The organism is Deltaproteobacteria bacterium HGW-Deltaproteobacteria-18, assembly GCA_002841885.1.
Classification (GTDB): domain Bacteria; phylum Desulfobacterota; class Desulfovibrionia; order Desulfovibrionales; family Desulfomicrobiaceae; genus Desulfomicrobium.
Genome location: PHBE01000004.1, coordinates 57,672 through 115,342 on the forward strand (window position 1 = coordinate 57,672; position 57,671 = coordinate 115,342).

General features: G+C 60.0%; 41 protein-coding genes (2 of these 41 cut by a window edge). 21 read left to right on the forward strand and 20 right to left on the reverse strand.

The window, feature by feature from the left end:
* Together CVU60_04655 and CVU60_04660 are read right to left on the reverse strand one after the other, a co-directional pair.
* Positions 1–302: the 5' portion of a hypothetical protein gene (locus CVU60_04655; protein PKN42657.1), read on the reverse strand. 70 nt of this gene lie to the left of the window's left edge; the window shows 302 of its 372 coding nt (coding positions 1–302); it begins with the start codon at positions 300–302; its stop codon lies off the left edge, out of view.
* The gene (locus tag CVU60_04660; protein PKN42658.1) at positions 299–1,390 is read right to left on the reverse strand and encodes a DUF4931 domain-containing protein; all 1,092 of its coding nucleotides are present in this window, start codon (positions 1,388–1,390) and stop codon (positions 299–301) included. Before CVU60_04660 ends, CVU60_04655 begins: the two co-directional genes overlap by 4 nt.
* A gap of 274 nt (positions 1,391–1,664) precedes the next feature.
* On the opposite strand from CVU60_04660, the gene CVU60_04665 reads away from it, so the two are divergent.
* The 5 genes from CVU60_04665 to CVU60_04685 all read left to right on the forward strand — a co-directional run bounded on the left by CVU60_04665 (position 1,665) and on the right by CVU60_04685 (position 4,338).
* Positions 1,665–2,417, forward strand: coding sequence for a hypothetical protein (locus CVU60_04665; protein PKN42659.1), 753 nt, complete (start codon positions 1,665–1,667; stop codon positions 2,415–2,417).
* 107 nt (positions 2,418–2,524) lie between these two features.
* Complete coding sequence (locus tag CVU60_04670; GenBank protein ID PKN42818.1) at positions 2,525–3,076, forward strand: RNA polymerase sigma factor; 552 nt, start codon at positions 2,525–2,527, stop codon at positions 3,074–3,076.
* Positions 3,073–3,441 carry a hypothetical protein gene (locus tag CVU60_04675; protein ID PKN42660.1) on the forward strand — a complete coding sequence of 123 codons (369 nt, stop codon included), beginning with the start codon at positions 3,073–3,075 and terminating at the stop codon, positions 3,439–3,441. Before CVU60_04670 ends, CVU60_04675 begins: the two co-directional genes overlap by 4 nt.
* The gene (locus tag CVU60_04680) at positions 3,416–3,673 is read left to right on the forward strand and encodes a hypothetical protein (GenBank protein PKN42661.1); all 258 of its coding nucleotides are present in this window, start codon (positions 3,416–3,418) and stop codon (positions 3,671–3,673) included. The genes CVU60_04675 and CVU60_04680 overlap by 26 nt, the downstream gene beginning before the upstream one ends.
* Positions 3,670–4,338 (forward strand): hypothetical protein, encoded by a 669-nt coding sequence (locus CVU60_04685; protein ID PKN42662.1) that lies wholly within the window; start codon positions 3,670–3,672, stop codon positions 4,336–4,338. Before CVU60_04680 ends, CVU60_04685 begins: the two co-directional genes overlap by 4 nt.
* A gap of 250 nt (positions 4,339–4,588) precedes the next feature.
* On the opposite strand, the gene CVU60_04690 is transcribed toward CVU60_04685, so the two are convergent.
* Positions 4,589–5,692: a 6-phosphofructokinase gene (locus CVU60_04690; GenBank protein PKN42663.1), complete on the reverse strand. Its 1,104-nt coding sequence runs from the start codon at positions 5,690–5,692 to the stop codon at positions 4,589–4,591.
* A gap of 381 nt (positions 5,693–6,073) precedes the next feature.
* Here CVU60_04690 and CVU60_04695 point away from each other — a divergent pair, with 381 nt between their 5' ends.
* The 6 genes from CVU60_04695 to CVU60_04720 all read left to right on the forward strand — a co-directional run bounded on the left by CVU60_04695 (position 6,074) and on the right by CVU60_04720 (position 12,100).
* Complete coding sequence (locus CVU60_04695) at positions 6,074–6,859, forward strand: DeoR/GlpR transcriptional regulator (protein PKN42664.1); 786 nt, start codon at positions 6,074–6,076, stop codon at positions 6,857–6,859.
* Between the two features lie 14 nt (positions 6,860–6,873).
* Positions 6,874–8,196 (forward strand): serine kinase, encoded by a 1,323-nt coding sequence (locus CVU60_04700; GenBank protein PKN42665.1) that lies wholly within the window; start codon positions 6,874–6,876, stop codon positions 8,194–8,196.
* Positions 8,197–8,206: 10 nt separating this feature from the next.
* Entirely contained in the window at positions 8,207–9,211 is a 1,005-nt protein-coding gene (locus CVU60_04705; protein ID PKN42666.1) for a 4-hydroxythreonine-4-phosphate dehydrogenase PdxA, read from the forward strand.
* Between the two features lie 86 nt (positions 9,212–9,297).
* Entirely contained in the window at positions 9,298–10,281 is a 984-nt protein-coding gene (locus CVU60_04710) for a C4-dicarboxylate ABC transporter substrate-binding protein (GenBank protein PKN42667.1), read from the forward strand.
* Between the two features lie 55 nt (positions 10,282–10,336).
* Entirely contained in the window at positions 10,337–10,813 is a 477-nt protein-coding gene (locus CVU60_04715; GenBank protein PKN42668.1) for a hypothetical protein, read from the forward strand.
* The gene (locus CVU60_04720) at positions 10,814–12,100 is read left to right on the forward strand and encodes a C4-dicarboxylate ABC transporter permease (protein PKN42669.1); all 1,287 of its coding nucleotides are present in this window, start codon (positions 10,814–10,816) and stop codon (positions 12,098–12,100) included.
* A 98-nt stretch (positions 12,101–12,198) separates the two neighbouring features.
* Here CVU60_04720 and CVU60_04725 read toward each other — a convergent pair whose 3' ends face one another.
* From CVU60_04725 to CVU60_04740, 4 genes are all read right to left on the reverse strand, one after another.
* Positions 12,199–12,474 (reverse strand): DUF4242 domain-containing protein, encoded by a 276-nt coding sequence (locus CVU60_04725; protein PKN42670.1) that lies wholly within the window; start codon positions 12,472–12,474, stop codon positions 12,199–12,201.
* A 312-nt stretch (positions 12,475–12,786) separates the two neighbouring features.
* Complete coding sequence (locus tag CVU60_04730) at positions 12,787–14,055, reverse strand: O-acetylhomoserine aminocarboxypropyltransferase (protein ID PKN42671.1); 1,269 nt, start codon at positions 14,053–14,055, stop codon at positions 12,787–12,789.
* A gap of 38 nt (positions 14,056–14,093) precedes the next feature.
* A complete protein-coding gene (gene metW / locus CVU60_04735; protein PKN42819.1) occupies positions 14,094–14,690 on the reverse strand; it encodes a methionine biosynthesis protein MetW in 597 nt (198 codons plus the stop codon).
* A 22-nt stretch (positions 14,691–14,712) separates the two neighbouring features.
* Positions 14,713–15,846, reverse strand: coding sequence for a homoserine O-acetyltransferase (locus CVU60_04740; protein PKN42672.1), 1,134 nt, complete (start codon positions 15,844–15,846; stop codon positions 14,713–14,715).
* Positions 15,847–15,996: 150 nt separating this feature from the next.
* Here CVU60_04740 and CVU60_04745 point away from each other — a divergent pair, with 150 nt between their 5' ends.
* Positions 15,997–17,556 carry an FAD-dependent oxidoreductase gene (locus CVU60_04745; GenBank protein ID PKN42820.1) on the forward strand — a complete coding sequence of 520 codons (1,560 nt, stop codon included), beginning with the start codon at positions 15,997–15,999 and terminating at the stop codon, positions 17,554–17,556.
* On the opposite strand, the gene CVU60_04750 is transcribed toward CVU60_04745, so the two are convergent.
* Together CVU60_04750 and CVU60_04755 are read right to left on the reverse strand one after the other, a co-directional pair.
* Positions 17,541–18,200: an HAD family phosphatase gene (locus CVU60_04750; protein ID PKN42673.1), complete on the reverse strand. Its 660-nt coding sequence runs from the start codon at positions 18,198–18,200 to the stop codon at positions 17,541–17,543. The two genes, CVU60_04745 and CVU60_04750, sit on opposite strands and share 16 nt — an antisense overlap.
* Positions 18,197–19,051: a glycerophosphodiester phosphodiesterase gene (locus tag CVU60_04755; GenBank protein PKN42674.1), complete on the reverse strand. Its 855-nt coding sequence runs from the start codon at positions 19,049–19,051 to the stop codon at positions 18,197–18,199. Before CVU60_04755 ends, CVU60_04750 begins: the two co-directional genes overlap by 4 nt.
* Before the next feature lie 576 nt (positions 19,052–19,627).
* Between CVU60_04755 and CVU60_04760 the strand changes: the two genes are divergently transcribed.
* From CVU60_04760 to CVU60_04770, 3 genes are all read left to right on the forward strand, one after another.
* Positions 19,628–20,806 (forward strand): hypothetical protein, encoded by a 1,179-nt coding sequence (locus CVU60_04760; GenBank protein ID PKN42675.1) that lies wholly within the window; start codon positions 19,628–19,630, stop codon positions 20,804–20,806.
* A 40-nt stretch (positions 20,807–20,846) separates the two neighbouring features.
* On the forward strand, positions 20,847–26,498 hold the full coding sequence (locus CVU60_04765) for a hypothetical protein (GenBank protein PKN42676.1): 5,652 nt from the start codon (positions 20,847–20,849) through the stop codon (positions 26,496–26,498).
* Between the two features lie 152 nt (positions 26,499–26,650).
* Complete coding sequence (locus tag CVU60_04770) at positions 26,651–30,631, forward strand: hypothetical protein (protein ID PKN42677.1); 3,981 nt, start codon at positions 26,651–26,653, stop codon at positions 30,629–30,631.
* Positions 30,632–31,267: 636 nt separating this feature from the next.
* Here CVU60_04770 and CVU60_04775 read toward each other — a convergent pair.
* The 6 genes from CVU60_04775 to CVU60_04800 form a co-directional block, all read right to left on the reverse strand.
* Positions 31,268–32,497: a two-component system response regulator gene (locus tag CVU60_04775; GenBank protein ID PKN42678.1), complete on the reverse strand. Its 1,230-nt coding sequence runs from the start codon at positions 32,495–32,497 to the stop codon at positions 31,268–31,270.
* A complete protein-coding gene (locus CVU60_04780) occupies positions 32,466–32,825 on the reverse strand; it encodes a hypothetical protein (protein PKN42679.1) in 360 nt (119 codons plus the stop codon). Before CVU60_04780 ends, CVU60_04775 begins: the two co-directional genes overlap by 32 nt.
* Before the next feature lie 213 nt (positions 32,826–33,038).
* Positions 33,039–33,686: a DNA-binding response regulator gene (locus CVU60_04785; GenBank protein ID PKN42680.1), complete on the reverse strand. Its 648-nt coding sequence runs from the start codon at positions 33,684–33,686 to the stop codon at positions 33,039–33,041.
* A 28-nt stretch (positions 33,687–33,714) separates the two neighbouring features.
* Complete coding sequence (locus CVU60_04790; GenBank protein ID PKN42681.1) at positions 33,715–35,028, reverse strand: HlyD family type I secretion periplasmic adaptor subunit; 1,314 nt, start codon at positions 35,026–35,028, stop codon at positions 33,715–33,717.
* Positions 35,029–35,042: 14 nt separating this feature from the next.
* Positions 35,043–37,283 (reverse strand): type I secretion system permease/ATPase, encoded by a 2,241-nt coding sequence (locus CVU60_04795; GenBank protein PKN42682.1) that lies wholly within the window; start codon positions 37,281–37,283, stop codon positions 35,043–35,045.
* A 108-nt stretch (positions 37,284–37,391) separates the two neighbouring features.
* The gene (locus CVU60_04800) at positions 37,392–38,810 is read right to left on the reverse strand and encodes a channel protein TolC (protein PKN42683.1); all 1,419 of its coding nucleotides are present in this window, start codon (positions 38,808–38,810) and stop codon (positions 37,392–37,394) included.
* 825 nt (positions 38,811–39,635) lie between these two features.
* On the opposite strand from CVU60_04800, the gene CVU60_04805 reads away from it, so the two are divergent.
* Together CVU60_04805 and CVU60_04810 are read left to right on the forward strand one after the other, a co-directional pair.
* Positions 39,636–42,725 carry a hypothetical protein gene (locus CVU60_04805; GenBank protein PKN42684.1) on the forward strand — a complete coding sequence of 1,030 codons (3,090 nt, stop codon included), beginning with the start codon at positions 39,636–39,638 and terminating at the stop codon, positions 42,723–42,725.
* Positions 42,726–42,836: 111 nt separating this feature from the next.
* Positions 42,837–43,982 carry an ABC transporter substrate-binding protein gene (locus CVU60_04810; protein PKN42685.1) on the forward strand — a complete coding sequence of 382 codons (1,146 nt, stop codon included), beginning with the start codon at positions 42,837–42,839 and terminating at the stop codon, positions 43,980–43,982.
* A gap of 39 nt (positions 43,983–44,021) precedes the next feature.
* On the opposite strand, the gene CVU60_04815 is transcribed toward CVU60_04810, so the two are convergent.
* Both CVU60_04815 and CVU60_04820 read right to left on the reverse strand, forming a co-directional pair.
* Positions 44,022–47,066 carry a hypothetical protein gene (locus tag CVU60_04815; protein ID PKN42686.1) on the reverse strand — a complete coding sequence of 1,015 codons (3,045 nt, stop codon included), beginning with the start codon at positions 47,064–47,066 and terminating at the stop codon, positions 44,022–44,024.
* Entirely contained in the window at positions 47,059–48,732 is a 1,674-nt protein-coding gene (locus CVU60_04820) for an ABC transporter substrate-binding protein (GenBank protein ID PKN42687.1), read from the reverse strand. The genes CVU60_04815 and CVU60_04820 overlap by 8 nt, the downstream gene beginning before the upstream one ends.
* 605 nt (positions 48,733–49,337) lie before the next feature.
* Here CVU60_04820 and CVU60_04825 point away from each other — a divergent pair.
* Positions 49,338–50,960 carry an ABC transporter substrate-binding protein gene (locus tag CVU60_04825; protein ID PKN42688.1) on the forward strand — a complete coding sequence of 541 codons (1,623 nt, stop codon included), beginning with the start codon at positions 49,338–49,340 and terminating at the stop codon, positions 50,958–50,960.
* A gap of 393 nt (positions 50,961–51,353) precedes the next feature.
* Complete coding sequence (locus CVU60_04830; GenBank protein ID PKN42689.1) at positions 51,354–52,019, forward strand: DNA-binding response regulator; 666 nt, start codon at positions 51,354–51,356, stop codon at positions 52,017–52,019.
* A gap of 302 nt (positions 52,020–52,321) precedes the next feature.
* On the opposite strand, the gene CVU60_04835 is transcribed toward CVU60_04830, so the two are convergent.
* From CVU60_04835 to CVU60_04845, 3 genes are all read right to left on the reverse strand, one after another.
* Positions 52,322–53,158: a hypothetical protein gene (locus tag CVU60_04835; GenBank protein PKN42690.1), complete on the reverse strand. Its 837-nt coding sequence runs from the start codon at positions 53,156–53,158 to the stop codon at positions 52,322–52,324.
* Positions 53,148–53,459 carry a hypothetical protein gene (locus CVU60_04840; GenBank protein ID PKN42691.1) on the reverse strand — a complete coding sequence of 104 codons (312 nt, stop codon included), beginning with the start codon at positions 53,457–53,459 and terminating at the stop codon, positions 53,148–53,150. The genes CVU60_04835 and CVU60_04840 overlap by 11 nt, the downstream gene beginning before the upstream one ends.
* Positions 53,460–53,710: 251 nt before the next feature.
* Positions 53,711–53,998 carry a hypothetical protein gene (locus tag CVU60_04845; GenBank protein ID PKN42692.1) on the reverse strand — a complete coding sequence of 96 codons (288 nt, stop codon included), beginning with the start codon at positions 53,996–53,998 and terminating at the stop codon, positions 53,711–53,713.
* 474 nt (positions 53,999–54,472) lie between these two features.
* Between CVU60_04845 and CVU60_04850 the strand changes: the two genes are divergently transcribed.
* The gene (locus CVU60_04850; protein ID PKN42693.1) at positions 54,473–57,097 is read left to right on the forward strand and encodes a chemotaxis protein CheB; all 2,625 of its coding nucleotides are present in this window, start codon (positions 54,473–54,475) and stop codon (positions 57,095–57,097) included.
* Positions 57,094–57,671, forward strand: the start of a protein-coding gene (locus CVU60_04855) for a Fis family transcriptional regulator (protein PKN42694.1). The gene runs 1,150 nt beyond the window's last position; 578 of the gene's 1,728 nt are visible here — the first part of the coding sequence; it begins with the start codon at positions 57,094–57,096; its stop codon lies beyond the right edge, outside the window. The genes CVU60_04850 and CVU60_04855 overlap by 4 nt, the downstream gene beginning before the upstream one ends.

A 57,671-nucleotide genomic window follows, 5' to 3' on the forward strand; every position in this document is an offset into this window, starting at 1 on the left:
ATGGCCGCTTTGGTGTTGTATCCTGCGGGAATGTCCATCTCGTGCAACGTGGCCAAAAAATGCCTGTGCTGCAGCACGGAGTATATCTCGATGAAGGCGCCGAGAAGGATGAAGCCGATGCCGCCGATGAAGGACAGGTGCCGCTGCGCCCCGAGCGCTCCCTGCACACCCAGCAGCTGCAGGTAGAGTCCGAAGCGCTCCACCACGAAGCCGAAGGCCATGAGGGAGATTCCCGTCCTGTTCCAGGCGAAGAGGGTGCGTTCCGCAGCGAAAAGGACGCGGGGGTCGTTCTGGCCGATCATGATTTCTCCGTAAGAGGGTGGGGAAGCTCCACTTCGCGCAGCCTGCGGGCGGCATCTTCCGGAGCGAGGGAGTTGACGAACAGACCCGAGCCCAGCTCGAAGCCCGTCGGGATGCTGGTGCGGGGACAGATCTCCAGGTGCCAGTGGAAACTCGCGCTCGCGTCGGCCCCGCCTCCGCGGGGCGCCGAGTGGAGGAAATAGTTGTACTGCACGCCGCCCAGCACGGCGTCCAGGCGGGTCATGGTCCGCTGAAGCACACGAGCCAGATCGTCCAGATCCGTCGCATCCGCCTGCCGGAAATCATGGGCGTGGGTCAGGGGCAGGATGTGGATCTCCCACTCGAAGCGGCTGGCGAAGGGCTTGATGGCGATGAATCGCTCCCCTCGCTCGACCACGTACTGGCCCACATGGATCGAACGCCGGACGGCGCCCGACACCCGGTCGTAGATGGTGGCCTCGTAGGTCAGGGCCTCATCGATGAGGGTGCAGAAGATGCACTGGCCGTGCTTGGCGTGGTACTCCGCGCTGCTGCGCACCTCGTCGTGGATGTTCTGCGGGACCATGGGGGTGGCGATGATCTGGCTGTGGGTGTGCGGAATGCTCCCGCCCGCCGCCGGCCCGAAGTTCTTGAAGACCAGAACGGACCTGATGCGTTGGTCGCGTTCAAAGAGCTGGCGCATGCGGTCGCGGTACACGCCGAAGAGCAGCGCCAGATGTGCGGGGCTCATCTCGTGCAGGCGGATCCCGTGAAGGTTGTGATCGATGACCACTTCGTGGCGACCGTAGCCGTCGATGGCCTGCTGCACGCCAAAGCTGAGCACCGGCCGGATCTCCCCGTCCCCGAGGACGGGGTAGAGGTTCTCCACGATGCGCACCTGCCAATCCGCTACGTCCGGCGCCGCCAGTATCTGCGCCGGGGTGCGTTCCTCGTTGCCGGGGCAGAACGGACATTCCGCCGCGAAGGGCCGGGCGTCATGCTCAAGCGGCGCCTCCCGGCTCCGCGGCCGCTGGCTGCGGGCCGTGGCGATGAGCACCGACTCCGAGGGCACGATGGGATTGACGCGGATTTCACGTATGAATTCAGACATGGCACGTCCTTTGTGATGAATGCCCAGCCTATACCACAAAGCAAGCCGACGTCCAGAAAGTCACCTAACGTTTCGCCCGGCATGCGCCAAACCCGAACTCGTCGGCGGCACTACGCCTTCCTGCGCGCCACCGTGCGTCAATCACGCCTGAACGTTACCGCCATCCACCAGACAATTCGTTCTCGCATGTCAACCGATTCGCTCCTGGCGCGTTTAGAGGGAAGAACCAGTGGATTCGAATCCGTCTTATGTTCGCAACCCTTCTGGAGGCAGTATGCAAAAAAGTACCCTCTTTCTGGTGCTCACGGCCGCGTTCCTGTCCTGGACAGTCCAGCAAACGCCGGTTTCGGCGGCTGGAGCCCAAGGCCTCGGAATATCCACAGTCATGGAAACCCTCGACACGAACCTGGACGGGGTGCTTTCCTATAACGAATTTTCCGCAGGCTTCCCTGATGTGGACCCAACCAGCGTTGATCTCGGCACGGTGGACGGGTTTGTCGACCGCAACGAACTGGAGGACGCTCATTCCGATCTCGGCATCGGACTTGGCAGAGGCCCCATGGATGCCAACAAGGACGGGGTCATTTCCATCGCGGAGTTCCAGGCGGAATATCCCGACTTCGACGTAACGACCCTGGAAACGTTCGACGATGGCGTGATGACCATGAGAGAACTTGACGCCCTTCGCGATGAAGGCATCGTGCCAGGACGCGGCCCGATCGACAAAACGGTCGCCCTTGATACCGACCTCAGCGTTACAGACGCTGACCGAGACCAGGATCGCGACCGTGACCAGGATCGCGACCGTGACCAGGATCGTGACCGCGACCAGGATCGTGACCGTGACCAGGATTGTGACGGCAAAAACGGCGGAGGCGATGGCGGAAGCAACGGCGGAGGCAACGGCGGAGACAATGGCGGAAGCAATGGCGGAGGCAATGGCGGAGGCAATGGCGGAGGCAATGGCGGAGGCAATGGCGGAGGCAATGGCGGAGGCAATGGCGGAGGCAATGGCGGAGGCAAGTAGGCGATACGACCCGTGCGGCTTCGGCCGCCCGGGTCTGATCCCGGAAATCACCGGACGAAAACAGGAACCGCGTTGCACCTAACCGCGCGCGTCTGTACAGCTTGTGCATGTCGAAAAACTCGAACCCCCTGGACGTCTTTCTCGCAACCGTCGAAGGCCGGGCCTTTTTCATGGCCCGGCTTGGAACACGATGTGATGCGGACGCTCTCGATGTCGTCCAGGACGCGATGATACGGTTCGCCAATTATTACTCGAAAAAACCGGCAGAAGAATGGAAACCCCTTTTCTACAGGGTGTTGCAGAGCAAAATAATCGACTGGCACAGACGCGAATTCGTCAGATCCAGAATCCTCGTGTTCCTGAATCCCGGCGCCTCGAGCAACAACAACCACGGTCACGAATCGTCCTGCCAACTGCCGGACCCCGACGGAGCAAGTGCCGAAGACTGCGCCGCGAGGAACATCTTCATGAAGAAACTGCGCACCTCCCTGACAGACCTGCCCCTTCGCCAGCGCCAGTCTTTTCTTCTGCGCGCCTGGGAAGGCCTGAGCGTGGCCGAAACGGCCCTGGCCATGGGATGCTCTGAAGGTTCGGTGAAGACGCACTACTCGAGGGCGCTCGCAACGCTCAAAACCCACCTGGAAGGACACGGGTCATGAACGACGATCCCATTCTCAAAACGATCTGCGATCACCTCGATGCAGCGGTAGACGCCCTCGACGAGGGGACACGCCGGCGTCTGGCGGAAATACGGGGAACGTCGCTTGACGTGGCCTCCGGCAGGGGATGGATGCGGATGCTGCAGGAGTTCATTGCCCTTTCAGGCCGACCGGTGCGCTACGCAACGGCGGGAGGAATCCTTCTGGCCCTGTTTCTCATGTTTCACGAACCCCCTGCGGACGAACGAATGGCCGTGTCCGCGCCCCTGGAACGGTTGGAACTGCTGGCCTCGGCGCAGGATGTCGAGTTCTACAGAAACCTGGAGTTCATTGCCTGGTATGCACAGACACAACGCGGGAAATGATCCCCTGAAACTCTGCCTGCTGCTCTCTGTCGCCCTGCTTCTGGGCATGGGGAAGGCGCAGGAAGCATTCGTCGGGCAATCCGAGGCGAGAACGAACGCGACTCTGAGCGATGCCCCTCCGCCGGGCCTGCTGGAATTTCTGACCACCTTCGATGTCGGCAATGCCCGGTTCGCAGATCCGGCCATGCTCGAAGCCTTTGCCCCGGAACCACTCAAGAGGCATGCGCAATGAAAACATACCTGCCAATCGGCATGATACTCCTTGTCCTGATGCTGGCCCCGCCCGCCGTCTTCTCAAAGGGCACACCCTGGTCGGAACTCGCGCCCGAGGACAGGCAGGTGCTCGTCAGACACGCAGGGCAATGGGACGGCCTCGACACGCAGCAGCAGGAGCGGCTGCTGCATGGCGCACGTATGTGGAGGTCCATGACCCCGGAGCAGCGGGACATGGCGCGAGAGCGCTTCCGGGAATGGGAAACCATGACCGAAGAGCAGAAACAGGAGACGATGGAGCGATTTGAACGCTTCCGTGCGCTTCCCCGTGAAAAACGCGACACGCTGTTTGAAGCCTGGGACGACTTCCGCAGGCTCCCCGCAGCGCGGCAGCAGGAACTGCGCAAGGCATGGCAGGGTCTCCCGCCTGAAGAAAAGCACAAGGCCCTCGACAAGGTCGTGCACGAGCCGATGCCGAATAATCCCTCACCGAAACGCGATGACGAACAGGGAGGCATGCCTGGCGGAAACGCCGGAGATGGCGGGGGTGGCGACTCCGACGGAAACGAGGGAGGAGGCCAAGGTGGAAACGGCGCAGAGAGCTCGGGTGCTAACGGCGGAGGAAGCTCGGGCGGTGGCGGTGAAGGAAGTGCGGGCGGCAACGGGAAAGGGGGAAAGAACTGACCCTCCCCTCTATCGCCTGGCCGTCACTGTGCATGAAAAAGGCCCGAGGAAATCCTGCGGGCCTTTCCGTTTTCCGGACACGGACGTCACCTGAACCTCAGTAATGGCAGGGCGGAACACAAGGGCAGAGCCCAGGCGGCAAGGCGATACGCCCCACGTCCTGCCCTGAGAATTCCACCGGCCGTTTCCATGGCCGGGCGAGTCGGGTGCGCGACCCTGCAGCAAAATCCCGGGACGTGGGAAGAAATGCTTACATGGCACCCCGTCCGAGGTTCACGCCCGTGGCCTCGGCCGTGCGGATGAGCTGGTGATCCAGGGGTACGGTGCGGCAGATCCCGGCCAGTTCGGCCAGGGGCACCAGAACGATGTCCGGGGTCTTGAGGGCGACCATGGTTCCGAACTCGCCGCGCGCGGCCGCGTCAACGGCCGCCGCGCCGAGCCGTGTGCCGAGCACCCGGTCGAAGGCCGTGGGCGAACCGCCGCGCTGGATGTGGCCCAGGACCGTGGTCCGCACCTCAAGCGGAATGCTCTCGCGAATCTGATTGGCCAGGTGAAAGCCGATGCCGCCCAGCTGCTCCACTCCCTGCAGACGCGTGGCGGCCGTGCCCTGGGTGATGCGCTCGCCGCCCTCCTCCCTGGCCCCCTCGGCCACCATGACGATGCTGAAGGGGCTGCCGCCCTGCAGCCGATGCCGGATTTTGGTCACCACGTTGTCGAGGACATATGGAATCTCGGGGATGAGGATGATGTGCGCTCCCCCGGCCAGACCCGCCTCCAGGGCGATCCACCCGGCATTGCGGCCCATGACCTCCAGAATCATGACCCGGTCGTGGCTGCGGCCCGTGGAGTGCAGCCGGTCCATGGCATCGCAGGCCACCTGCACGGCCGTCTGGAAACCAAAGGTGTAGTCAGTGCCAAAGAGATCGTTGTCGATGGTCTTCGGTATGCCGACCACGGGCAGGCCCATCTCCTGGAATTTGTGCCCCAGCTCCAGGGTGCCTTCGCCGCCGACCACAAAGAGGCAGTCGAGCTCCAGGGAACGAAAGGTGTCCATGGCCTGGCCCGAAAGATCGCGGGTCATGATCTCTCCCTTCTCGTCGAACTCGCGGTAGGCAAAGGGATTGCCCTTGTTGGTCGTGCCGAGAATGGTCCCGCCCAGGGTCAGGATATCCTTGGTATTGCGGGTGGTGAGCGGCATTGTGCGACCGAAGACGAGGCCGTCGAAACCGTCCTCGAGCCCCACCACCTCGGCGCCGTACTGGATGATGGCCGTGCGGGTCACGGCCCGGATGACGGCGTTGAGACCGGAGCAGTCGCCCCCGCCCGTCAGGATGCCTACGCGTTTCAAACCCATGCTTCCTCCTGGAACAACGATTTCTTCATGATTGCCTCCTACATCGGCAGCGCATCGCCCGTCCATCCCCGGATCGAAACCTCACCGCAAGCCAGGGCATGAGCAGATCACAACCCGGATCCGAGTCAAAACGCTCTCCAAGGAGCATGCCCCATGAAAGAAAATCACCTGCTCCATTGTCGAACTCTCGCAAATTGGCAGGTTCGAAGCTTTCCGCCAGGTCAGCAGCTCACGCAGAATGGAAGGATTCCATGATTTCAATTTGATGTGTTTTTTTGTTTGAATAATGTTGTTTTTTGTTTAAAACATATTGACCGCATCGACTTAATCTGAAAACAAAACAAAAAAGCACACCAATTCTATAAAAAATTTGAGAAAATCATGTTGCCAGCCGATCGCCGCAAGCACATCCTGGAACACATACTGACCCAGGGCAGCGCCAACACCGAGGCCCTGGCCCGTCAATATGGCGTATCGACCATGACCATACGCCGCGACCTGCGTCTTTTGGAGGAGCAACGCCGGATCCAGGTCACCCACGGAGGGGCCGTGCCTCCGAGTTTCCTGCACGAGGACCTGCCCTACGAGAGCAAGAAGGTGTCCTGCCTGAAAGCCAAGCGCGCCATCGCCAGGATCGCCGCGGAAATGGTCGAGGACAACAGCTGCATCATCCTCGACGCCGGAACCACCACCCTCGAACTTGCCTTCCTGCTACGCAACCGCCACCTCACCGTCGTCACCACCGACCTGCAGATCGCCCTCGTCCTGTCCCAGTCTCCCACCGTCACCGTGCATACCACGGGCGGCTTCGTCGAACGCATCACCGGCGCCCACGTCGGCGAGGCAGCCATGTCCTTCCTGGCCTCGGTCAACGCGACCCAGGCCTTCATCGGCACCAATGTCTGGGACGCCGCCCACGGAGTGGCCACCACCACGGCCGTCAAGCAACACCTCAAACGACGCATGATGAACAGCGCCGGGCAGAGCGTCCTGCTGGCCGATTCGAGCAAGTACGGAGTTTGCAGCACCTGGCGCGTGGCCGGGCTGGCCGATTTTTCCTGCATCATCACTGACATGGAGCTGTCCGGCGAACAACGCGAAGCCGTCAGCGCCGTCGGCGCGAAGCTGCGCCTGGCCGAAGGCGAGAAACCCGGATCCGGTAACTGAAGGCGGAGGAAACTATGTGTGAAGTGGCCGTCATCGCCGATGACCTGACCGGCGCAAATGCCACGGGTGCCCTGCTTGCCGGCAAGGGGCTCAAGGTCATTACCTGCCTGGGGCTTGAGGGTTTCGTGTCCAGCAGTTCCACGGAGTTCGACGCGGTCTGCATCAGCACGGACAGCCGCCTGATTCCGGCTTCCGCTGCCCGCGAAGCCGTGCACGCAGCGGTTTCGACCTTCATGTCCATGCGGCCCAAAGTGATCAGCAAACGCATCGACAGCACCTTGCGCGGCAATGTCGGAGCCGAAATCGAGGCGGCCCTCGAAGTCATGGGCGACGAGACCCTGGCCGTGGTGGTGCCGGTCTTTCCGGCCTCCGGGCGCATAGCCGTGGGCGGCTATCTCATCGTCAACGGCGTGCCGCTGGAAAAGACGGCCATCGCCAATGATCCGGCCACACCCGTGCACTCATCCCTTCCCGCGACCATCATCGCCGAGCAGACCACCCTGCCCATCGACCGCCTGGACCTTTCCACGGTCATGGCCGGCCCGGATGCCATCGCCGCAGCAGTCAGCGCCAGGCGCAACAACGGCGCACGCATCATTGTGGCAGACGCCGTGACCGATGCCGACATCGCTGCGATCGCCTCAGGCCTGACCCGGCTCGACTTTCCCATCCTCTCCGCAGACCCGGGCCCCTTCACTTCCGCGCTGGCCGAAGCACGCGGAGTAGGAGTCAGAAGAACGCTCGAGGACGCCGTGCTGCTGACCATCGGCAGCGCCTCGGACCCGACCTGCCGCCAGATCGAGGCCCTGCGCCTGGCCGAGTCATGCGCCCTGACGCGCATCGACTGCCGCAGGCTCGTCCTCGAAGAGACCCGAACCAAAGAAATTTCCCGCGCCGTCCGCTTCCTGCGCGACCATGCCGGCACGGCGCCAGTCCTTGGCGTTTATACAGTGGAACGCCGCGAAGACGTCTATGTGCTCGGCGAACTCGCAGAGCAAAGCGGCCTGGCCCTGCACGAAGTATCAAGCCGCATCAACTCCGGTCTGGCCGAAATCAGCGCAACCCTGCTGGGTGACCCGAATTCCCGTATTGGCGGCCTGTACACTTCCGGCGGAGAGGTGACCTTGTCCGTTGCCCGCCAACTGGGTGCTGTCGGCTTCAGCGTTCGCGACGAGGTGCTTCCCCTGGCCGTATACGGCCGTCTGGTCCAGGGAGCCTGCCACGATCTGCCCATCGTCACCAAAGGCGGATTTGTGGGGGACACCCAGAGTCTTGTGCAATGCGTGCGTTACCTCAAGACCAAGATTTCCACCCGAACCAAACTCACAACCACATAGAGGTCATATAATGTCGAAACCAATCATTTGCGTTCCCATGGGCGACCCGGCCGGTATCGGCCCCGAGATAGTGGCGGCCGCTGCCGTTTCTCCCGGCATCCTTGAAAATGCCCGCCTGGTGGTCATCGGCCACGAGCCCACCCTGCGCCAGGCTGCGAAGCTCATGAACATCGAACCGGTCTTGAACCGCATTGCCGAATCCTGCGACGACGTCCGTGAGGGAGTTGTCAATCTGATCCATCTGGACAACGTTGACCTTGCAGCACTTCGCTACGGCGAAGTCCAGGCCATGTGCGGACAGGCAGCCTTCGACTGCATCGCCCTGGCCGTAAAACTGGCCATGGACGGACGCGTTGACGCCCTGGCCACGACGCCCATCAACAAAGAGGCCCTCAAGGCCGCCGAGATAGACTACATCGGCCACACCGAGATTCTGGCCGACCTGAGTGCCAGCACCGACCCCCTGACCATGTTCCAGGTGCATGACCTGCGCGTTTTCTTTCTCACCCGCCACCTGTCCCTGGCCGACGCCTGCAAGGCCGTGACCCAGGAGCGCCTCTATTCCTACATCAAGCGCTGCACCGACGCCCTGAAACTACTGGGAGTGGACGATCCGTCCCTGGCCGTGGCCGGCTTGAACCCGCACTGCGGCGAACATGGCCTCTTCGGCGACGAGGAAGTCCGCGAAATGGAACCGGCCATCGCCCGCGCTCAGGCCGAAGGCTACCGAGTGGACGGCCCCCGCCCCGCCGACTCCGTCTTCCATTTCGCCCTCAAGGGTGCGTGGGACGCGGTTCTGTCGCTGTACCACGACCAGGGGCACATCGCGACAAAGATGGTCGACTTCGAACGAACCATCTCCTTGACCCTGGGCATGCCCTTCCTGCGTACGTCCGTGGACCACGGCACGGCCTTCGACATCGCGGGGAAAGGACAGGCCAGCAGCGTGAGCATGGTGGAAGCCATTCGACTGGCCACCCTCTACGCGCCGCGTTTCCGAAGAAATCTGGGCTGAAAGCGCCCCGCAAGCGAGTCTTGTCCGCCCCATATCGGGGTGTGGCGTATATAACCCCGCGTCAAGCGATACTTCACGGAGGAGTCATGATGAAAAAGGCAATGTGTTGGGCCCTGGCGGCCATCGTCTGCATTCTGTTTGCAGCGCCCGTTCAGGCCGAGAAAATGGTGCTTCGTGTATCCATCACCCTTGATCCGTCTTCGCACTACTACAAGGGTTTGGAGATGTTGGACAAGCTGCTCAAGGAACGCACCAACGGCGACCTGGGTCTCGAAATCTACCACTCCGCCCAGCTCGGCTCCGAGCGTGACGCCGTGGAAGGCGTGTCCCTCGGCACCTTGGAAATGACTCTGAGCTCCACGGGCCCCCTTGGCAACTTCACCAAGGACTTCATGATCTTCGACCTGCCCTTCATCATCCAGGACCGTGAAAAAGCCTATGCCTGGATGGATGGTCCCGAAGGCCAGCGCATCCTGAGTTCACTGATGAGCCAGAACATCGTCGGTCTTTCCATCTGGGAAAACGGCTTTCGTCACCTCACCAACTCCCAGCGCCCCGTGGTCAACCCTGAAGACGCCAAGGGTCTCAAGATCCGTTTGATGGAAAACCCGGTGCATCTGGCTACCTTCCGTGCCCTGGGCGCATACCCCACTCCAATGCCCTTCGGCGAACTGTTCACGGCCCTGCAGCAGAAGACCGTGGATGGCCAGGAAAACCCGCTGGTCATCATCGAGACCTCCAAGTTCTATGAAGTCCAGAACCAGCTGGCACTCTCCGGCCACTTCTATTCCCCGGCCATTCTGCTGATCAACAAAACCGTGTGGGAAGAGAAGCTGACAGACGCGCAACGCAAGATCTTCATGGAAGCCGCTGCCGAAGCCCGCGACTGGGAACGCAATTACAGCCGCGAGATGGACATGAAGCTGGCCGAAACCTTGAAGTCCCGCGGCATGAACGTGACCGAGCCCGACAAGAAGGTCTGGAAAGATGCCGTAGCCTCTGTTTACAAGGAGTTCGAAGGCACTCTCGGCAAGGACGCCATCCAGAGCCTCATCGACGCACAGAAGTAATCCTGGGGAGCGGCCCCGCGGCCGCTCCCTTTTTTTCCGCAGCAAGGAGGTCCGCGTGCGCAAGATCTTGGACAACATAGAGGAATACGCCCTGCTGGTGCTGCTACCGGCCATGGTCGTGGTGGTCCTGCTGGCCACCCTGGCCCGCTACACGGGGCTCTTTTCCATGTTCTGGGGCGAGGAACTGGCCCGGTACATCATGGTCTACCTGGCCTACATCGGCATGTCCCTGGCCATGAAGCGCGGCGCGCACATCGGGGTGACCTTCATCACGGACCAGTTCACCCATCCCGCCGCCGTGGCCTTTTTCAAGATTCTGCGCCTGCTCATCGTCCTGACCTTCTGCGGCGTCATCACCTGGTTTCTGTCCAAGATCATCGCCAATCAGATGTCTTCGGGACAGACCTCGCCATCCCTGTGGATTCCCATCTGGATCCCTTACGCAGCGGTGCCCCTGGGCATGATGCTCATGGCGTGGAGGGCTGTCGAAGCCTTCGTCATCGACTGGAAACAGTCCGGAAAGGAGGCATAAATGGGCCTCGCAATGTTTCTGACGCTTTTCGTACTGCTCTGTCTGGGCGTGCCCATCGCCGTATGCATAGGCTTCGCCTCCATCGCAGGCATGCTGGTCACCAGCCTGCCGACCAACCCCATCGTCATCGGGCAACGAATGTTCACGGCCGTGGACTCCTTCCCCTTCATGGCCATCCCCTTTTTCATGCTGGCCGGCGGTATCATGGAGCACGGCGGCATCTCGCGGCGACTGGTTCGCCTGGCCTCGACCCTGGTCGGATCCCTGCGTGGAGGCCTGGGGCTCATCACCGTGGTTGCCTCGGCTTTCTTCGGAGCCATCAGCGGCTCCAACCCGGCCACGGTGGCTGCCATAGGCGGCATCATGGCCCCATCCATGATCAAGAAGAAATACCCCGCGGATTTCGCTGCCGCCATCTGTGCGGCCAGCGGCACATTGGGCGTCATCATTCCGCCCTCCATACCCATGATCACCTACGGCGTCGTGGCCGGTGTTTCCATCGGCGACCTCTTTCTGGCCGGCATCATACCCGGACTGTTCCTGGCCCTGGTGCTCTGCATCAGTGTCTGGGCCATGGCCGCCAGGCTGAACATCCCCATGGAAAACGCCGTCTCCGGCCGCGAGGTGCTGGCCGCCTTCGGCGACGCGAGCCTGGCACTGATCATGCCCGGCATCATTCTCGGCGGCATCTACGGCGGCGTTTTCACGCCCACGGAGGCCGGCGCCGTGGCCACGGCCTACAGCCTGCTCGTCAGCGTCCTGGTTTACCGCGAGATGGACTTGGCCACCCTGCGCACGGTCATCGTCAAGGCCAGCATCAGTTCGGCCATAGTCTTCTTCGTCATCGCCACATCGCAGTCCTTTTCCTGGCTCATAAACGTGGGGCGCATCTCGCAACTCATCGCCACGACCATGCTCGGCCTGACCAGCGAACCGTTCCTGATCATGACCCTGATCAACGTACTGTTGCTCTTCCTGGGAATATTTCTGGAGACCCAGGCAATCATCCTGCTCATGGCTCCCATCCTGTTGCCGATAGCTCAAACCATCGGTCTGGACCCATTGCATCTGGGCATCATCATCGTGGTCAACACCTCCATCGGCATGATCACGCCGCCAATGGCAGTGAATCTGTTCGTGGCCCAGGGCATAGTGCGTGAATACGGCACCACCCTTGAGCGCATCAGCCGCAGGATCATCCCCTTCTTTCTGGCCGAACTTGTGGCGCTCCTCCTGATCAGCAACTTTCCACCCCTCTCCCTGGGATTGTTGCAGCTCATCCGTTAACGCCGAGTCCGCTCACAAAACGACAAAAGGCCTGCCGATGCATCACACCGGCAGGCCCCTTTTTTTCCGCTACCTGAAACTCTCGTTTGGTCCCGCGCCTAACCTTCGGAAGTGGTCGGATCGATGATGGTCTTGACTTCGCTTACGCTGTTGGCCGGGAAGCCGCCCTTGGTGGCATGCTCGCGCACGGCCTCCTCGCTGGGCGCGATGTACACGCAATAGATCTTGTCCGGCGTCACGAAGCTCTCCACCCACTGGATGGACGGTCCCATCTCCTGCAGCACTCCGCAGGAATGTTTGGAAATGCCTTGCAGGGTTTCGGCGGACATGCTGCCCGCGCCGGGGATCTCGCGCTCGATGATGTACTTGGGCATGAAAGGCTCCTCTGGGTTAAAAGTCCATGTTGCATGGGTGGGACAGCTTCTTGGACAAAGCCCCCCCTTGGGCCATACAAAAATGCGGCCAAAAGGAGACGGCTTCCGCAACACGTTCCAATGTCAGGCTTTTCAGCCAATCCTGCGCATCATGCACGGCATTGGAGGGCATGCGTGCGGACATTTTCTGTTTCCAAATCGAACAGATTTCATCCCGCATTTGTGTCAAAAAGAAACACGAAAGTCAGATGTACTCGCCTTTTTGACCCCGGATGCCATCGCGACCGGCCGGAGTCCTTCGATGTCCCCCTCTCATTCCAGCGCCTGATCCAGATCCGCCAGGATGTCGTCGATGTGCTCGATCCCGACGGAAAAACGGACCAGATCCGGGGAGATGCCCCCTGCAACCTGTTCCTCTTCCGAGAGCTGGGAGTGGGTGGTGCTGGCCGGATGGATCGCAAGGCTCTTGGCGTCGCCGACGTTGGCCAGGTGCGAAACCATGCGCAGACGGCCGATGAAATCCCGTCCCGCCTCAAGCCCGCCCCTGACCCCGAAAACGACCATGCCGCCGAAGCCGCGCGGAAACATGGTCCTGGCCAGCTCGTACGAAGGATCGCCCGGCAGGCCGGGATAGCGGACCCAGGAAACCTTCGGGTGCGCGGCCAGAAATTCAGCCGCCTGCAGCGCGTTCTCGCTGTGCCGCTCCATGCGCAGGGCCAGGGTTTCGAGGCCCTGCAGAAAGATCCAGCAGTTGTCCGGCGAGAGACACGCGCCGAGGTTTCTAAGGGGCACTAGGCGCATGCGCAGAATGAAGGCCAGATGATTCATCTCGCCGAGATCATGGGCGTAACGCATGCCGTGGTAGGAAGAATCCGGCTCATTGTAGAGGGCGAACTTGGGGTTGGTCCAGTCGAAGCTGCCTCCGTCGATGACAGCCCCTCCGATGGCCGTGCCGTGCCCGCCGATCCATTTGGTGAGCGAGTGCACGACGATGTCCGCCCCGTATTCCAGCGGCCGGAACAGATAGGGGGTTGTGAAGGTCGCGTCCACCACCAGCGGTAATCCGTGCTCGTGGGCAATGGCGGCCAGGGCCTCGATGTTGGCCACGTCCAGGGCCGGGTTGCCGATGACCTCGGTGAAGATGAGCCGCGTGCGTTCGTTTATGGCCGCGCGCACGGCATCCAGGTCATGGATGTCCACGAAGCGCGTGGTGATGCCGGCGTCGGGCAGGATGGAAGCGAACATGGTGTGCGTGCCGCCGTAAAGGGTCGAGGACGAGACCAGCTCATCGCCCTGGCGGCAGATGTTGATGACCGTATAATGGATGGCTGCCGTACCCGAAGCAAGGGCCAGAGCGGCCTTGCCGCCTTCGAGCTGGGCCAGGCGCGTCTCCAGGACATCCTGGGTCGGACCGCCCAGACGGGTGTAGATGTTGCCCATCTGGCGCAGGGCAAAGAGGTCGGCGGCGTGATCCGCATCCTTGAACAGATAGGCCGAGGTGCGGTGCACCGGGACGGCGCGCGAGCCCGTCGCATCCGGAGAGTAGCCGCCGTGCAGGGCCTTGGTTTCAAATCTTTGCATAATTTCTCCTTTTCGGGCCGGGCCCGGCGCGCCGCATGCTACGCGGCAGTGATCATGAAAATGCCGTAGGTTGCCAATAGATTCGGCCAGAAGCGCACTTCTCGCGCGCTGCCGTCCGCCGCCGGGTTCACGGCCAGGGAGCGGATGATGGAAAAGGGCACGGCCCGCGAATAGGCCCTGAAATCCTCCAGGCTCAAGACCCGGATGTTCGGCGTGTTGTACCACTGGTAGGGCAGCTCGGGCGTGACCGGCACGTGCCCCGAAAAGGCCATCTGCAAGCGGATCGGCAGACAGCAGAAATTGGGAAAACTGACGATGCCCCGGCGGCCGACCCGCAGCAGCTGCTGCAGAAGGGCCGTCGGTTCATAGGCCTGCTGCAGGGTCTGGGAGACCACGACATAGTCGAAGGCGTTGTCGGGAAATCCGGCGAGCTCCCTGTTGATGTCGCCGTGGATGACGGACAGGCCCTGGGCAATGCAGGACACCACCTCGTCCTCGTCATGCTCGATGCCGAGCCCGGCAACATCCTTGGTGTCCCGCAGCACGCGCAGCAGTTTCCCGTCGGCGCAGCCAAGGTCCAGCACCCGGCTGCCCGGCTCGATCCAGGAGGCGACTATGCGCAGGTCGAAGCGCAGGACCGGCAGTTCCCGGCATTGTTCAGCATCCATGCAATCCTCCCAAAAATCCCCTGACAACGGTTTCCAGCCGTTCGTCCGGCAGCAGGAACGCGTCGTGTCCCCAAGGGGCGGTTATCTCGCAGAAGCTCACATCCTTGCCCAGAGCCTTGAGCACATCGACGACCTGCCGGCTCTGATAGGTCGGATAAAGCCAGTCGGAAGTGAAGGACACCAGCTGAAATCGCGCCTGCGTCGCGGCCAGGGCGCGCCGTGCAGGACTGTCCGGGCTCGCAAGGTCGAGATCGAAATAGTCCGCGGCCTTGGTCACATAGAGAAAGGCGTTGGCGTCGAAGCGTTCCACGAACTTCCTGCCCTGATGGTGCAGGTAACTCTCGACCTGAAAATCACCCTCGAAGTTGAAGGCAAAAGAGCCCTTGCGCAGCTCGCGGCCGAACTTCACGTGCATGGATTCGTCCGAAAGGTAGGTGATGTGCCCGATCATGCGTGCCACGGCCAGGCCCAGATCCGGGCGCACGCCGTCGTAGTAGTCGCCGTTCTTCCAGTTGGGATCGCTCATGATGGACTGCCGGGCCACCTCGTTGAAGGCGATGGCCTGGGGAGAATGGCGGCTGGTCGTGGCCAGGGCCAGGATGCCGTCCATCATCTCCGGATAGGCGGCCGCCCACTGCAGGGTCTGCATGCCGCCCAAGGACCCCCCAGTCACGGCCAGGAGATGGTCGATGCCGAGATGCCGGATGAGCTCGCGCTGGGCGCGGACCATGTCGGGGATGGTCACCAGCGGGAAATCAAGGCCCCAGTAACGCCCCGTGGCCGGATTGATGGAGGACGGCCCGCAGGATCCCATGCAGCTGCCGATGACATTGGAACAGATGACGAAATAGCGGTCCGTGTCGATGGGCTTGCCTGGACCTACGTAATGCTCCCACCAGCCGGGCTTGTCGTCGCCTTCGTGATAACCGGCCACATGGGCATCGCCGGTCAGGGCATGGCAGATGAGCACGGCGTTGGAGCGCTCCGCGTTCAGGGTCCCGCAGGTTTCGTAGGCCAGGGACACGGGTCCGAACTCCACCCCGCTGTCCAGGACCATGGGCGCCGGTGGATGGGCAAAAGTGAATGATCGGGACCGAACATTGCCGACAGATGGCTGGGTCATGAAGTCTCCGTTATTGAGGCAGGGGAGCCTAGCAACTATGAAGCCCCGGCGCCGAGGTCAAGACCCTTGCCAACGCCTCCAACGTTCTGGCCCTCCCGGCGGTGCCGTGATATGAAAGTGCGCACAAGCGAAAACATCCTGGAGGCTGCCATGTTCAGATCCGATATTCTTGACCGGCTTGATACCGACACCACATGGGACATGATCATCATCGGCGGCGGCGCCACGGGCCTGGGCTGCGGCGTGGACGCGGCCGGGAGGGGCTACAGGACGCTGCTTCTGGAGGCGCACGATTTCTCGCAGGGCACGTCCAGCCGCTCCACCAAGCTGGTGCACGGCGGCGTGCGCTACCTGCAGCAGGGCAACGTGGCCCTGGTCATGGACGCCCTGCACGAACGGGGGGTGCTGCTCCGAAACGCGCCCCATCTGGTCTACAACCAGGCCTTTGTCGTGCCGGACTACAAATGGTGGGAGCGCCCCTTCTACGGCGTGGGCCTGAAACTCTACGACATGCTGGCCGGAAAACTGGGCTTTGGCCGTTCGCGCATCCTGTCGCGCTCGAAAACCCTGAACATGATCCCCAACCTCGAACCCACGGACCTGCGCGGAGGAGTCATCTACTATGACGGCCAGTTCGACGACTCCCGCCTGGCCATAACCCTGGCCAAGACCATGCAGGATCTGGGGGGGCTGCCGGTCAACCACATGGGCGTGAGCGCGCTCCTCAAGGACGGAGAAGGCCTGATAAGCGGTGTGGAGGCCCGGGACGCCCTGACCGGCAAAACCAGGCGGCTGCGGGCCAGGACCGTCATCAACGCGACCGGCGTTTTCGTCGACGACATCCTGCGCATGGACGACGTGAATGCGCCAAAACTGATCGCCCCTTCCCAGGGCATCCATCTGGTGCTCGACAAATCCTTCTCCCCCGGGGACACGGCCATCATGGTCCCGCACACGGACGACGGCCGGGTCATCTTCCTCGTGCCCTGGCACGGACGCGTGCTGGTCGGGACCACGGACGTGGCCCTGGACGCCCCGGACTATGAACCACGGCCCAGGGAAGAGGAGATCGCCTTCCTGCTTGAACACGCCGGGCGCTACCTGACCCGCGACCCGAAGCGCAGCGACATCCTGAGCATCTTCGCGGGCATCCGGCCACTGATTCGGGCCGAGGGCGAGGACAAGACGTCATCACTGTCCCGCGACCATCACCTGACCATCTCCCAGAGCGGACTGGTGACCATCGCGGGCGGCAAGTGGACCACGTACCGCAAGATGGGCGAAGACACGGTGACCCAGGCCGCGCGCTTCGCGGGCCTCCCCGCGCACTCCTGCAAGACCGAGAACCTGCCCCTGCACGGCTGGATGAACGGGCTCGATCCCCGCGACCACCTCTCGGTCTACGGCAGCGACATCGAGGAAATCCGCGAGATGATCCGCCGCGACCCGGAACTGGGCAAGCCACTGCACTACAAGCTGCCCTACCTGCGCGCCGAGGTGGTCTGGGCCGTCCGCCGCGAATGGGCCCAGACCCTGTCCGACGTGCTGCGCCATCGCACCCGGGCGCTCATCCTGGACGCTGCCGTGAGCATGGTCATCGCCAGGGACGTGGCTGAAATCATGGCCCGGGAACTGGACCAGGGCAAGGAATGGGTCGAGGAGGAGGTCAGCTCCTTCCGGGAACTGGCGAGAAATTATCTGGCAGGCTGAAAACGGCAGCGGCGGGGATCGTCCAGCACCACAAGAGTCGCGCCGGGCATGTCCACGTGGGCTCCCGGAATGACTTCGGGCCAGGCGACCGTAATCAGCCCGCCACTGGCAGCCGAGGTCACGCCCACCGTCGAATCCTCCACGGCCATGCACTCGCCCGGTGCGCACCCGGCCCGTCTGGCGGCCTCAAGGTAGGGGTCCGGCGCGGGCTTGCCGCTGGGCACATCGTTGCCGCAGACCGTGAACGCCATCAAATCCCACAGTCCCAGAACGCGCAGATTGGCCTCGATGACGGGGGCCTCGCCGTTGGACACGGCCGCCTGCGGAATCCCCAGCTCATGCAGGCGCTTCACCGCAGCCACGGGACCCGGGCGCATCATGTCGGCCCGCAGCCCCGCCATGTAGGCGCGGGCGCAATCCGCCCTGAATTCATCCTCGGTGAGCCCTGCAGGCAGACGGCTCTCCAGAATGGCCCATTTCTCCGGCATGGTCTTGCCGAGCAACTCGCCGTTAGCGGTCTCGGTCAGGGTGTAGCCCCGGGCCGCGCACCAGTCGCGAATGACTTCGTAATGCAGTTCCTCGGTGGTTATGAGCGTGCCGTCGATATCCCAGAAAACGGCTCTGGGCCGCTTGATCAATTTCATTTCATCTCCTGCCTGAATGCTTCCAGCACCGCGAGGGCCCGGGCCGGAAAGTCGGTGATTATTCCGGCCGCACCCTCGCGGGCCAGCCGGTGCATGTCTTCCTCGCGATTCACGGTGTAGACGTTGACCTCGAACCCGGCCTCGCGGAAGGCTGCGATGCGGCCCGGGTAAAGCCCCTTGATGGACGGGTTCACCGCCTCGGCCCCCAGGCTCTGCAGCCTCGCCACGATCTCCTGCGTGGAGGCGGCCATGGCCTTTTCGTCCAGGAGCAGCCCCACGGGCACTTCCGGACACAGTTTGCGGAACAATTCCAAGGAATTCTGCCGGAACGAGGAGACCAGCACCCGCTGCGCGATCCCCGATGCGCGGATCAGTCGAACAACCTCGCGCACCAGCCCGTCATCATCACCGCCGAGCATGTCCTTGATTTCGACGTTCACGGCCAGGCCACTCTCACGGGTCCAGTCCAGGGCCTCGGCCAGGGTGGGGATGGATTCTCCGGCAAAGGAGGCCAACTGCCCTGCCGCAATCTCTCCGCGCGCCACAGTGCCAAAGGGATCGCGCCGGACGAACCAGCTCCCGGCATCAAGGGAGCGAATCTGGGCCAGGGTCAGGCGGTTCACCACGTGCCGCGCCCGCACGGGCATGTCCGGCCGAAGAGCAATATCCGTCACACGGCGCAGGCCGTGATCATGGGTGACGATGATTTCACCATCAAGGGTGATGTGCACGTCCAGTTCCCAGCCAAACGCACCCTGGGCCAGAGCGGCACGGGCCGCGGCCATGGTGTTCTCGGGAGCCGCGCTGCGAGCTCCGCGATGCGCCCAGATCCTGGGCAGGGGGAAGATCATTGTTTGCTCCTTGGAGGCAGAGGGCAAGAACCATGGACAGGGTGGACTGCATGGACATTCATGGACGATATGGACGCCCTTGGAGTTGCCCCTATTAAACCGGACACTCTGCGATTGCTAAAAGGCGGATGAATTCCCTTGGCGAAAGCATCCGCAGCCCCCCGGCACGGTCCATCTCGTCCATCCGGTCCATCGCCGGTCCCCCGGCACGGTCCAGCAGGCGGCCAGCCTACGGTCGCGTCCGAAACGCGCTACCTGATGGCCCCGGTCCCGTCCAGAAAAAGAGCGGTCCAATCCGGTGATTCAGATCGCCTGCGTTGCACTCCAGACAAAAGCCTGCCCGGGTACACTGCCCACCACTCACTACAAAAATAACTATCCAATATTTAGTGACATTTCACCTTCACCACCAAAATTCGACCATACTTTGCAAATATTATGTAGGCACCAATGCGCATTCATTGCAATTATCGCCCCTAAAACTATCCATCCAAATACATAATAATTACTTATCGAGCCTAGTTTCACATCCTCATTTTTCTAATATCAGAAAAATAAATCTGCATTATTCGCATTATGGAGGACGCCGTGGAAGAATACACCCGCAACCAAGACACTGTCGGTCCCATTGAAGAGTTGGCCGTAACAGCAAAAGCCGAAACCGTTCAGAACCCTGAGCAACTTCTCCAGCCCATGGTTGTCGCCCATGCGCCAATGGCCGTGGCAGGTAACGTGTATCTCGGCCAAACCGCCATGGACCAGCCATTCACCTTCACCCGGGAGCAGCTTTTGGCGTCCTCCACGGGCCCCAGGGGAGACGTGCTGATCGCGGGCCTGGTGGATGTAAACCCGGCCGTCGGCATCGTCACGGACAACGGTGACGGCACATGGACCTACTCGCCTGTCGCCGGCTTCACGGGCGACGACGTCCAGATCTCCTTCACCGTAAGTGACGGCAACGGCGGCATCGCCTCGGCCCGGGCCCTGCTGGACGTCACGGCCAGCGTCAACCGCCCGCCCGTGACTGGAAACGTGGACCTCGGCAGCATGGAAGAGGATGGAACACTGACCTTCTCCGCAGCCCAGCTTCTGTCGGGCTCCCCCGACACCGACGGCGAAGCCCTGACCATCACGGCCGTGACCGTGAACCCGCACTACGGTCTTGTTACGGACAACGGCGACGGAACGTGGACGTTCACCCCTTCGGAAAATTTCCATGACTTCGACGTACCACTGATCTTCGCCGTGGAGAACGGAAACGGCGACACGGACACGGCCGTGGCCCTGGTGGACGTAATCGCCGCGCCGTGTCCGCCTGAAACCTATGACGTGGCCCCTGCCCCCATCGAAGAGGATCAAACCCTGACTTTCAGCGCTGACCAACTGCTCTCCAATACATACGAGGCCAATAACGAACGTCTGGTCACCTCAGTCACCGTAAACCCCGCTTACGGAGACATAGTAGACAACGGCGACGGCACGTGGTCCTTCGCGCCCGCGGAGAATTTCCACCACGAGGACATTTTTCTGTGCTTTGCCGTGGAAGACAAACCCGACCGTTCACCGGCCCCGCCTTCCTCGCGCATACCCACCCTGTCGCCTTCGACCTTCCGGGCTGCTGAAAATTCTGCGCGCACAATATTTAATCACAACAATACGTACATCCCTCTTGAAAGACGGTCAAAGTATGTAGCAGCCACGCAACGTAGTTTATCACGAATACCTATTTCAAGCGCACGCAGGTTTCATATATAAATGCTCATTATTTTGCGCCAACTCATCTTTGGGAGGAAGCATGCAGGGAAACATATTCATCAGAAACAATTCCGGGCAGATGGTAGAAAGAGTGATCACGGACGGCGACGGCATTGTCCTGAATCCCGGTGAGGAAATACTCATCGCCGCGGAAGCCGATACAACTGAAATACACTACGAAAGCGACACCAGAGCCGTCATCCGCCTTGAGGGTATCGGGGAATTCTCCGTCGAATCCGACACGACCCTGCCGGAAAAGATCGCCTTGGCGCCGCCGTTGGCGCTGCAGGGACAGCAGCCTCTGGGTATTTCCTTCGAAGAGGCGAGTTCTCCCACAGGCCCGGAATTGAGCATCCTTCCAGACCCGCCGCTGATGCAGCAGGCGAGTACCGACAGCACGAGCTACGCCGACCGGCCGTCAACACCTCCGGTCGATTTCATCGCGCCTGAAGCCTTGCGTTTCAATTTCGGCTACCTCTCCATGTTGGAAGGGGCATCCTCCACGCAGGCGGGTGCACTACGGCAGGAATTTGACGATTTCGCGGCCTTCAACGTCTTCGACTACAGCACTGATGGCGACACCTCCTCCAACCTTGACACCACGGCCAGCCGCCCGCTGCTGACCCTCGACATCGACGCCGCGGGCAACGAGGACACCGTCATTTCTCTGTACATCCGGGCCGGGCTGACCGACACCGACGGCTCCGAGACCCTGACCGTGATCATCTCCGGCCTGCCCGAGGGCTCCGTGCTCTCGGCCGGCACGGACAACGGCGACGGCACCTGGACCCTGACCGAAGCCGACCTCCCGGGCCTGACCATCACCCCGCCCCAGGACTGGGACCAGGATTTCGACATCACCGTGACGGCCATATCGCAGGAGTCGTCCACGGGCGACACGGCCTCGACCTCCGGCACCATCCACGTGGACATCACCCCCGTCAACGACCCGCCGGTGGCCGGGTCCGTGGACCTTGTGCAGATGAACGAGGACACCTCACTGACCATCACGGCCGAACAGCTCCTGGCGAACAGCCATGACGTCGACGGCGACCCGCTGACCGTCACGGACGTCAGCGTCAATCCCCACTACGGAACCGTCGAGGACAACGGCGACGGCACCTGGACCTTCACCCCGACCCCGGACTACAACGGCGATGACGTGGCCTTGACGTTTCGCGTCGCCGATCCGTCGGGCGCCTGGAGTTCCAACGTCGCCACCATCGACGTCGTTCCCGTCAACGACGCCCCCGTGGTCGGCGACGTGGACCTCGGCGACACCCATCTGGAGACGGCCGTGACCTTCAGCGGCCGGCAGCTGCTCTCCAACTCCTACGACGTTGACGGCGACACCCTGGCCATCACCGACGTCAGCGTGGACCCGGCCCAGGGCGCCATCGCCTACGACGCGGCCACGGACGTCTGGACCTTCACCCCGGCCGCCGGGTTCACGGACGAGGACGTCGAGATTTCCTTCACCGCCAGCGACGGCCAGGCGTCGGCCTCGGCCAGGGCGTTCATCGACGTGACCGACAACCCCTCGGGCAACCGGCCGCCCGTGGCCGACGACGTGGACCTCGGCCAGATGGACGAGGACTCCTCCATCCGGATCACCGCGGCCCAGCTCCTGGCGGGCACCCACGACCCCGACGGCGACCCGCGCGCCATCGCCTCCCTGACCGTGAACCCCTACTACGGAACCGTCACGGACAACGGCGACGGCAGCTGGACCTTCACCCCCACCGAAAACTTCCACGGCGACGACGTGGCCCTGACCTTCACCGTGACCGACGGCAAGGGCGGCGAGGCCACGGCCGTGGCCTCCGTGGACGTCATCGAACAGCCCGACCTGCCCGTGGCAGACAGCGTGTACCTCGGTCAGATCAACGAGGACACGTCCATCACCTTCACCGAGGCCCAGCTTCTGGCTAACAGCTACGACCCCGACGGGGACCCCATGTCCATCGCCTCGGTCAGCGTGAACCCCTTCTACGGGACCGTCACGGACAACGGCGACGGCACCTGGACCTTCACTCCGGCCGAAAACTTCCACGGCAACGACGTGGCCCTGACCTTCATGGTGCAGGACAACGACGGCACGGTCTCGGCCACGGCCATCGTGGATGTTTTGGGCGTAAACGACGCGCCCGTGGCCGGCGACGTGGACCTGGGCCAGTGCCAGGCCGGAACCGAACGCGTCATCTTCGCCCATGAGCTTCTGGCCTTCAGCCACGACCCGGACGGGGACCCGCTGTCCATCACCGCCGTCAGCGTGGACCCGTCCCACGGCGTCATCTCCGACAACGGCAACGGCACCTGGACCTTCGCGCCGACGGACGGTTTCACCGGCGACGACGTGGCCATCCGCTTCACGGTCAGCGACGGCGAACTGACGGCCGGGGCCGAGGCCTTCGTCGATGTGGTCGACGACCCCTCCGGCAACCGGCCGCCCGTCATCCTGGCCCCCGCCTATATCGGCGAGACCAGCGAGGACACGGCCTTCACCTTCAATGCCTCAGCACTGCTCCTCAACGCCTACGACCCGGACGGCGACCCCCTCACCGTCATCTCGGTGAACGTTAACCAGGCGTACGGTCTGGTCGAGGACATCGGCGGCGGCAACTGGACCTTCACACCGACTCCGAACTACCACGGCACGGACATCCCCCTGACCTTTACCGTGTCCGACGGCCGGGGAGGCGTCAGCACGGGCGTGGGCACCGTGGACGTCCTGGCCGTCAACGACGCGCCCGAGGCCGGCAGCGTCAGCCTCGGCCAGATGAACGAGGACACATCCCTGTCCATCACGGCGGCCGAGTTGCTGGCCAATGCCTCCGACGTGGACGGCGACGTCCTGAGCGTCGAAGCCGGCAGCTTGTACGTCGTCGACCCGGCCCAGGGAAGTGTCGATGACAACCCCAACGGCCCCGGGTGGATCTTCAAACCGGCACCGGACTACAACGGCGAGGTCTCCATCGCCTTCACCGTCACCGACGGCAACGGCGGCTCCGTCTCGACCACGGCCGACCTCGACGTGCTCCCGGTCAACGACCCGCCCGCGCCCGGGGACGTGAGCCTCGGCATCATCAACGAGGACACGTCCGTGACCTTCTCCAGGCACATGCTGCTCTCGAACTTGTCCGACCCTGAAGGCGACCCCTTCGACCTGACCGGCCTGAGCGTGCTTCCCGAACAGGGCAGCCTGACCGCAAATCCCGACGGCACCTGGACCTTCACCCCGGCCCAGGACTTCAACGGCACGGCGGCCATCACCTTCACCGTCACCGACACGCACGGCGCCGCCGCCACGGCCCAGGCCATGGTGGACGTCCGGGCCGTCAACGACCCGCCCGTGGCCAACGACGTCGCGCACCTCGGCCAGATCCTCGAGGACTCGCCCGTGACCTTCACCTCCGCAGAGCTGCTCTCCGTGATCCAAAACGCCGACGGCGACACCCTGTCCATCGCCTCCGCCGACGTGTCCCAGGCCCAGGGCAGCCTCACCCACGACGCAGCCACGGACACCTGGACCTTCACCCCGGCCGAAAACTTCAACGGCAAAGTGCATATCGACTACACCGTTGCCGACGGCCACGGCGAAACCGGCACGGGCTCGGCCATCCTCGACGTGCTCCCTGTCAACGACGCTCCCCAGCTCACCCCCATAGCGGCGTGGGGAACTCGTTTTTTTCCTGGGCTCATCAGACACTTAGGCGCGACCCGCACGGAAACGCCCTTCACCTTTACGGAAGACCTTGTGAAGGTATTCGCCAGCGACCCCGACTTAGAAGACCTGAACATAAATCTCAGCGTGAACCCGGACGACGGGACCATCACGAACAACGGCGACGGCACATGGACCTACACCCCGTCGGCGAGCCTCCCCTCCATCACCGACGTGCACGTAACCATCACCGCGGAAGACGCCGCCGGTGCCACGTTCGAGGACTCTACCACTGTTTTGATCAGAATCGAGAACACGACCAACCTGCGGCCCGTGCACCAGGACGTGACCGGCACCGTCCAGGAGGACGGGTCCATCATCCTCACCCCGGCGGACATCCTGGCCAACTGCACCGACCCGGAGGGCGACATCTTGCGGGTCACAGACTTATACATAGACCCGAAATACGGCAGTTTCAGCAACGGAGTATGGAACTACGCTACGAATTCGCTCGCCTACGTGACCTTCACTCCGGCCGAGAACTTCCACGGCGAAGTGCCCATACTCTGCATCGTGGAAGATGGTTTTCGGTATACTGGCACAAGCGGGATAGTAGCTTATGATAAGATCATGTTCATGCTCAACGTCGTTCCCGTAACCGATGTCGGCAACGTGGACCTGGGGCAGATCTCCGAGGACAACTCCCTGACCTTCACCGAGGCCCAGCTTCTGGCCAACAGCGAAGACGAGGGCGACCCGCCGTCCATCGCCTCGGTCAGCGTGGACCCGGCCCAGGGAACACTCACGCACGACGGCGACGTCTGGACCTTCACCCCCGCCGAAAACTTCAGCGGCGACGTGAAAATATCCTTCACCGTGGCCTACACGGACGAGCAGCTGCCGGCGGAGGCCAGCCTGACGGTGCTCCCCGTCAACGACCCGCCCCGGGCCGGCGACGTGGACTTCGGACAAAGCCCGGACGGAGCGGTGTACTTCACCGCGGCGGAACTGCTGGCCAACAGCTCCGACGCCGACGGGGACGCGCTCTCCATCGTTGCCGGCTCCGTCAGCGTGCACCCCGACTTCGGACAGATTCTCGACATGGGCGAGGGGAGCTGGATGTACCTCGCGCCCGAGGGCTTCGCCCACCAGGACGTGCCCATCAGCTTCCGCGTCAGCGACGGCGACCTGGAGGTCGCGGCCACGGCCGTGATCGACGTGGACACGCACTCCGCGAACGTCCCGCTGGTCCAGACCCTGGCCCTGGACACCGCGGCGCCCCTGACCGTCACCCAGGACTCGCTCACGACCCCGGACCACGACGGCCTGACCATCACCCACGTCACCGGCGAAGCCGGAGACACCCTGGAGATCGCCGACCAGGCCAACTGGAGCCACGAGAGCTCCGACGCCGACCATCACCACCTCGTCTCGGCCACCGGCCTGGTCGAGCTGTACATAGACAGGGACGTGGACATCCACGTCGTGGGCGGCGTCGACTCCACCGGCAGCCCGACGCCGAGCGACGACAGCCTCCACGTGGACGATTTCTTCCACACGGTCCTGTCAGGCGGCGGCAACGACACCATCACCATCGACCCGCTGCTGCACTCCGACGGGCACATCACGTCCGGCGACTTCACGCACATCGACGGCGGAGACGGCTTCGACGTGCTGAAGTTCGGCGTGGACCAGGCCCTGCACACGGGCACGGAAATGGACCTGACCGCCCTGAACGCGCACCAGGTCGAAAACATCGAGGCCATCGACATCACCGGCAACACCGACAACACCCTGACCCTGGACGCGGCCAGCGTCATCGACGTCACCGACTCCGGCAACGCCCTGTACGTCCAGGGCGACGGGAACGACACCGTGCACGTCAGCGACGCCGCATCCTGGAGCCACGCCGGCACCTCGGACCTGGGCGGCGTGACCTACGACCACTACACCGGACTCGACGCCTTCGGCACGGCTGCGGACCTCTATGTCCAGCAGCACATGCAGACCAACCTGCTTCATCCGTAAAACAGCCGCCGCGATCCCGCGGCCGGGGCGGTCCCGATTTCACCGCCCCGGCCGCAGGGTCGCAACACCCCATGCACAGCCGACCATGAAGGATAACGCCCGGCCATCGCCGGGCGAACGATATCGTCATACCAGGCCACCACGGAGACCACATGACCTTGCAGCCTCAAAGAACCGCCAACGCTTTCATCGATGAACACCTTGAGTCCGTCTCCCCGGGCTATCTGCCCACGTCGCGCCGATCAGCCTCCCCGGCATCGGACGACAGGCACGTGACGCCCGATCCCTCCGATGCGCTTCCCATCGAGAGCCCTGTCACCTTCACCGCCGACGACCTGCTGGCGTCAGCCGGGGGCGCAGGCTTCAGCCTCATCGACGCGTCCGTCTCGGTCCCCGGGACGTACGGCACCGTCACCGCCAACGCCGACTCCTGGACCTTCACACCGTCCCCGGGCGTCCGCGGCCAGGCCGTGCCCGTGTCTTTCGACGTCGTCGACGCGGACGGCCATGCCGTATCGCGCGCGGCCCTGGTGGACGTGCCGGACATGAACACCGCGCCGGAGGCTGGCGACGTCGACCTCGGCCAGTGCGTGGCCGGCGGAGCGCGGATTTTCACCACCTTCGACCTGCTCGCGGCAAGCCACGACGCCGACGGCGACACCCTGAGCGTCGCCAATGTGCAGACGGACCCGGAATGCGGGACCGTCAGGAGCCTCGGCAACAATTTCTGGCTCTTCAACCCGGCCCGGGGGTTCGACGGCAGCGTGGAAATCTCCTTCGAGGTCAGCGACGGTGCAGCCGCCTCGTCGGCGGTCGCCGCCCTGGAGGTCCTGCCCGCAGGCGGCAACCGGCCCCCCATCGTCACTCCCGCCAACCTCGGCCACACTCTCGAGGACACGTCCTTTCTCATCACCCAGTCCCGGCTCCTGTTCGGCAGCCGCGACCCGGACGGGGACAGGCTCCACGTCGCGGCCGTGTCCGTGGACGAGACGTACGGGACCGTCACGGACAACGGCGACGGCACCTGGACCTTCACCCCGGCCGAGAATTTCAACGGCGACGACGTGCGCATCCGCTTCATGGTTTCCGACGGCAGGGGCGGCGAAGCCGCGGGCACGGCCCTGCTCGATGTCCGCCCCGTAAACGACGCGCCGGAGGCCGGAGACGTCCGCCTCGGAACCATGAACGAGGACTCGTCCCTGACCGTCACTGCGGAGCAGCTCCTGCTGAAGGCCGGAGACGTGGAAGGCGACCGGCTCCACGTCGCCTCGGTGAGCGTGGACCCCGCCGTTGGCGCCGTCACGGACAACGGCGACGGCACCTGGACCTTCACCCCGGCCGAAGATCTCAACGGCGACGACGTGCCCCTGACCTTCACCGTGGACGACGGCCATGGCGCCACCGCCTCGGCGCAAGCGACAGTGGACATCCTCCCCGTCAACGACGCGCCCCGGGCCGGCGACATCTCCATCATCATCGACGAGGACACGACCGCAGAGATCACGCAGGATCTGATCCGCGCCCATTGCAGCGACGTGGACGGGGACACTGTCACCGCCATCGCCATGTCGCTGCAGACCCCGGGCACGCTGAGCGAAGAGGTTCCGGTGTCAGGCGAGGCCAGAACCTGGGAATTCCTCCCGCCCGACAGCTTCGAGGGCCAGGCCTCCATCGCCTACACGATCAGCGACGGCCAGACCACGGACGTCGGCCGCATCGACGTGACCGTGAACGCCGTGGCCGACCCGTTGAACGCCGAGCACGCCGTCACCGGCTACACCGGAGGCCTGTACCGGCTGGACCTGGACTTCAGCGCGCAGTTCCCGGAGCAGGACGGCAGCGAGGCGTACACCATCCTCTCCCTGTCCGGTCTGGACGGCGTCCCTGCGGGGGCGCAGCTTCTGGACGGCGACACGGTCATCTGGTCCTCGGGCGACGGCGATACCCTGAGCCTCACCCCGGAGCAGGCCGCGGGCATCGACAGCATCTGGCTGCGCTGCGGTAACGAGGGCTCCTTCGACATCACGGTCCACACCCGCACCGTCGAACTCTCCAACAACGACACCGCCTTCGGCGCGAGCACCCTGCATTTCGACATCGCCGCCCCGCCGCAGCTCGCCACCTACGACATCGCCGACACGGACCCGAACATGCCCGGCGTCTTCTGGTACCAGAACGGCCCCAACACGGACGGGCCCTCGGGCATAGGCTTCCCCTCACCCTCGGACGACGCGCGGTTCCTGACCTTTGCGAACAACCCCATCCTCTTCAACAACGCCGACCCCGCGGACCCCGACGCCGTCATCAACAGCGTGAACTGGTACGCAGACTCCGCCAACACCATTGAAATCGAAGGCTTCAGCACCGAGTTCAACCACCTGCCCAGCAACGACAACCCGGACGTGGCCTTCCCCGCGGGCGATCGGCACGGCGCCATGTTCGACGTGTTCATGTTCCGCTGGGACATGGCCGACCAGGGCAACACGGACCCGCACTTCAGCCCGCACCTGCGCCAGCAGTTCGGCGACCAGAGCATGCAGGTCGTGACCCACAACGTCGAAAACGGCATCGACTTCTTCGAGGCCCAAAGCGTCATCATGGGCTATATGAACGAATCCTACTGGCTCCATGACAAGACGTTCATCAATATCTACAAATTCGAAAGCGCGACGCACCCCGACTACCTCCAGGCCGGCTGGGACGACCGTTTCCTCTTCGGCACGGACGGCGTGGACGACGTGCTGCGCGGCGAGGACGCGCCCGGGGGCGGCGCCAAGAACAACGTGCTCGTCGGCTTCGGCGGCGACGACACCCTCATCTACGGCGAGGGCAACGACAACCTCTTCGGCGGGGACGGCAACGACAGTCTGATCATCGACACCGAACACCATAACGGATTCCTCGACAGCTACGCCCTGACCGGCTTCGTCATTCCCACCGTTGCCACGAACTTCGTGTCGCCGGGCGAATACGGCTTCTACACCGTGACCGAGGGCAAGATCGACGGCGGCGACGGGTACGACGCGCTCTCGCTCGGAGCTCAGGCCGGGACCGCCGGTGAAAACACACTCTATCTCAATTACGCCGAACACTGGATCGGCAGGGAGCCTTCCACATACTCCATAGGAATCTTCGGCCAGACCACAAACAAGTACTTCGACCACTGGGAACTGACCTATCCCGCGAACTATCCCATGATGGCGGGCGAAACCATCGGCAACTACGCCTCGTTCAAGTACCACCTCATCAACATCGAGGAAATCGACATCCGCGGCGACGCCGACGACGCCAACACCCTGAGCCTCAACCTGGACAACGTCTGGCTCGTCACCAGCCAGGAATACGGCAAGACCCTGCACATCACCGGCGACGCCAACGACACCCTGGAGATCCGCGACCAGGCCAACTGGCGCTACGTGGACTCCGACACCGAACACCACCACCTCGTCTCCTCCAACGGCCTGGCCGAGCTGTACGTGGACAGGGACATGGACATCCACGTCATCGGCGGCGTCGATTACCGCCTCGCCAGAGGGTACAACGGCCTCAGACTGGAGTCGCCGAGCAACGACAGCCTGCATGTGGACGAGTTGTTCCACACGGTCCTGTCCGGCGACGGCGACGACACCATGACCATGGACCCCGTCCTGCACTATCACGACGGACGCATCGACGCCTCCGATTTCGCGCACATCGACGGCGGCAACGGCTTCGACATCCTGAAGATCGGCGCGAACCAGGCCGTGCAAAGCGGCGCGGAATTCGACCTGACCTCCTTCGCCCCGGACTACGACGTCCGGCAGCCCGACCCGGACATGTGGCCGGAGCGCAACCATGCCGACCGGATCCTGAACATGGAGGCCATCGACATCACCGGAAGCGACCACCTAGACAACACCCTGACCCTGGACGCATCGAGCGTCATCGACTGCACGGATTCGGACAACATCCTCTACATCCGGGGCGATGCGGGCGACACGGTGCACGCGACGGACGCCTCACAGTGGACCTACACGGAAAGTACGGAGGTGGGCGGCGTGACCTACGACCATTACAAGGGCCTGGACCTCGTGGGCGCGTGGGCGGACCTGTACGTCGAGCACCAGCTCCAGACCAACCTGGAGCACCCCTGACCAACCACAAACAAACCGCCCCGGCCATGAGCGATCGTGCATGGCCGGGGCGTGACGCCGAGAGAACGGCTTGTATGGAATGGCTTGTTCGAAATGGCCCGCCTGGAATGACGCGCTTTGAAGGTACGACAGACAGCGTTGCCGTCGCCGCGAATTTGAATCTGGATGGCCTGGCGGGAATTCGGGCTCTTTTCACACCATGTTTTCAGACGATGGATCGTCCCGGAAGATGGATCCCACGCATAGCCTAGCATGGCCCGCCTTCGCGGGGATGACAAGACACGGAACAATGCAGTCCAAAAGCGGAGGCCGGTCTTCCGGACGTTTGCGTGACCAGTTGGCGACCGGAATCACCTCATGGTCATTCCCGCGAAGGCGGGGGTGATAAGGCGCGGAGCCATGCAGTCCAAAAGTGGAGGCCGGTCTTCCGGACGTTCGCGTGACCAGTTGGCGACCGGAATCACCTCATGGTCATTCCCGCGAAGGCGGGGATGATAAGGCACGCAAACATGCAGTCCAAAAGCAGATACCAGTCTTCCAGGCGTTTGCGCGACCAGTTTGCGATCGCATCACCTCAAGGCATTCCCGCGAAGGCGGGGATCCACACTTCTCCCCTCTGCCTTGCACCACCCCGGCCTAATCCCTGAAAGCCGCGGCCACCTCTTTGAACTCGGCGATATGCGCCATAAAGACGTCCACGATTCCCGGATCGAAGTGCGTCCCGCGTCCTTCGCGGATGATGTCCAGCACTTCTTCGAGGGGCATGGCCCTTTTGTAGGGACGGACCGAGAGCATGGCGTCGAAGCTGTCCACGACGCTGACGATGCGGGCCTCGATTGGGATATCCTCTCCTTTCAGACCGCACGGGTAGCCGCTGCCGTCCCAGCGCTCGTGATGATAGTGGGCGATGGTCTCGGCCAGCTGGATGAGTCTGAAACGGCTGTTGGCCAGCCCCTGGGCCCCAATCCGGGTGTGGGTCTTCATGATTTCCCACTCTTCGGGGGTGAGCTTGCCGGGTTTGAGGAGGATGCTGTCGGAGATGCCGATCTTGCCGAGATCGTGCATGGCACTGGCCAGAAAGAGCAGACCGCAATGCTCTTCGTCCAGGCCGCACTTGCGGCCCAGCAGGGCCGAGTACTCCTGGATGCGGCGGATGTGCAGACCCGTCTCCTTGTCACGCAGTTCTGCGGCCAGGCAGAGGCGCAGGATGGCCTCATGCTGCACTTCCTGGATCTCGCGCTGCTTCTCCTGAATCTTGGCGGTGCGCCGCTGCACCTTCTTCTCCAGAATCTGGTTCTGCTGCCGGAGGGCCTCCTCGGCAGCCTTGAGCATGAGGTGCGTCCTGACGCGGGCCTGCACTTCCAGCGGGGAGATGGGCTTGGTGATGTAGTCCACTGCCCCGAGGCCGAAGGCCTTGCTCAATGTGGCGGCATCCGAAGCCGAAGTGATGAAGACGATGGGAATGTCCTGATTGTCGGCATCGGACTTGACCGTTTTGCAGAATTCGAACCCGTCGATTTCGGGCATGAAGAGGTCAAGAAGGATGAGATTCGGTTTCACCTCCTGCAGGCTGTCCAGGGCCACATGGCTGTCCTGGGCGGCCGCGATGCGGTAATCCTCGCCGAGGCAGTACGCCAGGACGTCGATGTTGGTTCCCACGTCATCGACGATGAGGATCGTCTTCCGGCCCTCCTCGCTCAGCAGGGACTCGAAGCGGAAGGCATCGGTCTGCGTCGGGCTGAAATCGGTACCGGCCCGGAACACCTCGACCCTTTCGGCATGGGACGCCGTCACGTTCATGGATTCGGCAAACATGGCTCTCACCTGCTCGGGGTTACATGTTCTCGATGACGTCGCGAAGCTCATAATAGGAATTCAGGATGTTGGGTATGTCCGTCCTTACGGCGACAATGTCCTGAGCCTTGGAGGACTGCTCCAGTTTCATGGCGCAATGCCTGATCTCGACGGCCGAGAGATTAGCGGCCGCCCCCTTGATCTTGTGGGCAACCTCGGCAAGTTCGTTGAAATCGATGCTGCCTTGGGACAGGACACCATTCAGGTCTGCCATGATGCTTTCATGGCTTTTCACGAAGTATTTCATGATCCGGAAATACGTCTCCCAGTTTCCGGAAAAACGCTCCATTCCCTCGGCAATGTCAATGCCAGGCAGATAGTTAGGCGGCATTGCAGTCATGATCCCCCCTTGTGATCGTCATCACTTGAAACCATTCACCATTTATTTGGTTCGCGCCGCTGTAGGCCGTCTTCAACTCGTAGAAGAAAAAGATGCTTTTCGTCCATCTGAGCGGGAGCACTCTTCATTTTACAACCACGCCGCCATGCGGCATCTCACAATGTATTTTGGGGCAATCCTGCAGGCAAATTGCCCCAAAATACATGTGAAAAATCAATCATCACAGACACATATTCCATCACGAATCAAGACGTTGCAATTCTTGATTCCAAGCTTGCTGATGATGTTCGAGCGATGCTTGTTGACAGTCTTGATGCTGATGTCGAGAATCTCGGAAATTTCGCTGCTCTTCTTCCCTTCCGTGATGAGGCGGACAATCTGCTTCTCCCGCGCGGTCAGGTAGTGCATTGAAGGCAATTTCTTGCATTTTCTGTTTACGACCAGATAATCCCCTGCAATGCGCTTCGCCAGCTGGGGGCTGATGAACAGACCCTGGGTAAGCGCATAATCCATGGCCAGAAACAGTTCTTCAGGATCCGCCCCTTTGAGGACATACCCATTGGCGCCACATTCCAAGGTCTCAAAAATGAGCTCGCTGTCGTCACTGGCCAGAAGGATGACTACCAAGGCCTTGGGATCCATACCCTTGATCCGTCTGAGCACCTCCGTTCCCGGCATGTCAGGCAGACGTATGTCCAGCAGAACAATGTCGACATGCTTTTGACTGAGACGCTGTATGGCCTCCCATCCGGTGGAGACGTCATCCTCGACCACATGACTTCCGCGCATGCTGATCATGGATTTCAAACCCATGCGCAGCAGGTTGTCGCCTTCGATCAGCAATACTCGCTTCTTGGACATTTCCCGCTCTCTTTGCTGTAGTTTTCTTCTAACGCTCTCGCAAGGCGTTCTGCTTGGTCTTGATTATAGGTTTGAGGATGTATTCCAAAACTGTCTTCTTCCCGGTCAAAATGCTGATCTCGGCAACCATACCGGGAATGATCGGCAGTTCCTTTCCGGCACGATCCTTAAGAGAAGTCTCCTGGGTTCGGATCTTGACTAGGTAGTAGCTGTATTTCTGCTGCTCGTCGGTGATGGCGTCGGCACTGATGTGCTCGACCACGCCATCCAGACTGCCGTAGATGGATGAATCGTATGCCGTGAGCCTGACGCTGGCGTTCTGACCGGGATGGATGAATGCTATATCCTTCGGCAGAACCTGGGCTTCAACCAGCAGGGAGTCCTCCAGGGGAACTATCTCGACCATGTCCTTGCCGGACGAAATGGTCTCCCCGATGGTGTTGACGAAAACCTGCTTGACGATGCCGTCCACGGGCGAACGTACAACGGTCCGGTCGACCTGGTCCGCCAGGGCCGGCAGCTTCTCCTTCATGCTCTCCAGCTGTGTCCGGGCTTCATTGAGTTCCTTGAGCAGTTCGTTGCGCTGCCGGGAAGTCTCCTCCTCGATCCTGTTCTCGGCCGCCTGGAGAGAGGACTGGATCTTCGGAATCTGGATGCGGGTTTCCTGAATGTTCCCGTTCACCTCATTGATCTGCCGCCTGAGTTTGAGTTCCTCCATCTCCGATGCGGCACCGCGGGCGACCATAGGCTCGATCATGGCCAGCTCCTTTTTGAGCAGTGTCAGGTTGCGCCCCTGGTATTCCAGCCGGCTCCGTGCCTCCTTGAGCTCCTGACTGATCTGCTCACGCTCCTGGATCAGGACGTCCAGGGCCGAACGGTCCACGAGTTGCCTTGAGAGCATCAGCTGCATCTGGTTTTCGGCCAGTTCGGGCCTTTGGGCCAGCAACTCCGGTGGCAGGCGAATATCCTTCCGTCCTTCAAGGTGCGCCTCCAGTCTGGCGATGGTGGCCAGCAAGTCGAGGTGCATCGACTGATGCTCCCGCAGGCGAGAGGAAAACTGTACTTCCTGGAGCCGGATAAGGGTGTCACCCTTTTTGACTTCCTGACCGGCCTTGACCAGAATCTCGGACACGATACCGCCTTCGAAATTCTGGATGCGCTTGATCTCCGAGGAGGGGATGACCTTGCCGGACCCCCTGACAGTTTCGTCCAGTTCAGCCAGGGCAGTCCAGGTCACACCGGCAACAAAGAACAGGAAGACGGACGCGAGCAGCATGCTGGACACACGCCTGTTGGAAGAAGTCAGCTCATCAAGCTCGCCATGAAAATTCGTTACCGCCATGATCGTAGTTGCTGTCATTGTTCCCTCCCAGCGCGTTTGATCGCGCCCTGCATCAACTTTTCGAGCACCACGTCCCGCGAACCGTTCTCGACAATTCGGCCCTCATCAATGACCACCAAACGGTCCACCAGGGCCAGCAGCGACGACTTGTGCGTGATGAGGATCAGGGTCTTGTCCTTGAGGACCAGCTTCAGGCGCTTCATGAACAGCTCTTCGGCGCGGTTGTCCAGGGAACTGGTGGGCTCGTCGAGGACAAGAATCTTGGGATTGTGCAACAACGCCCTGGCGATGGACACGGATTGTTTTTGCCCCCCCGAAAGGTTGCAGCCCCGTTCGCCCACGGGCAGGTCATAGCCTTGGGGATGCAGCCGGACAAAATCATGGGTGCCGGAGACGAACGCGGCGTTCAGTATCTGCTGGTCCGTTGCCTGGGGATAGCCCATGCAGATGTTGTCCCGAATGGATCCCTGGAAGAGGGTCACATCCTGGGGGACAAAGCCGATGGCCCGGCGAATGTCCACAGGGTCGAGCTGCTGCATGTCCGTGCCGTCGATGAGAACCGCTCCCCGATCGGGCGTGTAGAGATTCAGGATGAGCTTGCCGAGAGTGGACTTGCCCGACCCTGTCCGCCCGAGGATGCCGACCTTCTCGTTTTCGGCGATTTTCAGGTTGAATGCGCTCAGGACCGGCGTAGAGGCATTCGGGTAACTGAACTCCACATCACGGAATTCGATCTCGCCCCCGTGCAGATTGCGCTGCACGAAGCGCTTCCCCATGGGCCGCTCCTCGGGCATGCGCATGACCTCGTCGAGGCGCTTGTAGGAGGTCACCGCGTGTTGCAACCTGGTGATGAGCTGGGCGATCTGCGCGAAAGGGGTCATGACCCTGCCGCTCAGGATCGAACAGGCGATGAGGCCGCCGGTGGTCATCTCTCCCTCGCGGATGAGGTAAACACCTACGATGATGATGACCACGTAGGCGAACTGTTGCAAGAGGCCGGTGATGTTCATGGTCAGGTGAGACAGGGAGCGCGAGCGCACGGCGTATCCTGCACCCAAATGAGCGCTTTCCCCCCATTTTTTGCGCAAGGCGGACTCGCAGCCGACGGCCTTGACCGTCTCGATGTTGCTCAGGGCCTCGACGAGAATGGCGTGCTTTTCGTGGGCGCTCTCCAGCGAACGGCATACGGACTTCCTGAGCGGAAAGTGGATCAGGAAGCCCATGGCCACTACCAGCGGCAGGACGGCCATGAAGACAAAGGCGATGGGGCCGCCGATGTACCAGAACAAGGCGATGAAGATGAATATGAACGGCAGGTCGATGAAACTGGTCAGGGTCGCGGAGGTGAAGAAATCCCGCACCATTTCCATTTCACGGATGATGTTGGCGAAGTAGCCACTTGACGCCGGCCGATCCCTGAGCCGCATCCCGAGCATGCGGACAAAAAGGCGGTTTTCGAGGAGGATGTCCACCTTCTTGCCGCTGCGGTCGATGAACAGGCCTCGCAGGGTCTTGATGAGGAAATCGAAGCAAAAGACAAGAGCCACGCCGATGCTCAGGACCCAGAGGCTCTCCATGGCGTTGTTGGGCACAACCCGGTCGTAGACGTTCATGACGAAGAGGGGGCTGGCCAGAGCGAAGCAGTTGAGCATGAAGGCCGCGATCATGACCTGGGCATATGACCACCACTGTTCCCGAAAGGCACCCCAGAACCAGTGTCCCCCGGAAGGGGCCGAATCCCCTGGACGCGTTTCGACCCCGGAGCGCGTGGACGGCAGGGCATAGATCACAAATCCGCCGTAGAGCTCCTGCAGGTCCCCGGGTGCGTATTCCCTGACGCCATCGCAGACATCCGGAAAAACCACGCCCATCTTTCCGTCACTCTCACGGGAAACCAGGACGCACGCGCTCTCGTCCTTGAGCAGCAGAATGGCCGGCAAAACCTCAGCCTTGATATGCTCCAGGGTTTGCCGAACGGCCCGGACGTTCAGTCCGGCCCGTTCGGCAGCCTGGGGCACGAGAAGGGGCGTCAGCCGTCCCTCGTTTGCCAGTGGGATACCCGCCAGCAGGGCTTCCCTGGAAATGGGACGGCCATGATGACGCGCGATGTGCAACAGGCAATGAGTCAGCGTGTCCGGAGTCGATACCTGTGCCTCACGAGGTGCCGGGTCTGGCGAAACATTCTCACCGTTCATGGCGGGCGTGACCGGGATATCCTTGGACACGTCCTTTTCCCGAATGATATCGTTTACCATGCCGTCACCTCCATTGGTTACGTGATCCGCAGGAGACGCTCTCCCGCGCCATGACCGTCCACCCTCTCGACCACAATGCTTCGTCTGAAGGCTTCCCGGAAGCGCCGCCTATTCTTCCTCGACCTTGGCGACCTCTTCGAGTTGCAGAACCTCAAGCAGCGTCGAGAGAGGCAGGCAGGTGCGATAAAAGGAATAGATGTTTGCCAGCTTGCCGTTCAGAAGCGCCTGTTCGGCTACGAAAAGGCTTTTTTCGGCGTCCAGCAGGTCCAGCAGCGTGCGAGAACCCATGCGGAACTGATCGAAATAGCTGAGCAGAGTCTTGGCGTTCTGCTCGACGTTGTCGGCGAGAACGGGGAGCAGATCGCCCGTGGCCGTCATGAAGTTGTAAGCCGTGCGCACGTCCTGCTCGATGGCGCGCCGGGTCTCCTCGCGCTTGAACTGCGCCTGTCGCAGCAGGCTTCGGGCCTCGGCGATGGCCGCACGGTTTGATCCGCCGTCGAAGATGGTGAAATTGACATACATACCGATGGACGCGTCATTATAGCTCTCGTCGAAACCGGAGGTATTGTCTGCCCTGCCCACGCCGCCTCGCAGGGAAATGCTCGGCAGCAGGGCCCCACGAGCCGAGTCCAGTTTCTTCTCGCGCTGCTGGATGCCAAGGTCGGCCGCCTTGATGGCGTCGTTGTTTTCCATGGCCACCCCGATTCCCGATTCGATAGTCGCAGGAAGCATTGCCTGCTCTTTGGCGGGCAACTGCAGGACACCAGGTAACGCACCGAAAGTATTTGCGAAATCAGCTTCAGCATCCCGCACGGCCTGTTCGGCATAAATCTGCTTGGACCTGGCTTCGGCCAGAGCCGCTTCGGCCTGATACACATCGGCCTTGGTGCCTGCCCCGCTACGCTGCCGAAGGGTGACCATCTTCAGAACCTGCTCGTGATTGCCCACGTTGCGCCTGCTGAGCTCGAGAATGCCCCGCACCCTGATGACTTCGAGGTAATACTGCGTTGCATCGAGAGCCACCTCGGCGGCCTTGTTGTAGGCCTCCTTGAGCTTCGAATCAGCGTGAAGCTCGTCGGCGTCGACGCGTCCCATGGTGGCCCCACCGTCCCAGACAAGCTGCGACAAAGAGAGCCGCTGCTCGTCGGTGACGATATCGTTGGAGCCCCCGCTGTGCCGGCCGATGGTACCATCATTGCGGACATGCTTCAGGGAGGCGGATGCGGAGAATTTCAGGGAGGGCAGCAGCTCGCCGAAAGACTTGCGGTACGCCGCCCGGGCAGCCGAATACTCGGCCCTGCTGGCCAGAAAGGTCGGGTTGGTTTTAAAAGCCTCCTGCAGGGCCGTGGCCAGCGTGGTACCGTCACCGCCCCCGGCGATGCTTCTCAGTATGGAGTCGACATCGTATTGTCGGGCCTCATTCTGACCCAAAGCCGCAGTGACCTGCAGGCACGTCAGCCCCAAAACAAGGAAAGACAGAATAAAATACTTCCCTTTCATTGAGTTACCTCCTCTTTTCTTGATCATGGCAATTCTCTCCTTTTGCGTTATGAGCGTATTCGGACAGTCTCTGGTTACATTTTCTAGATACTTTCCATGAGATAATTAACTCAGATCAGTATGTATTTATCCAGTATTATACTGGGCATCTCCTCGCATTCGAGGTACTTGCTAGCTAGTAGGGCTTATGAGTTGAGATAATGAATTGTACGCATAAGTACGTACCAAGATGAACACGGGAGGGAACAAACTGCAGAGCTTGGCGGTTTTGGGCCATTCCTGGAAAGATTCGGGGCATGCCCAAAATACGAAACGCCAGGACCAAGACGCATTCCGGTGCGCCAAGGAAGCAAGCTGTCCGATTTGAGCAAGCTGCAAATCCGGCTTGTCTGATCTTGCACTGTTTTTTTTTGGGGGCCCTGCCACTCGATAGACCCGTCGCACGGTTCCGGAACATGATCCTGGCTTGAGTGATTGATATTCAGCCTGAAACATACCCCGGTCGGGTCAGACAGGACGTCACTGATAGAAGTCGTCATCCCCTTGGAGAATGGATTTGATGCTCTTGCCCGGCATGGCCTGCCTACTCAAGTGGGCAGACATTTGCGGGAATGGCACCCTGTTTTTTTGGCGACTTTTTGCAATGGCGTCAGATAGGTAAATTAGCAGAAATCGAACTTGTATAAATTAACATTTGAATGTATATTTTCAAAATATATATACATATTTTCTTATTCGAAACACGATAAACAAACTACGAACATAGCCAGCGCTGTGTACGTATATGTTCTTGACTCAGATCCCACTACGCCTCCGCACACGGCGCAATACACTCCCCCTTGTTGAAGGGCGATGGCGCCAACGCCCAGATCCAAGGTTTCACCGCCTCGGGCCTGCACGGGAGAAGCGAAAACGCGCATGAAGAAAGAGCCCGCCAGAAACAGCCTGCAGTGGTTCCTGCTCAGCCACCTGCTGCTGCGTTTCTTCCTGCCACTGGTTATGTTCATGCTTGCCCTGCTGGTCGCCCTGAGTCTTTTGGGGCTCCAGGTAATCGCCAACCAGCAGAAAGAACTGGTCCATTCCCAGGCCCGGGTCGTCGACAGATTTCTCGACCAGGCCACGCGCATCATCGACGCCGTGGGGCGCATGGCCGAGGTGTCCGGCCTCGACCAGTCCAGGCTGGCCATGGAGAGCGCCAAGGAAGCCTACCACCACTTCGACACGCTTGTTCTGGTCGGGACAGACAACCGGGTGCGACTGACGATTCCGCATCTCGAAAACTTCCAGGATCTCGACATGTCCCGGATGCCCTATGCACAGAATCTTCCCGCGGACTTGAGCGTGACCGTCTCAAGTCCGTTCATCTCCACGGACACGGGGGCGGTGGCCGTGATCCTGACCCGCCCGTTGCGGAGGGGCGGCTTTGTCTTCGGCGAACTGAGCCTGGTCACCCTGCATGGCGAAGTCTACGAAAGCCTCGTCGGCAGCGAGACCCTCATCGTGGACAGGTTCGGAAAGTTCGTCGTCCATTCAAACCCGGACATGATCCAGCAACAAAGCTACTTCGGCAGGGACAGCCTGGACCTGGCCCAGAGTGGGGACTACAGTATCCAAAAGACAGCGGACAGCACCTTCGTGCTGAGCAACACCGCTCCCGTCGCCAAGGCGGACTGGACCGTGGTCAACCGGATTCACCTCCTTGCCCTGCTGCGCCCCCTGGCCCTGCTCCTGATCCTGTTCATCGTCGTGACCGTGGCGATATGGGCCGCTGTGGCCGTTCGCGTCCGCAGGGAACTCCAGCACGAGGTCATCCGCCCCATCGGCAACCTTTCGGCCTGGGCCCGGAACCTCATGGAGGGCAGGTTCGAAAAATCCGCGGATGACAGCGGCGAACGCAGTTCCTTCCTGGAACTCCAGGATCTCAACTCCTCCTTCGAGCGCATGAACACGGCCCTGCACCAGCGGCAGGAGCAGTTGTTCAAGAGTGAGCAGCGCTACCGCAGCATCTTCGAGAACACGCCCGACGGCCTGTTCAGGCTCGCGCCGGACGGAACACTGCTCATGGCCAACCCAGCCCTGGCCAGGCTTCTGGGCTACGATTCCGCCGCCGAGATGATCGCAGCCGGGGTCTGTCTGCACGACCTCGTTTGCAGCGAACCCGACAGGGCGTGTTTCGATGGGCAGGCCCTGCGCCCGGACCGGGTGCAGTTGATCGAGACCACGGCCCGCCACAAGGACGGCAACCTTGTCCCCGTAGGCGTCAAGGCATATCCGATCATCGGCGAAGCCGACGAAGGAGTGGTCATCGAAGGGATTCTCGAGAACCTCACCGAAAGAAAACGCATGCGCGAACTGCAGGTCGCCAAGGAAGCCGCAGAAGCCGCCACCCGGGCCAAGAGCGACTTTCTGGCCAACATGAGCCACGAGATCCGCACCCCCATGACCGCCATCCTCGGGTTCTCGGAACTGGCCCACAAGCTGGCCCCGTCCGGACGGCTCAGCGACTATCTGGACAAGATCCAGGCCGCCGCCGACCATCTCCTCGGAATCATCAACAACATCCTCGACATCGCCAAGATCGAGGCCGGAAAGCTCGAACTCGAATCCCGGCGGTTCGAACTCGGCGAAATCCTGTCCGACATCTCCCATATCCTCACTCCCAAGGCTTTCGAAAACGGCGACGAGATCATCTTTTCCGTTCAGCCGGGGCTGCCCAGGGCTTTTCTTGGCGATCCCCTGCGGCTCAAGCAGATCCTCATCAACACCATAGGCAATGCCATCAAGTTCACGGAAAACGGGGAGATCGTGGTCAACATCGCCGACAGTGGCGAGATGAGGGGCGGCGACGTCATGACACTGGTCATCAGCGTTCAGGATACGGGCATCGGCATCGCCGAAGAGGCCAGGCGGCGCATCTTCGAAGCCTTTGGTCAAGCCGACGCCTCGACCACGCGCAGGTACGGCGGCACGGGTCTTGGTCTGTCCATCAGCCAGGCCCTCGTCTCCCTCATGGACGGCGAGATGGATGTTCGCAGCGCCGAGGGAAAGGGGACCGAATTCATCTTCACCATCCGCCTGAAGGCGTTCCCCCGGGAGGCCGAAGTCGAGCCCTGGAACTTTGACGACTTCGCGAACCGCCCTGCCCTGGTCGCGACCAAGAGCGTCACGACCGGCGAAACCCTGGCCCGGGTGCTGGAATCCTTCGGCATCGAGGCGGAATGCGTCCTGACGGCAGGCGACGTCCTGGCCCGCTTCGAAGAATACGCCGGCGGAGGCCGCCTCCTCTTCGTTGACTGGCTTCTGCCGGACATGACCGGGGCGGAGCTCGTGCGCAGGCTGCGTGAACGTGGAATTCCGGAGGAGACCTTCATCATCCTCTTGGCTTCCCCCGTGCGATTCAATGCCCTGGACGAGACCCAGAATCTGCCCATCGACGCGGTACTCGAAAAGCCTTTCACGCCGTCGCTGATCTTCGATACTCTCATGGGCTTGACCGGGGCTCCCAAGTCGGCTCCTCGCAACAGGCGGGAAAGAGCCGGAGAAGCGGACAGGGCAGACGTGGCGGGACTCAAGGTGCTCATGGCCGAGGACAACGTCTTCAACCAGGAGGTGGTCAGGACCATCCTGGGCGATGCAGGCGTCATCGTGGATATCGCGTCCAACGGCAGGGAGGCCCTGGAAACAGTCACCTCCCGGCCCGGTACCTACGACGCAGTGCTCATGGACGTGCAGATGCCCGAAATGGATGGCTACGAGGCCACGCAGGCCATACGCGCCGTGCCCGGTCTGGCGGACCTGCCGATCATCGCCATGACCGCCAACGCCATGAAGGGCGATCTGGAAAAATGTCTCGAAGCGGGCATGAACGCGCATCTCTCCAAACCAGTCAACACCCAGGAGGTGCTCCGGACCCTGGCCCGCTGGACCGGCCGCGCACAGTAGCTGAAGGCAGCCAGTGGCCTTGGCGGAAGCGAAAGCTGCCATATCCTGAAAAAACCCTTTGCCAGCCAGCATGTGCGGCCCGACCGGCAGCAACACGAAAGGAGAACGCGAATGTCACGAAAATCGCAGCTCACACTGGTCAGCCTGGCCATACTTTTCTCAGCCCTGGTTCTGGTGTGGCGCTTCTTCACGGGCGGACAAGATAACGGTCCCGTCACCGTCGGCGTTGCGGTCACGCTGACGGGCAACAACGCGGAACTGGGAATTCAGGCGCGCAACGGGATCGGCTTGGCCCTGGAGGATTTCAACGCCAAGGGAGGCATTGACGGCCGCCCCGTGGAGCTTGCCGTCACGGACGACGAGGGAACGCCCGAAGGCGCGGCCGCGGCCTGCTCCTCTCTGGCCGAACAAGGCGTCGCGGCCGTCATCGGGCACTCCACCAGCTCCCAGACCATGGCCGGACTGAAGGTGACCGACCCGCTCGGCATCGTCATGATCAGCCCCACGGCCTCCACGGATGCCCTGTCGGGAAAGGACGACTTCTTCTTCCGCGTGGTCGACGTCTCGGTGACCCGGGCCGCGGTGCTCGGCAGGCACATCCTCACCGACAGGGGCTGCGCCACCATGGCCATCGTTTACGACACGGTGAACAAGGCCTTCACCAGTTCCTTCGCCGAGGCCCTGCGCTCGGACTTCGAGACCGCCGGTGGCCGCGTCGTGGAGATCATCCACTTTGACTCTTCAGCCTCTCCGGATCTTCCGGCCATCATCTCGAAACTGACCGACGCCGCGCCAGAGGCCATCTGCATCGTCGCCAGCGACATCAATACCGCCCTGGTCAGCCAGCGGATTCGCCTGGCCGGGATCACCGCTCCGCTGTTCACATCGAGCCTGGCCTTCACCCCCCACCTGATCAGCCACGGCGGAAACGCCGTGGAGGGCATCTCCACTGTGCAGAGCCTGTGGGTCAGCGACGACAATCCGGAGTTTAGACCCTTTATACAGCGCTATCGCGAAAGCTACGGCGAAGCGGCCGCCTTCGGGGCGGTCTTCGGCTATGAAGCGGCCATGATCCTCTTCGAAGCCCTGACCGAGACCCGAGGCACCGGTGGCGAAGCCCTGAAAAAGGCCCTGCTGGGCATGGCGGCAAGGCGCGTCCTGACCGAGTCCATCTCTTTTGACGCCTTCGGCGACGTGTCGCGGCCCTACTCGCTGCTGACGGTCAAGGATGGTAAATTCGTTCAGGGAGGCATGTAGGCAAGGAAGCGACCGATACAAAGGCAGACCCGCAAGGCATCACGAACAAAGGAACCTGCCGAGAACATCCTCCAGCCGGCGCCGTTCCAGGGGTTTGGAAAGATACTCGTCCATGCCCTTTGCGAGGCACCTGTCCCGATCCCCGGTTGTGGCGTGAGCCGTCATGGCCACGATGGGCAAATGCCGCATCCCGAGCTGCTCGCGGATGATGGCCGTGGCCTCGAAGCCGTCCATGATGGGCATCTGCACATCCATGAAGACCAGATCGAAGGAGTGGCCGTCGGCCAAAAGATCCACGGCAACCTTTCCATTGTCGGCCACGGTCACGTCGAGACCGTAGGCTCCAAGTACTTCCAGGGCGACCATCTGGTTGAACTCGTTGTCCTCGACGAGCAGAATCCGCTTTCCGTCAAGCCCGCCGCTCTCCGCATTGACATAGTCATGAGCCGTCCTGCCTCCATCCTCCCCGAAGAGTTCGAGCACCCGCCGCAGGAGGTGCCTGCGACGAAGAGGCTTGTTCATGAACTCGACCAGGCCTTGCCCCCCGAAGGGCCGCTCCTCGACCTGGGCTCCATAAGGCAGCAGAACGATGACCCGTGCCGCATCCCCTTTGGCCGCCAGATATGACCCCAGGAATTCCATGACGCCCACCTCCCCCAGCGGACAATCGATGACGGCCAGGTCATGATTGAAATGGTCCGATAGGCCCGTCAGGCCATGCAGGGATTCGCACGGGCTGATGCGGGTGATCTCGCAGCCGAATCCGGACAGAAGCTGCGGGACCACCTGGGTGAGCTTTTCACTTGCGGAAACGAGCATGACCCTGACGCCCGCCAGGCTTTCGGAGCCTTCGGCGGCCGCAACCGGAGGCTCCGGCACAGCGGCACGAATGGTGAAACAAAACTTGCTCCCCACACGATACTCGGGATCGATCCAGATCTCGCCTCCCAACATTTCAACGATCTTCCTGCAGATGGTAAGCCCGAGCCCGGTCCCGCCGTAGCGCCGGGTCGTCGAACTGTCGGCCTGTTGAAACGCATCGAAAAGTCGGTCCCGCTTTTCCATGGGGATGCCGATGCCTGAGTCGGCGACCTCGAACAGCAGCTCGCAGCCCTCGTTGCTCAGCCCTTTGACGCGGACCGCGATGACGATCTCGCCCTGCTCCGTGAACTTGAACGCGTTGGAGCACAGATTGATAATGACCTGACGCAAGCGGAACTGGTCGGTGAAAAGTATGCGCGGCACGCCCTCGTCGATGTCCGCGATAAATTCGATGTCTTTCCTTGATGTCTGCGCCATGAAAAGGCTCAATATTTCGTCGATCATCTCCTCCAGGTCGAAGACCTCTTCCTCGATGCGCATCTGCCCGGATTCGATCTTCGAAAAGTCGAGGACCTCGTTGACCAGGTGCAGAAGATTCCTGCTCGCGGTGTCGATGACCCGGACGTACTCCCCCTGCTTCTCGGCCAGATCGGTCTTCTGCAGCACTCCGCTCATGCCGATGATGGCGTTCAGGGGAGTGCGTATCTCATGACTCATATTGGCCAGAAACAGACTTTTGAACTCGCTGGCCTTCTCCGCAGCATCACGCGCTGTCTCGGCCCTCTCCTTTTCCTTGCGCGCCGAGATGTCCGCGATACTGCCCTCGAAGACCGGAGAGCCAGAATCGGAATCACTGGTCAGATGCATGGAGACCAGGGCCGGAAAGCGGGTCCCGTCCCTGCGGACCATTTCGATCTCGTGAATCTTTATCTTTCCCCGTGAAGCCACCATGCCGAAGAAGCTGTCGGCCGCCGCGGCATCCGGGAACAGCTGCTCCTTCACGTTCACAACTGTCTTCATGAACCCGCGCACATCCTCGTAACCGAACATTCGCGCCGCCGAGATGTTGCAGTCCGCAATCCTGAAATCAATGCCGACCTGCATGATCCCTTCCACGGAATTAATGAATATGTTTCTGTATTTCCTCTCGGTCCGCGCAAGAGTCTCCTGCTTTTTTCTCAGCTCGGAGATCATATTGTTGAAGGAATCCGCCAGATCTCCGATCTCGTCGTTCTGATCGATGACAACATCCCGGAAAGTATTTTCCAGAGTCATTCTTTTTATGGATTCACTCAGATAATAAATGGGATTTGTCAGATACTTCGTCACCAGAAAAATGATAACAATGGCACCGCTCAAAGACACTGCAAGTTCGATACACAATTTCCTGTATGCGTTGTCTATCTCGTGATCAATAACACTTCTGTCTATCGACGCGGAAATATATCCAAGAATATTCCCATTAAAGTTCACAACGGGACGATATGCCGACTGATAAACCCTACCATCAACTCTATCTGTCTTCATGAGCATCTTTTCTGCCCCGATCCTGGACTTTTCGAAAATCGGAAATCTGTCACTCATCAAATCCGTCGATGCTGTCGAACGCATAGCGTTCATATGATCGACATACAGAAAAATATCGTGCTTTATGCTTGATTTGATCTTGTACAAAAGTTGCGAGTCGAAGGGGTACGTCACAATGACGGCACCAAGACAAGACAGATCGTGAGGGGCAATGATGGGTGTCGAGGCGCGGATGGAGATGCCGGCAGGGGAAGCGAAGAAGTCGGCGATCTTGGCCAGACGTAGCGTCTGCTGGAGGATTTCGGAGTTCTCGTCGACAAAAAAGGAAGGCGTCCCTGGTTCGCCGTCAAAACTGCGCCCGAGCAACTTCCTGTTCGCGTCAAAGATTTCGACGATGGCGTTATCCCAGATATCCTGCTTGTAATAGAGAAAATTCTGTACCTCGCCCGGGCGCAGGACAAGGCCATCCCCGACAAGCTCCGCTGCAAGATCTGCTTTCTGAACGGCATTTTTCATGTAGTATATCAACATATTCGACACGTCTTTCGATGCATCGACCAACTTCCCCTGCAAAATGGAGCTCTGACTTATCTTTATAGTGTAATAATTATAATAACTTATCAATATAATCGGAAAAGCTATGATAATCGCAAATACGATAGCAAATTTTGTCCGTATGGAAAGTCTTATTTTTTTGCGAAATGAATTGATCATATTTATTTCGCTATCAATCATCTGTAATATTTACTTTGTGATAGTAATAAGATCCATTTATATTATATATAAGTCCACAGATATGTGATGAATGGGCGATATGCTGCTCGGCATGGGCCAGAGGCACCCACGGCGCTTGGTCATGGATGACTTCCTGGGCTCTTTCATAGATCCTGGAACGTTCCTTGACGTCACAGGTCTCCTGGGCCCTGAGCAGCAGTTCATGGACTTCGCCGTTGTTGAAGAAAGCGCGATTCATGGCCGTGGGCTTGGAGATGTTGTCCGCGTCCAGGAGCGTATAGAGGAAGTTGTCCGGGTCACCGTTGTCGCCCACCCACCCGAGCAGACACATGTCATGCTCACCATCGTCGACACGTTCCAGAAATTCGCGCCATGGATAGGAGATGATAGTAGCCTTGATCCCCAGAGCGGCCAGATTCTGCTGGATGATGCGGGCCACTTCGAGGGGTGCGGGCATGTATGGGCGCGGCGTGGTCATGACATGGATATTCGTGTCGAACCCGTTCGCCCATCCCGCCTGCGCAAGCAACTCTCTGGCCAACCCGGGATCATAGCCGTAGTCCGCAATATTCCCGTTATGCCCCCATATGGACGGAGGGACCGGCGTTGCGGCGGGAGCGGCAGAGCTTTGATACACGAAACGGATGAGCCTGGCCTTGTTGATGGCGTGGTTCACGGCCCGCCTTACCAGCACGTTGTCGAAGGGTGGCCGCTGGGTGTTCATGGCCAGGTAGGCCACGTTCATGCCCGGTCGCCGGACCATGACAGCACCCGGCATTTGCCGGATTTTAGGGATATCCGAAGGTTTGAGGTTGTCGATGACGTGGACCGCGCCCCGCTGAAACTCCTCAAAGCGCAGGGTCGTGCTTTTGATGACCCTGAAGTGCAACCGGGAAACCCGGGGGCCGCCGCCCCAATACCCGTCGTTGCGATCCAGGACGTACTCCGTCCCCTCGGCAGCGACGGTCGGGCCTGACAGAAGAAAAGGCCCCGTGCCGACCGGATTCCACTCGAAGAGGGGACCATGGAGTCTCACGGCGGCAGGGCTGACGATGGGCGCGGCCATGGGCATGGCCAGATTGGCCAAAAAGGGGGCATAGGGCTTTTTCAGACGTATGACCAACGTATGGGCATCAATCGCATGCATGTCCTCGATATGCTCCAGGGCGAAGCGGGCATATTTCGCCTTGTGGTTGAAATATGCATGCGTCCTGTCTATCTGCCTGGAAAAGGAAAAGATCACGGCCTCGGCATCGAAGACCGTCCCGTCATGAAACACCACACCCTTGCGCAGATGAAATGTCCACACCTTCCCATCGTCTGAAGTCTTCCAGTCTGTCGCCAGACAAGGCTCAATCTCAGAAGTCTGATTCGCGTACCTGACAAGCCCCTCGCATATGGCATTTGTAATCTTTGCGGATTCGTAGTCTGTAATCACTGCAGGATCCAGGGAGATCGGCGCGGCATTCAGTGTCATGACAAAGGAGTCTTCCCGTGCGTCAGAACATTTTGGGGAAAACAGGAACAAGGCGACGAGCAGCATCACTGATTTTCCAAGCAACTGTATCATAAGATTCCCAATATGATTGAGCATAGGCCCCCCGCAATCATACAGCGTGACACGGGGAGAAGCGTTCCCTCCAAGGCCAAAATCGCTGGACAGCATGACAGGTGCATAAAATTCATGAACGTTTAATGTAGCGCGATACGAACCGGATCAGATCGAAACGGTCGGCATAGCTTCAAGGCCGCCTTCAAAACGGACTCCGTCGCCCGCCATTTGCGCCGCAGGCACCCGTATGCCCGTACGTTAGAAGGATCCCGCTGCGAGAATAGAGAGTTAACCCTTGGCATTTATTCAAGAAAAAAGCACCCACTCCCCTCCCACCACAAATTTAAAAGCTATTCCCACAAGTCTCAGACCTTATCCAGGGTAATGCAGACTGGGTATGAGTAGTGTTTGTTAATTTTCAAATTCATGATTACGCATCTATGAGTATTCAATCAGAACAAGTATGTACTCATTTTTAATTATAGCTACACCAAGAAAAACGAGCACATACCGCACCACCCTACTCCAGCAAACCAAATCTGCAAATCAGTAGACAAAAACAACATAACTACTACTCATTTACACGAGTAAGCATATTCGTATTTTTGATGAATAATTATCGAGATAAATAGTTACTAATGCCTATATATTACGCATTATATTTTCAGCATATATTATAAATATCCAGCAGTACAACGGCACTCCCGACATCGGCAGGCATGCGTACATGTTTTACCCATCTCAACCCCTGTTTCAATTTCAGATGGAGCGGAAAAATGGGCGTCTTCATTTCCTTTTCAATGACAATCCTGTTCACATTTCTGATGATCTGCAGCGGCTTCTGCCAGGATCGCGCGCAAACCATCGTCTGGGGCAGAGGCGGCGATTCCATCTCCCTGGATCCGGCCCTGGCCCAGGACGGCGAGTCCCTGAAGGTCACGATGCACATCTTCGAGACGCTGGTCCGCTTCAGGATAGGCACCTTTGAAATCGAGCCTTGGCTGGCCCAGGCATGGACGACGTCGGAAAACGGCACGGCCTGGACCTTCACCCTGCGTGACGGCCTGAAATTCTCCGACGGCTCGCCCTGTGACGCAGCAGCCGTGGTCTTCTCCTTCATGCGCCAGATCGACAGAAACCACCCTTACTACACCGAAGGAATCTGGGCCCAGTCAACCTTCGCCGGCGTCAAGACAGTTGAGGCCCTGGATCGGCTGACGGTGCGCATCACCCTGGAAAAGCCCTACGCCCCCTTTCTGTCGAACCTGGCCATGATCGCCGCCGCCCCCATCGTCTGTCCCAACGCCGTCAAGCGCTACGGCAGTGAATTCGGAAAAAATCCCGTCGGAAGCGGTCCTCTGGCTTTCGTTGAATGGGTCCCCGGCGAGAGGATCGCGCTGCAACGCAATCCGCACTACTGGGGCCCCGCCCCGGAGTTCGACACCCTCATCTTTCGTTCCATCATCAACAACCGCAATCGCCTGAGCGCCCTCAAGGCCGGGGTGCTGCACGGCATGGACGGCGTGGATTATGAAATCCAGCGTCAGATCATGCGTGACGAGTCCCTGCGGTTGACCACGGGCCTGCCCATGAACGTGGGCTACCTGGCCATGAACACCCAGCGGCCACCCTTCGATAACGTACTGGTAAGGCGGGCCGTGAACCACGCCATCAACAAGCAAAGCCTCGTCAAGCTCTTCTACCAGGACATAGCGGTCATCGCCAAAGGCCCCCTGCCGCCGGGCATGCTCGGCTACGACCCCGATCAACCGGAGTATGGGTTTGATCCGCAGCAGGCCAGGGAACTCATGAGACAGGCAGGGTACGCAGAAGGCGTGACGGCCCGCCTGTGGACACCGCCGGTGCCCCGTCCAGCCATCCCCGAACCCATGAAGATCGCCATGTCCATCCAGTCGTCCCTGGCCGCCATCGGCATCCGTCTCGAGATCGTGTCGCCGGCCACCTGGCGGGAATATCTCGACCAGGTCAACAACGGCGAACATGACGCCTGCCTTCTGAGCTGGATGGGAGACAACGGGGATCCGGACAACTTCCTCTACACCCTCCTGGACATGGACAACGCGGTGAAACCCAAGGCCCTGAACAGGGCGTTTTTCAAGGACCAGGAGGTTCATGCCCTCCTTATCCAGGCTCAACAGGAACTGGATCCCAAAAACCGGGACGCCCTGTACAAGAAGGCTCTCCTGCGCATCCACGATCAGGCTCCATGGGTTCCCCTGGCTCACGCGCAAACGCTGATGGCCATGCGCAGCAACCTTTTCGGCTGCGAAATGACGGCCTTCAACCTCCCATATCTCGCCAACGCTTCACGGAGTCGGTAGTGCCGGACACGGGACGGTCTCACCACACACCCCGTTGTTGCGCCGCATATACCCCGTCTCGCGAATATGCGCCGTAGCGTATACCGCCAGTTTCTCGGCAGACTCTTCGACTTTTAAGCATCGGTCGCCCTCCCCTGAGGCAGTCGGGAACAAAGCCCCCATCGGTTTTTTTTGAGGGGGAGGCGATCGTGGTGCAGAAAAAAACAGATGGAAGACCAACGCTGCTCGCAGTCGTCATTCATGACGTCTGTCAATGCAAACTGCCCCCCTGCTACGGAGGCTCCGCCTTACGGCGGGATACAGACAGCAAATGGGACATGTAATTTATGAGAGGAATAGCTTGAGTTATCGCGTTGCGCATGGCAACAATGAAAGTAATCGGGGAGGCCTGTCATGAAAAAAAGGATTCTGCTGATTGAGGACGATGACCTGCTTCGCATGGGCCTAAGGTCCATAATTCAGACCCGCAAGGAATACAGCGTCGAAGCCGACACGGCCAGCGGCAAGGAAGCGCTCCGCCTCTTTGAACTTCACCGCCCTGATCTGGCGATCCTTGACCTGGTCCTGCCCGACATATCAGGTATAGAGGTACTGGAGCGCATGAAGCAGATTTTGCCGGAAACGCCCGTGGTAGTGCTCACATCCCATGACGAGAACGAACTCCTCTTCAATGCTCTGGAGACGGGTGCCAATTGTTACGTCCTGAAAGGCGCCGGCCCCGAAGAACTCTTCCTTGGCATCCACTATGCCCTGATGGACGAAATGTTCATAAGCCCGATGCTGGCCAAGACCATCGTGGAGGCCTATCGGTTCGTCAACCGCCAACGAAAATCCCTGCCGCCTTTGGACGATCTTACACCCAGAGAAAAGGAAGTCGTGCGCCTCATCATTGATGGCAAAAAAAGCAAGGAAATTGCGGACACCCTTTTCATAAGTGTAAAAACCGTCAACAAGCACCGCTCGAACATTCTGGAAAAGCTGGGAATGAGCAACCTGGCTGAATTGCGCCTCAGAAAAATATACGTCCTGGACAACATTCTCGGCGGAAACGAATGCTGAAGCATTTCATTCACACACGAAATTCAGAATCAATGCCTCTGAAGTGCACGACATGCAATATCGAGCAATTTTGAACAATACCTATCTGAACTTTCATTCAGGATTCTTTTTTGCCCTTCAATAGTGAACTCCAAATGTGCCAAAACGTCTCCACCACGGGCCCGACACCATAGCTGTTGCATAAAAGATTCGAAGCCTAAAGAGAATCGCACCCGGTGGTGGACCTCATGATGCGCTGCGGACTCTACCAGAAGATGCCACGTTGCGACCGCCTGGCATTGATCAAATCCCTGGTCGGGACGCTAGCAACTGCCCGGCATGCGCTGGAATGAACGGGTGGTCATGTTTGGAGAAAATATCTCGTAGCTGTTACGCCCCCTCCTTTTGGCCTGATACATCGCCAAATCCGCGTTATGCATCAGCACGTCGGCGTCAGCACCGTCATCCGGGCACATGGTGATGCCGATGCTCAAGGTGACACGCAGTTCTTGCCCGGAAATGAGATGGGGCTTCCCGACACTTTGAATCAGCTTCTCGGCGAAGTGGATGACGCTTTGCGAATCCCCTATATCCGGGAGCAGGATCACGAATTCGTCGCCGCCGTAACGACTGACAGTATCCGAGTTGCGCACGCTCGCCTGCAGGCGCCTGGCGACGGATTGCAGCAACTGGTCGCCAATGGCATGCCCCAGGGAATCGTTGATGCGCTTGAAGTGGTCGATATCCAGAAACATCAGCGCCAGCTTGCTGCCGTGGCGATTCGCGAGCAGAATCGACTGTACCAGACGATCGGCCAATAGTGACCGGTTCGGCAAGTTCGTGAGCAGGTCATGCTCGGCCATGTGGGACAAATGGACCATGACCCTCTCGACCGCCTCGGCCACAACCTGGGCGTTAACCGATGCGACGACGAGGTTTTCGTTTGCTTCCCGCAACGAGGTTTCCATTTCCGTACTGAATTCACCCTTGATTTTTTTGGCATTCTTGCGAGGCCGCAGCGCCTTCTTGACCATCCTTGAGACTTCTTCCCGCCTGTCGGAAAACGCCTCGCCATGACTGTCTGATTTTGCTTCTGGCGACCTCTTTTCGGCAGCCTTCCGTTTTCTTCCGGCGTATCTGGTGTCAATCTTACAGATCATGACGTTTCTCCCGCTCCGCCACCGCAGTTGCGACACCACAGACCGGAGCAAGCAGGCGCGTGGTCAAGGAGTTTCCAATCAAGGTGGCGAGCAATTCAATGAAAGTTATAAGCAGGGAACTGCTTGCCTGCGCTGCCGCGACCGGGTCGCGCCCAGCCATGCGCATGCTGATTCGCAACGGAAGAGATTCGTGATCCACCGGCTCATCCGAAATAGCCAGCCAAGGGAAGGCGGCGCTCGTCAGATGCAGGGACCTGTTGAGAATGGCATCGACCCCATTGCCGCCGATCACAGGAGTCAACTGGGCGGAGATCAGCAGCCATATCTCGGAGGTCGCCTTGGCAATGGCGATTGCGTCCGCAGAGTCTCCGCCGCGTTGCCTCAGAGTACGTCGTATCGCTTCGCGACAATGTTCGCGATCTGTGATTGGTATGAAAATGACTCCTGAAAGATTATCCCGGCTTTTCCGTATTGAAATGCACGGCTCATCAGAACGACGTAATAATTTATCGTATTTCGGTTGCCTCAAATTAGAACTGCTGCAAAGCTTCATCACGCATGACCACGCAGGATTAAAATTGCCAAAAAGATCAGGATTGAAATTACAATAGCCCAAAGCAGAGTCCAGACAATTCTTCCAGATTTCTTGTCACACACAGAGATCCGCCATTTCTGGTCTTGTTGCAAAAAATTGAATTTGAGCGAATGCAAATTTTCAATATCTTTGTCTTTAGATCTTAAAATATTATTAAAAATAACATGTCGCTTGCTAACTTTTTGCAATAACATCAGTTCACCATGTTCGAATATTTGTTGATGTTTTATCAAGAGATCGAACACGCAAACGCCAGAGAGAGTTCCTGCTCAACAACAAACTTATTAAGCAACGATCGCGCCAACATGATACGAGAAATATAATCTTACAAAAGCCTGATTGCATTAACTAAATTAAAATTCAAAAGCGACAGAGGAGCAGCAAAATCAGAACAAATCCGTTGCATACACCAAAACCGGGATATATGACGGGCAAATACCTGAAAAAATACTTACGCTCTTGCGGATTATTATCCGAAAAAATATTTTCAACCCCCGTTATTGCAGTTAGAATTCTTTTTACTTATATGATGAACGCAAACAATATATGCATCACTTTTAGGATGCTCAAAAAGTTTCTACAAATTGCCGATTGATGTCTTACATTATGCGAAGACATTATTTCAATACAAATTGATCTTCAATTTCAGATCAAAGTGGAATTCTCACATTGCAAAATTTTAATGACACAGTGCCAGAAACTATGTCATTAAAAATTACATGATCAAGAAATCAAAATCCAAGAATAACGATTCTCCTGCCTTGAACCCTGAATCCACGCCGCCGACTTTCTTCATTGTCGGCGTTGGAGCTTCCGCAGGAGGACTTGAGGCACTGGAGCACTTTTTGCGGCATGTGCCAGAGAAAAGCGGACTGGTTTTTGTCATCGTCCAGCACCTCGACCCCACTCACAAGGGGCTCCTGCCGGAACTGCTCCAGCGCGTCACCACGATGACGGTACATCAGGTCAAGGACAGGATGCCGGTCGAAGCGGACTGCGTGTACGTGATCCCGCCCAACCATGACATGTCCATCCTGCATGGCGTACTGCATCTGTTCAACCCGGCCGCCCCGCGCGGTCTGCGCCTGCCCATTGATTTCTTCTTCCGGTCACTGGCCGAGGACCAGCGGGAGCGCAGCATCGGCGTCATCCTCTCCGGAATGGGCTCCGACGGTACGTTGGGACTGCGAGCCATCAAGGAAAAGGCGGGACTGGCCCTGGTTCAGGACCCCGTCTCGGCCAAGTTCGACAGCATGCCCAGAAACGCCATCAACGCAGGACTGGCCGATCTGGTGGCCCCGGTGGAAGAATTGCCCGCAAAGCTCCTCGACCTCATTCGACATTCCCGGATTGTCGGTTCAGGCATCACCCCGCTTAAGGACAAGACGCAAAGCGGCCTTGAAAAAATCATCCTCCTGCTGCGCACCAAGACCGGCCATGATTTTTCCCTTTACAAAAAGAACACCCTATATCGCCGCATCGAACGGCGCATGAGCATTCACCAGATCGACAGGATCATGACCTATGTCCGTTTTCTTCAGGAAAACTCCCAGGAAGCGGACCTCCTCTTCCGGGAACTCCTGATCGGGGTGACCAGCTTTTTCCGCGATCCTGCGGCCTGGGAGAATCTGCAGGCAACTGCCCTCCCGCCGCTTTTGAAATCGTGTCCGGAGAACGGCACCCTGCGGGCATGGTCAATTGGCTGCTCCACGGGGGAAGAAGCCTATTCACTGGCCATTGCCTTCAAAGAGACAGTTGCCGAACTGGCGCCGGAGTCGGGCCTCAAGCTGCGCATCTTTGCCACCGACCTGGACAAGGACGCCATCGACAAGGCCCGTCAAGGCCTCTATCCGCAGGGAATCGCCGCAGATATTTCACCCGAACGACTGGACCGCTACTTCGTACAGGACGGGAACGGCTTCCGGATCGGCAAGGAGATCCGGGAAATGATCACCTTCGCCACGCAGAATGTCATCATGGACTCGCCGTTCACCAAGCTCGACATCATCATTTGCCGCAACCTGCTGATCTATCTCACGCCCGAACTTCAGCAACGGATTCTCTCGCTCTTCCATTACAGTCTGGCCCCGGATGGAATCCTCTTTCTGGGTAGTTCGGAGGCGATAGGCGGGAGCACCGACCTCTTCATCTCCATAGACAGCAAATCAAGGCTGTTCCGGCGTCGCGGAGAAACCCTTACCCCCTCGACGATCGCATTTCCGTCGTCGTTCATTCCGGCACTGCCGGGTGTCAGGCAGGAGACCACAATGCTCAAACCGACGGTCAACATCCAGTCCCTGGCGGACCAAGTGCTGTTGCAGCGCTTTTCACCGCCCGCCGTGCTGGTCAACAACAAGGGGGATATCCTCTACATCAGCGGCAGGACGGGAAAATACCTTGAACCGGCGGCAGGCAAGGTCAACTGGAACATCCACGCCATGGCTCGCGAGGGATTGCGTTTTGACCTGGGAAGCGCCTTTATGCAGGCCCTTCGGCAAAAGGAGGCCGTCGTCATCAAGGGGCTCAAGGTCACGGAAGGCGACGCGGTTCAGTCTGTGGACCTCACCGTGCAGGAAATCCAGGATCCCGAGCCGCTGCGAGGCATGGTCATGATCATCTTCACCGATGTGCCGACACCTCCGAAACAAAAGGCGATCCGCCGTTCAAAGGCCGGAGCTGCAGGCAGCGCCAGAGCCCTGGAACTGGAGCAGGAGCTGCAACGTTGCCGCGAGGAACTGCGGACAACCAGAGAAGAGATGCAGGCCTCGCAGGAAGAGCTCAAATCCTTCAACGAAGAGATGCAGTCCACCAACGAAGAGCTTCAGTCCGCCAACGAGGAATTGACCACCTCTCGCGAGGAGATGCAATCACTCAACGAGGAACTGCAGACGGTGAACGCCGAGCAGCAATCCAAGATGGACGAGCTCGCGCGGGTCAATGACGACATGCGCAACCTGCTCAACAGCACGGAGATCGTCACGATTTTCCTCGACAACGACCTGCACGTTCGACGCTTCACTCCCGGCGCAAACAAGATTTTCAAGCTCATCCCCGGTGATGTGGGACGGCCCCTTTCCGACCTCGCCAGCGACCTTGTCTACCCGGAAATGTCCGACCAGGCCCACGAAGTACTCAGGACGCTGGTGTTTTCGGAAAAACAGGTTTCCACAACCGACGGCCGCTGGTATGCGGTACGCATCATGCCTTACAGGACCATGAATGATGTCATCGCAGGCCTGGTCATGACCTTTACGAACATCACTGCGACCAAGGAACTCGAAGGAGTACTGCGCGAGGAAAATGACCAGCTGAGGCTTCGACTTGGCAAAGGAGGATCATCATGAACACAACCAAAAACAAAAAAAAAGCCGATCCGGCGCAGGCACGGCAGGCGGTTGAACCGGCACGCGCCGAGAACACCGGCACTCGTCCCCTTCTGCCAGAAACCGAGATGAAGCGGCTGGTGCAGGAACTTGAGGTTCATCAGCTCGAACTGGAGATGCAAAATGAAGAGCTGCGCCAGGCTCAGGACGCGCTCGAGAAATCAAACAATGCCTTTGCCGAGCTTTATGACTTCGCCCCTGCGGGCTATTTTTCCTTTGACCGTCAGGGCCTGGTACGCAGCGTCAACCTTCCGGGCGCGAACTTGCTTGGCATCGAACGGCAGCGCCTGCTGGGCAAACCCATGAGCCTGTGGATCGCCGACCCGGATGGCCGGGAGCTGTTTTCAAAACACTGCGCGGATGTCTTGCGCAGAGAGGGAGACGATATCTGCGAAATCTGGCTGCAGCGATCGGACGGAATAATGTTTCTTGCCCGCCTGCGAAGCATTGCCAAGGATCCGGTGGAAGGAACACACGGTGACATCCGGTCCATGATCGTTGACGTGACCGAACAGATCCAACTCAGGACAGCGCT

What these genes read in the sequence shown, in the direction of transcription:
- CVU60_04660 (PKN42658.1), bottom strand. Translation starts at nt 1,390, where the DNA reads ATGTCTGAATTCATACGTGAAATCCGCGTCAATCCCATCGTGCCCTCG.
- CVU60_04665 (PKN42659.1), top strand. Translation starts at nt 1,665, where the DNA reads ATGCAAAAAAGTACCCTCTTTCTGGTGCTCACGGCCGCGTTCCTGTCC.
- CVU60_04670 (PKN42818.1), top strand. Translation starts at nt 2,525, where the DNA reads ATGTCGAAAAACTCGAACCCCCTGGACGTCTTTCTCGCAACCGTCGAA.
- CVU60_04675 (PKN42660.1), top strand. Translation starts at nt 3,073, where the DNA reads ATGAACGACGATCCCATTCTCAAAACGATCTGCGATCACCTCGATGCA.
- CVU60_04680 (PKN42661.1), top strand. Translation starts at nt 3,416, where the DNA reads ATGCACAGACACAACGCGGGAAATGATCCCCTGAAACTCTGCCTGCTG.
- CVU60_04685 (PKN42662.1), top strand. Translation starts at nt 3,670, where the DNA reads ATGAAAACATACCTGCCAATCGGCATGATACTCCTTGTCCTGATGCTG.
- CVU60_04690 (PKN42663.1), bottom strand. Translation starts at nt 5,692, where the DNA reads ATGGGTTTGAAACGCGTAGGCATCCTGACGGGCGGGGGCGACTGCTCC.
- CVU60_04695 (PKN42664.1), top strand. Translation starts at nt 6,074, where the DNA reads ATGTTGCCAGCCGATCGCCGCAAGCACATCCTGGAACACATACTGACC.
- CVU60_04700 (PKN42665.1), top strand. Translation starts at nt 6,874, where the DNA reads ATGTGTGAAGTGGCCGTCATCGCCGATGACCTGACCGGCGCAAATGCC.
- CVU60_04705 (PKN42666.1), top strand. Translation starts at nt 8,207, where the DNA reads ATGTCGAAACCAATCATTTGCGTTCCCATGGGCGACCCGGCCGGTATC.
- CVU60_04710 (PKN42667.1), top strand. Translation starts at nt 9,298, where the DNA reads ATGATGAAAAAGGCAATGTGTTGGGCCCTGGCGGCCATCGTCTGCATT.
- CVU60_04720 (PKN42669.1), top strand. Translation starts at nt 10,814, where the DNA reads ATGGGCCTCGCAATGTTTCTGACGCTTTTCGTACTGCTCTGTCTGGGC.
- CVU60_04725 (PKN42670.1), bottom strand. Translation starts at nt 12,474, where the DNA reads ATGCCCAAGTACATCATCGAGCGCGAGATCCCCGGCGCGGGCAGCATG.
- CVU60_04730 (PKN42671.1), bottom strand. Translation starts at nt 14,055, where the DNA reads ATGCAAAGATTTGAAACCAAGGCCCTGCACGGCGGCTACTCTCCGGAT.
- CVU60_04740 (PKN42672.1), bottom strand. Translation starts at nt 15,846, where the DNA reads ATGACCCAGCCATCTGTCGGCAATGTTCGGTCCCGATCATTCACTTTT.
- CVU60_04745 (PKN42820.1), top strand. Translation starts at nt 15,997, where the DNA reads ATGTTCAGATCCGATATTCTTGACCGGCTTGATACCGACACCACATGG.
- CVU60_04750 (PKN42673.1), bottom strand. Translation starts at nt 18,200, where the DNA reads ATGAAATTGATCAAGCGGCCCAGAGCCGTTTTCTGGGATATCGACGGC.
- CVU60_04755 (PKN42674.1), bottom strand. Translation starts at nt 19,051, where the DNA reads ATGATCTTCCCCCTGCCCAGGATCTGGGCGCATCGCGGAGCTCGCAGC.
- CVU60_04760 (PKN42675.1), top strand. Translation starts at nt 19,628, where the DNA reads ATGGAGGACGCCGTGGAAGAATACACCCGCAACCAAGACACTGTCGGT.
- CVU60_04765 (PKN42676.1), top strand. Translation starts at nt 20,847, where the DNA reads ATGCAGGGAAACATATTCATCAGAAACAATTCCGGGCAGATGGTAGAA.
- CVU60_04770 (PKN42677.1), top strand. Translation starts at nt 26,651, where the DNA reads ATGACCTTGCAGCCTCAAAGAACCGCCAACGCTTTCATCGATGAACAC.
- CVU60_04775 (PKN42678.1), bottom strand. Translation starts at nt 32,497, where the DNA reads ATGAGCTTCGCGACGTCATCGAGAACATGTAACCCCGAGCAGGTGAGA.
- CVU60_04780 (PKN42679.1), bottom strand. Translation starts at nt 32,825, where the DNA reads ATGACTGCAATGCCGCCTAACTATCTGCCTGGCATTGACATTGCCGAG.
- CVU60_04785 (PKN42680.1), bottom strand. Translation starts at nt 33,686, where the DNA reads ATGTCCAAGAAGCGAGTATTGCTGATCGAAGGCGACAACCTGCTGCGC.
- CVU60_04790 (PKN42681.1), bottom strand. Translation starts at nt 35,028, where the DNA reads ATGGCGGTAACGAATTTTCATGGCGAGCTTGATGAGCTGACTTCTTCC.
- CVU60_04795 (PKN42682.1), bottom strand. Translation starts at nt 37,283, where the DNA reads ATGGTAAACGATATCATTCGGGAAAAGGACGTGTCCAAGGATATCCCG.
- CVU60_04800 (PKN42683.1), bottom strand. Translation starts at nt 38,810, where the DNA reads ATGATCAAGAAAAGAGGAGGTAACTCAATGAAAGGGAAGTATTTTATT.
- CVU60_04805 (PKN42684.1), top strand. Translation starts at nt 39,636, where the DNA reads ATGGCGCCAACGCCCAGATCCAAGGTTTCACCGCCTCGGGCCTGCACG.
- CVU60_04810 (PKN42685.1), top strand. Translation starts at nt 42,837, where the DNA reads ATGTCACGAAAATCGCAGCTCACACTGGTCAGCCTGGCCATACTTTTC.
- CVU60_04815 (PKN42686.1), bottom strand. Translation starts at nt 47,066, where the DNA reads ATGATTGATAGCGAAATAAATATGATCAATTCATTTCGCAAAAAAATA.
- CVU60_04820 (PKN42687.1), bottom strand. Translation starts at nt 48,732, where the DNA reads ATGCTGTCCAGCGATTTTGGCCTTGGAGGGAACGCTTCTCCCCGTGTC.
- CVU60_04825 (PKN42688.1), top strand. Translation starts at nt 49,338, where the DNA reads ATGCGTACATGTTTTACCCATCTCAACCCCTGTTTCAATTTCAGATGG.
- CVU60_04830 (PKN42689.1), top strand. Translation starts at nt 51,354, where the DNA reads ATGAAAAAAAGGATTCTGCTGATTGAGGACGATGACCTGCTTCGCATG.
- CVU60_04835 (PKN42690.1), bottom strand. Translation starts at nt 53,158, where the DNA reads ATGATCTGTAAGATTGACACCAGATACGCCGGAAGAAAACGGAAGGCT.
- CVU60_04850 (PKN42693.1), top strand. Translation starts at nt 54,473, where the DNA reads ATGATCAAGAAATCAAAATCCAAGAATAACGATTCTCCTGCCTTGAAC.